Annotated in this window: 46 protein-coding genes and 1 tRNA gene (1 of these 47 running past the window's edge); 20 read left to right on the top strand and 27 right to left on the bottom strand. The window is 59.5% G+C overall.

The features are described from left to right. Positions 1 to 207 precede the first annotated feature (207 nt). Positions 208 to 525 (top strand): hypothetical protein, encoded by a 318-nt coding sequence (locus tag FE702_RS13445; protein ID WP_147126811.1) that lies wholly within the window; start codon positions 208 to 210, stop codon positions 523 to 525. Positions 526 to 641: 116 nt separating this feature from the next. Here the strand turns inward: FE702_RS13445 and FE702_RS13440 are convergent, their stop codons facing one another. From FE702_RS13440 to FE702_RS13405, 8 genes are all read right to left on the bottom strand, one after another. Then, on the bottom strand, positions 642 to 2,738 hold the full coding sequence (locus tag FE702_RS13440) for a glycosyltransferase family protein (RefSeq protein WP_147126810.1): 2,097 nt from the start codon (positions 2,736 to 2,738) through the stop codon (positions 642 to 644). A gap of 169 nt (positions 2,739 to 2,907) precedes the next feature. Beyond that, positions 2,908 to 3,609 carry a 50S ribosomal protein L1 gene (gene rplA, locus FE702_RS13435; protein ID WP_147126809.1) on the bottom strand — a complete coding sequence of 234 codons (702 nt, stop codon included), beginning with the start codon at positions 3,607 to 3,609 and terminating at the stop codon, positions 2,908 to 2,910. 1 nt (position 3,610) lies between these two features. Beyond that, positions 3,611 to 4,036 carry a 50S ribosomal protein L11 gene (gene rplK / locus FE702_RS13430; RefSeq protein ID WP_147126808.1) on the bottom strand — a complete coding sequence of 142 codons (426 nt, stop codon included), beginning with the start codon at positions 4,034 to 4,036 and terminating at the stop codon, positions 3,611 to 3,613. 258 nt (positions 4,037 to 4,294) lie between these two features. After that, on the bottom strand, positions 4,295 to 5,545 hold the full coding sequence (locus FE702_RS13425) for an OmpA family protein (protein ID WP_147126807.1): 1,251 nt from the start codon (positions 5,543 to 5,545) through the stop codon (positions 4,295 to 4,297). 238 nt (positions 5,546 to 5,783) lie between these two features. Then, positions 5,784 to 6,317, bottom strand: coding sequence for a transcription termination/antitermination protein NusG (gene nusG, locus FE702_RS13420; protein ID WP_147126806.1), 534 nt, complete (start codon positions 6,315 to 6,317; stop codon positions 5,784 to 5,786). A 143-nt stretch (positions 6,318 to 6,460) separates the two neighbouring features. Continuing rightward, positions 6,461 to 6,655 carry a preprotein translocase subunit SecE gene (secE, locus tag FE702_RS13415; protein ID WP_147126805.1) on the bottom strand — a complete coding sequence of 65 codons (195 nt, stop codon included), beginning with the start codon at positions 6,653 to 6,655 and terminating at the stop codon, positions 6,461 to 6,463. 103 nt (positions 6,656 to 6,758) lie between these two features. Next, positions 6,759 to 7,565, bottom strand: a complete 807-nt coding sequence (locus FE702_RS13410) for a hypothetical protein (RefSeq protein WP_147126804.1) — start codon at positions 7,563 to 7,565, stop codon at positions 6,759 to 6,761. A gap of 119 nt (positions 7,566 to 7,684) precedes the next feature. After that, positions 7,685 to 7,760 (bottom strand) — tRNA-Trp (locus FE702_RS13405). A gap of 253 nt (positions 7,761 to 8,013) precedes the next feature. Here FE702_RS13405 and FE702_RS13400 point away from each other — a divergent pair. Continuing rightward, complete coding sequence (locus FE702_RS13400) at positions 8,014 to 8,778, top strand: class I SAM-dependent methyltransferase (RefSeq protein ID WP_186827085.1); 765 nt, start codon at positions 8,014 to 8,016, stop codon at positions 8,776 to 8,778. 28 nt (positions 8,779 to 8,806) lie between these two features. On the opposite strand, the gene FE702_RS13395 is transcribed toward FE702_RS13400, so the two are convergent. The 7 genes from FE702_RS13395 to FE702_RS13365 all read right to left on the bottom strand — a co-directional run bounded on the left by FE702_RS13395 (position 8,807) and on the right by FE702_RS13365 (position 18,251). Further along, a complete protein-coding gene (locus FE702_RS13395; protein WP_147126802.1) occupies positions 8,807 to 10,048 on the bottom strand; it encodes a CoA transferase in 1,242 nt (413 codons plus the stop codon). Beyond that, positions 10,045 to 10,929, bottom strand: coding sequence for an HTD2 family dehydratase (locus tag FE702_RS13390; protein ID WP_147126801.1), 885 nt, complete (start codon positions 10,927 to 10,929; stop codon positions 10,045 to 10,047). The genes FE702_RS13395 and FE702_RS13390 overlap by 4 nt, the downstream gene beginning before the upstream one ends. 473 nt (positions 10,930 to 11,402) lie before the next feature. Continuing rightward, positions 11,403 to 12,578, bottom strand: coding sequence for an elongation factor Tu (gene tuf, locus FE702_RS13385; protein WP_147126800.1), 1,176 nt, complete (start codon positions 12,576 to 12,578; stop codon positions 11,403 to 11,405). 115 nt (positions 12,579 to 12,693) lie between these two features. Next, positions 12,694 to 13,494 carry a hypothetical protein gene (locus tag FE702_RS13380; RefSeq protein WP_147126799.1) on the bottom strand — a complete coding sequence of 267 codons (801 nt, stop codon included), beginning with the start codon at positions 13,492 to 13,494 and terminating at the stop codon, positions 12,694 to 12,696. Positions 13,495 to 13,559: 65 nt separating this feature from the next. Beyond that, complete coding sequence (locus tag FE702_RS13375) at positions 13,560 to 14,714, bottom strand: M48 family metallopeptidase (protein WP_147126798.1); 1,155 nt, start codon at positions 14,712 to 14,714, stop codon at positions 13,560 to 13,562. Next, the gene (locus FE702_RS13370) at positions 14,711 to 15,937 is read right to left on the bottom strand and encodes a DUF898 family protein (RefSeq protein ID WP_147126846.1); all 1,227 of its coding nucleotides are present in this window, start codon (positions 15,935 to 15,937) and stop codon (positions 14,711 to 14,713) included. Before FE702_RS13370 ends, FE702_RS13375 begins: the two co-directional genes overlap by 4 nt. After that, positions 15,918 to 18,251 (bottom strand): DNA topoisomerase IV subunit A, encoded by a 2,334-nt coding sequence (locus FE702_RS13365; RefSeq protein WP_147126797.1) that lies wholly within the window; start codon positions 18,249 to 18,251, stop codon positions 15,918 to 15,920. Before FE702_RS13365 ends, FE702_RS13370 begins: the two co-directional genes overlap by 20 nt. A 207-nt stretch (positions 18,252 to 18,458) precedes the next feature. On the opposite strand from FE702_RS13365, the gene FE702_RS13360 reads away from it, so the two are divergent. From FE702_RS13360 to FE702_RS13345, 4 genes are all read left to right on the top strand, one after another. Next, on the top strand, positions 18,459 to 18,995 hold the full coding sequence (locus tag FE702_RS13360; RefSeq protein ID WP_147126796.1) for an SH3 domain-containing protein: 537 nt from the start codon (positions 18,459 to 18,461) through the stop codon (positions 18,993 to 18,995). Positions 18,996 to 19,089: 94 nt separating this feature from the next. Next, complete coding sequence (locus tag FE702_RS13355; protein ID WP_147126795.1) at positions 19,090 to 19,920, top strand: SDR family NAD(P)-dependent oxidoreductase; 831 nt, start codon at positions 19,090 to 19,092, stop codon at positions 19,918 to 19,920. Between the two features lie 33 nt (positions 19,921 to 19,953). Beyond that, a complete protein-coding gene (locus FE702_RS13350; RefSeq protein ID WP_147126794.1) occupies positions 19,954 to 20,148 on the top strand; it encodes a twin transmembrane helix small protein in 195 nt (64 codons plus the stop codon). Positions 20,149 to 20,150: 2 nt separating this feature from the next. After that, on the top strand, positions 20,151 to 20,723 hold the full coding sequence (locus FE702_RS13345) for a cob(I)yrinic acid a,c-diamide adenosyltransferase (RefSeq protein WP_147126793.1): 573 nt from the start codon (positions 20,151 to 20,153) through the stop codon (positions 20,721 to 20,723). A 101-nt stretch (positions 20,724 to 20,824) separates the two neighbouring features. On the opposite strand, the gene dapA is transcribed toward FE702_RS13345, so the two are convergent. Beyond that, complete coding sequence (gene dapA, locus FE702_RS13340; protein WP_147126792.1) at positions 20,825 to 21,694, bottom strand: 4-hydroxy-tetrahydrodipicolinate synthase; 870 nt, start codon at positions 21,692 to 21,694, stop codon at positions 20,825 to 20,827. Positions 21,695 to 21,870: 176 nt separating this feature from the next. Here dapA and FE702_RS13335 point away from each other — a divergent pair, with 176 nt between their 5' ends. Then, positions 21,871 to 23,913: a lytic transglycosylase domain-containing protein gene (locus tag FE702_RS13335; protein ID WP_147126791.1), complete on the top strand. Its 2,043-nt coding sequence runs from the start codon at positions 21,871 to 21,873 to the stop codon at positions 23,911 to 23,913. Between the two features lie 52 nt (positions 23,914 to 23,965). Here the strand turns inward: FE702_RS13335 and FE702_RS13330 are convergent, their stop codons facing one another. Together FE702_RS13330 and mnmC2 are read right to left on the bottom strand one after the other, a co-directional pair. Beyond that, positions 23,966 to 24,865: a DMT family transporter gene (locus FE702_RS13330; RefSeq protein WP_147126790.1), complete on the bottom strand. Its 900-nt coding sequence runs from the start codon at positions 24,863 to 24,865 to the stop codon at positions 23,966 to 23,968. Further along, complete coding sequence (mnmC2, locus tag FE702_RS13325; RefSeq protein ID WP_147126789.1) at positions 24,852 to 25,544, bottom strand: tRNA (5-methylaminomethyl-2-thiouridine)(34)-methyltransferase MnmC2; 693 nt, start codon at positions 25,542 to 25,544, stop codon at positions 24,852 to 24,854. The genes FE702_RS13330 and mnmC2 overlap by 14 nt, the downstream gene beginning before the upstream one ends. A 73-nt stretch (positions 25,545 to 25,617) precedes the next feature. Between mnmC2 and FE702_RS13320 the strand changes: the two genes are divergently transcribed. Continuing rightward, positions 25,618 to 26,664 carry an NAD(P)/FAD-dependent oxidoreductase gene (locus tag FE702_RS13320; protein ID WP_147126788.1) on the top strand — a complete coding sequence of 349 codons (1,047 nt, stop codon included), beginning with the start codon at positions 25,618 to 25,620 and terminating at the stop codon, positions 26,662 to 26,664. Here FE702_RS13320 and FE702_RS13315 read toward each other — a convergent pair whose 3' ends face one another. Continuing rightward, the gene (locus tag FE702_RS13315) at positions 26,665 to 27,543 is read right to left on the bottom strand and encodes a LysR substrate-binding domain-containing protein (protein WP_147126787.1); all 879 of its coding nucleotides are present in this window, start codon (positions 27,541 to 27,543) and stop codon (positions 26,665 to 26,667) included. Positions 27,544 to 27,653: 110 nt separating this feature from the next. Here FE702_RS13315 and FE702_RS13310 point away from each other — a divergent pair, with 110 nt between their 5' ends. Together FE702_RS13310 and smpB are read left to right on the top strand one after the other, a co-directional pair. After that, on the top strand, positions 27,654 to 27,878 hold the full coding sequence (locus FE702_RS13310; protein WP_147126786.1) for a hypothetical protein: 225 nt from the start codon (positions 27,654 to 27,656) through the stop codon (positions 27,876 to 27,878). Positions 27,879 to 27,991: 113 nt separating this feature from the next. Next, positions 27,992 to 28,471 carry an SsrA-binding protein SmpB gene (gene smpB, locus FE702_RS13305; protein ID WP_147126785.1) on the top strand — a complete coding sequence of 160 codons (480 nt, stop codon included), beginning with the start codon at positions 27,992 to 27,994 and terminating at the stop codon, positions 28,469 to 28,471. 3 nt (positions 28,472 to 28,474) lie between these two features. Here smpB and FE702_RS13300 read toward each other — a convergent pair whose 3' ends face one another. Next, a complete protein-coding gene (locus FE702_RS13300; protein WP_147126784.1) occupies positions 28,475 to 28,819 on the bottom strand; it encodes a VOC family protein in 345 nt (114 codons plus the stop codon). Positions 28,820 to 28,997: 178 nt separating this feature from the next. Between FE702_RS13300 and FE702_RS13295 the strand changes: the two genes are divergently transcribed. The 3 genes from FE702_RS13295 to FE702_RS13285 all read left to right on the top strand — a co-directional run bounded on the left by FE702_RS13295 (position 28,998) and on the right by FE702_RS13285 (position 31,455). Beyond that, positions 28,998 to 29,273: a hypothetical protein gene (locus FE702_RS13295; protein ID WP_147126783.1), complete on the top strand. Its 276-nt coding sequence runs from the start codon at positions 28,998 to 29,000 to the stop codon at positions 29,271 to 29,273. 146 nt (positions 29,274 to 29,419) lie between these two features. Then, complete coding sequence (gene sseA / locus FE702_RS13290; protein WP_147126782.1) at positions 29,420 to 30,277, top strand: 3-mercaptopyruvate sulfurtransferase; 858 nt, start codon at positions 29,420 to 29,422, stop codon at positions 30,275 to 30,277. Further along, on the top strand, positions 30,277 to 31,455 hold the full coding sequence (locus tag FE702_RS13285; protein WP_147126781.1) for an amino acid aminotransferase: 1,179 nt from the start codon (positions 30,277 to 30,279) through the stop codon (positions 31,453 to 31,455). The genes sseA and FE702_RS13285 overlap by 1 nt, the downstream gene beginning before the upstream one ends. A gap of 187 nt (positions 31,456 to 31,642) precedes the next feature. Here the strand turns inward: FE702_RS13285 and FE702_RS13280 are convergent, their stop codons facing one another. The 3 genes from FE702_RS13280 to FE702_RS13270 all read right to left on the bottom strand — a co-directional run bounded on the left by FE702_RS13280 (position 31,643) and on the right by FE702_RS13270 (position 34,575). Beyond that, positions 31,643 to 32,779 (bottom strand): aromatic ring-hydroxylating oxygenase subunit alpha, encoded by a 1,137-nt coding sequence (locus FE702_RS13280; RefSeq protein ID WP_147126780.1) that lies wholly within the window; start codon positions 32,777 to 32,779, stop codon positions 31,643 to 31,645. A 115-nt stretch (positions 32,780 to 32,894) separates the two neighbouring features. Beyond that, a complete protein-coding gene (locus tag FE702_RS13275; RefSeq protein ID WP_147126779.1) occupies positions 32,895 to 34,208 on the bottom strand; it encodes an ammonium transporter in 1,314 nt (437 codons plus the stop codon). A 28-nt stretch (positions 34,209 to 34,236) separates the two neighbouring features. After that, the gene (locus tag FE702_RS13270) at positions 34,237 to 34,575 is read right to left on the bottom strand and encodes a P-II family nitrogen regulator (RefSeq protein WP_147126778.1); all 339 of its coding nucleotides are present in this window, start codon (positions 34,573 to 34,575) and stop codon (positions 34,237 to 34,239) included. 266 nt (positions 34,576 to 34,841) lie between these two features. Here FE702_RS13270 and FE702_RS13265 point away from each other — a divergent pair, with 266 nt between their 5' ends. Then, complete coding sequence (locus tag FE702_RS13265) at positions 34,842 to 37,022, top strand: transglycosylase domain-containing protein (RefSeq protein ID WP_147126777.1); 2,181 nt, start codon at positions 34,842 to 34,844, stop codon at positions 37,020 to 37,022. A gap of 33 nt (positions 37,023 to 37,055) precedes the next feature. On the opposite strand, the gene FE702_RS13260 is transcribed toward FE702_RS13265, so the two are convergent. Both FE702_RS13260 and FE702_RS13255 read right to left on the bottom strand, forming a co-directional pair. Continuing rightward, entirely contained in the window at positions 37,056 to 37,667 is a 612-nt protein-coding gene (locus FE702_RS13260) for an MlaC/ttg2D family ABC transporter substrate-binding protein (RefSeq protein ID WP_346722164.1), read from the bottom strand. Next, on the bottom strand, positions 37,645 to 38,412 hold the full coding sequence (locus FE702_RS13255) for an MlaA family lipoprotein (protein ID WP_147126776.1): 768 nt from the start codon (positions 38,410 to 38,412) through the stop codon (positions 37,645 to 37,647). Before FE702_RS13255 ends, FE702_RS13260 begins: the two co-directional genes overlap by 23 nt. Positions 38,413 to 38,566: 154 nt before the next feature. On the opposite strand from FE702_RS13255, the gene FE702_RS13250 reads away from it, so the two are divergent. The 6 genes from FE702_RS13250 to FE702_RS13225 all read left to right on the top strand — a co-directional run bounded on the left by FE702_RS13250 (position 38,567) and on the right by FE702_RS13225 (position 44,445). Next, entirely contained in the window at positions 38,567 to 40,309 is a 1,743-nt protein-coding gene (locus FE702_RS13250; RefSeq protein WP_147126775.1) for a type I secretion system permease/ATPase, read from the top strand. Then, positions 40,306 to 41,604, top strand: a complete 1,299-nt coding sequence (locus FE702_RS13245) for an HlyD family type I secretion periplasmic adaptor subunit (RefSeq protein ID WP_147126774.1) — start codon at positions 40,306 to 40,308, stop codon at positions 41,602 to 41,604. The genes FE702_RS13250 and FE702_RS13245 overlap by 4 nt, the downstream gene beginning before the upstream one ends. 86 nt (positions 41,605 to 41,690) lie before the next feature. After that, complete coding sequence (locus FE702_RS13240) at positions 41,691 to 42,155, top strand: RidA family protein (protein ID WP_147126773.1); 465 nt, start codon at positions 41,691 to 41,693, stop codon at positions 42,153 to 42,155. Next, positions 42,152 to 42,904, top strand: a complete 753-nt coding sequence (locus tag FE702_RS13235) for a glycerophosphodiester phosphodiesterase family protein (protein ID WP_147126772.1) — start codon at positions 42,152 to 42,154, stop codon at positions 42,902 to 42,904. The genes FE702_RS13240 and FE702_RS13235 overlap by 4 nt, the downstream gene beginning before the upstream one ends. A 30-nt stretch (positions 42,905 to 42,934) precedes the next feature. Next, positions 42,935 to 44,155, top strand: coding sequence for a GNAT family N-acetyltransferase (locus FE702_RS13230; RefSeq protein WP_147126771.1), 1,221 nt, complete (start codon positions 42,935 to 42,937; stop codon positions 44,153 to 44,155). Continuing rightward, complete coding sequence (locus FE702_RS13225; protein ID WP_147126770.1) at positions 44,152 to 44,445, top strand: 4a-hydroxytetrahydrobiopterin dehydratase; 294 nt, start codon at positions 44,152 to 44,154, stop codon at positions 44,443 to 44,445. The genes FE702_RS13230 and FE702_RS13225 overlap by 4 nt, the downstream gene beginning before the upstream one ends. A gap of 138 nt (positions 44,446 to 44,583) precedes the next feature. Here FE702_RS13225 and FE702_RS13220 read toward each other — a convergent pair whose 3' ends face one another. Together FE702_RS13220 and mtaB are read right to left on the bottom strand one after the other, a co-directional pair. Beyond that, on the bottom strand, positions 44,584 to 45,204 hold the full coding sequence (locus tag FE702_RS13220) for a glutathione S-transferase (protein ID WP_147126769.1): 621 nt from the start codon (positions 45,202 to 45,204) through the stop codon (positions 44,584 to 44,586). Then, on the bottom strand, positions 45,204 to 45,685 hold the 3' end of the coding sequence (mtaB, locus tag FE702_RS13215) for a tRNA (N(6)-L-threonylcarbamoyladenosine(37)-C(2))-methylthiotransferase MtaB (RefSeq protein ID WP_147126768.1). Its footprint extends 769 nt past the window's final position; the window shows 482 of its 1,251 coding nt (coding positions 770-1,251); the start codon falls outside the window, past its right edge; its stop codon occupies positions 45,204 to 45,206. Before mtaB ends, FE702_RS13220 begins: the two co-directional genes overlap by 1 nt.

Genomic DNA, 45,685 nt, shown 5'->3' with positions numbered 1-45,685 from the left:
GGTGCAAACACCGACGTCCGCATCAATCTGGGCCTTGGCGCCACGAATGATGTTGTGGCCAAGCTGGTCGTCGACGGTGCCGTTGTTGACCAAGGCATCATCGACGTTCGCTAAGAGCGACGCATCCCCTTCGGCCCCGCGATCCTGCGGGGCCACCCCTCCCCTTCACATGCTCTGATGAGCATCCCGACTTTGAAAGGACATCTCATGTTCAAGAAATTTGCAATCGCCGCCACCGCCATCGCCCTGACAGCCACCGCCGCTTCGGCAACGAACTCGCTGGGCATCCTCGAAGACGCTGATGACCGCGCAAGCTATATCAACATCGATAACGTCCGCGCACTGGACGCCGGTTTCGTGCAGATCGAAACGCTGAAAGGTGACGTGCTGGGCATGGCCTCAGTCAACGCTGGCGCCAACACAGACGTCCGCATCAACCTCGGCCTCGGCGCAACCAATGACGTCGTCGCCAAGCTGGTCGTCGGCGGTGAAGTTGTCGACCAAGGCATCATCGATATCCGGTAAGATTTTACCATTCGCATCTCATGAATGAGACGCAAACGAACCGCGCTGACACGCTCAGCGCGGTTTTTTGTTGCTTGAGACCTCCCGAACCCAGCTTCGATGGCCATAACACTCTGTCAGCTTTGCGTGTCTCGCTCAGCAATCCAGAGTTGCCGAGAGCCACTAGCCAGCGATGTAACAAGAACACGTTGCCCGTCAGGCGTCGGCACCGGATGCAGGTCGCATCTGAATGGCCCGCCGGGCGGCAAGTGCCCCCCAAACTGCGCGATGCTTTCCACGGCCTTGGTCCTCAGATCGACCATGAACAGTTTGACCGTCGAATTATAAGGCTCGTCAAAGAACATCTGATCTAACGTTCCGGGCACCAGGCGCGCATGCGGGTTCAGATCAAACACCCCGGGGGCAAGTGGTTGTGGGGGGATACCTTCCTCGAACGGAATGTCCGCGCCAAGCACGACCTGTTTGCCGCGCAGATCCCACCAGAACAGATGATCGTCGCCGTACCACATGACATGCGATGTCGCCCGCGACAGCACCCGCAGATCAGACCCATCCAGATTGCAAGTGATGCTTGCACCATCAAAGGGTTTCCCCGGCTCACGCCATCTCAGCTTCAATGTGAAGCGTTTGCCGTTCGGGCTGATCTTCACATGGTTCATCCAATAGACAAATGTGCCACGACGAAACGCGAACTGCTCTTCCTTTGTCATTGTGCGCATCACCGCTGCGACAGCTTGGGCGGTTGGGAGAACCAGCCGCGATGCGCCGGTGGCGAAATCAACATACCACAGCCCGTCATCTTGCGGGGCCGGATGATCAGGGCACGCCTCCGTGCCTCCCGCGTACCCATAGGCCGGCCGCACACGATAAAGCCGCGCCATGCACACAGAGAGATAGCCTTGCCCATCTGGCGTCACCGCATAGGCTGGCCTGTCGTAGGTGCGTATGGCGGAGGTGCCAAGGAGCGATAAGCGGACCACATGGCGCGCGTCTTCCAGATCGTTCCAGATCAAGTCACCCGCTGGTGTGAACTGCGCCATCGGACCTTGCTGCCATGACCAAGCATTACTGGTTCCGAGCGGTTCAAACCCGCCGCGATGCAGGTCAACGACCCCGACTTCGACCGTGTCCGTGGCAAGGTTTCTACGCATGGGCATCGTGCTGCGGATCGCTGCAGCAAATTTGCTGTCCGGATCGATCGAGTGAATGTCGTAATAGCTATGCGAATGCCACGCGGCCCCAAATCCGCCTGGTGTCAGCTGCGTCACCCGCCAGCCGGGTGCTGCAAATACCTGTGCTTCTTGCTTGGAGACTTGTCGCAGAGCCGCAACGACATCGCTCGGCTTGTCCTGAACAGCGACCGCTCTTGAAGGGTCAGATAGGCCCATCGCCTCTGCCTCGGCATCCCATCTGGCCAATTTGACGGCATGGGTCAGACGCGCGCGCTCGGGCAAAGTCGATGCTTCCGCGTCACGCTCCAGGTCCTCTGCTGACAACGTCAAAAGACGGTACTTTGCCGCCCTTGCCAACCGCTCAACCCGGCTGTTGGTCGGGTCGTTCAAATCATAGCCCCGGTCTTGAGCCGTTTCGATTGCCGCCGCTGCGGTGCGCTCAGCATCAATTCCGGTGAAATCGCGATTTGGAATAACCGACGCGCGAAAAAACAGGGCCTTTGCAGCGTTTGACTTTGACAGCGCATCATCAAAAAGCGCGCCGCTCAGCCAGTCCGCCCCCCGTTTGGCTGCTGCGTCCACGGTTGTGGCCAATCCATTGGGATAGACCTGCAGTTCATCAATTTCCGGGACCAGGACCCAATCGCTGAATTTCAGCCGCGCTGCTTGCAGACGCACGCGCCTGCGCCACATGCCGCCGGGCTTAAAGTCACCAACCCATGTCCAAGGTTTCGCCGCTCCCGCTTGAATGAGCACATGTTTCATCCGCTCGGCACGCTCCTCGGATGCACTGTGGAGTACGAGGTGAATGCGGCGCGAAACCACGCCCAGCCCGGTATAGTGATCGATGAAATGCGGGATCAGATCGGCATCTTGGTCCAACTGGACCCCTGACACGAGATGGAGCTTGTCCAGCAGCTTGGCCTGTCTCCGAAGACGACGACCGTCAGTCGTTGATGTGTCTAGAAGCTGCGCGCGAACTACTTCGTCTTGGACAATCGACGTGGACCCGGCTGATCCACCTACACCCTGAACACTCATTGCGATCCTCAATCAAGAACCGCCCCCACGTGAAGATCCGTAAGCCGAGTCGGCGGTCAGGAGTCCGAGGATGCCCTAAAAAATCGCGTTAAAAGGGAACACGTGACATTCCCACAACAAAAAAGGGCGCCCAAAGGCGCCCTTTCGAAACTCTGTGGAAACGTCGCGTTTACTGTTCGCTGACCGCGTTCGACACGTCGATGGTCACGCCTGGGCCCATGGTGGAGCTGATAGCGACCTTTTTCATGTAGGTGCCTTTGGCGCCTGCTGGTTTGGCTTTGGCAACAGCGTCCACGAAGGCGCGGATGTTTTCGACCAGCTTGCCTTCGTCGAACGAGGCTTTGCCGACGCCTGCGTGAACAACACCGGCTTTCTCAGCTTTGAACTGAACCTGACCGCCTTTGGCCGCCTCGACAGCCTCTTTGACGTCCATGGTCACGGTACCGACCTTTGGGTTCGGCATCAGGTTGCGTGGGCCAAGCACCTTACCCAGACGGCCAACAATGGGCATCATGTCCGGGGTTGCGATGCAGCGGTCAAAGTCGATGGTGCCGCCTTGGACGGTTTCCATCAAGTCTTCTGCACCCACGATGTCTGCGCCAGCAGCAGTCGCTTCGTCGGCCTTTGGGCCACGTGCGAACACTGCAACGCGAACGGTTTTACCGGTGCCGTTTGGCAGCGAGACCGTGCCGCGGACCATTTGGTCTGCGTGACGTGGGTCAACGCCCAGGTTCATCGCGATTTCGACGGTTTCGTCGAATTTCGCGTTTGCGTTGCCTTTGACCAGTGCGACAGCCTCTTCGACGGTCACATCGGCTTTGCCTGCGAATGCTTCACGAGCGGCTTTGGTGCGTTTTCCGAGCTTTGCCATCTTACTTCACCTCGATGCCCATGGAGCGGGCAGAGCCCAGGATGATCTGCATTGCGCCTTCGATGTCGTTGGCGTTGAGATCTTTCATCTTCGCTTCGGCGATTTCTTTCACCTGCGCGGCGGTCACATAACCCGCGACTTCGCGCGATGGGTTGTTTGCGCCCGACTTCAGCTTTGCGGCCTTCTTCAGGTAGTACGACGCTGGTGGCGTCTTGATGTCCATCGTGAAGGACTTGTCCTGATAGTAGGTGATCACGGTTGGGCATGGCGCGCCTGGCTCCATGTCCTGCGTCTTGGCGTTGAACGCCTTGCAGAATTCCATGATGTTGATGCCGCGCTGACCCAGCGCAGGACCCACTGGTGGGGATGGGTTTGCCTGACCTGCAGGAACCTGCAGCTTCATTGTACCAGCAAGCTTCTTAGCCATTGGTATCTTCCTTTCTCAACTCCCTCCGGGCGCGCCCGTCGGGATATGTGTGATGTGGTCCGGTCTGCACATCGCGATGCGCGCGCCTCCCACAGGGATTGCTGCCAAGAGAATCCTCCCATGACCGCAGATGTGCCGTTTAGATGGGGCGTGTGTGTTTGGCAAGTGTTTGGGCGGCGTTCGTCTGTCCGTCCCTGGGACGCAAAAAGGGCAAGGCGATCTGCCTTGCCCTTTCGCATTCACGGCACGTGATCAGGATCAGAGATCTTCGATGATCACGTCAAAGTCGATCCGGCTTTTTGGAGCCGAAGGTTGACCGGGCAACGCCATCGACACCGATGGTGCGGCAATGATCACCTGCTCGGCAGGCACACCGCGCGCCACCAGCATGCTCATCAAGGCCTTGGCGCGCAGCAACCCGGTCGAGATGTTTTCGCCCATGCCGGGTGCATCCGTATGCTGCCCCACGATCCGCAGGCGCGCATCTGGACAGGCGGCTGCCTTGGTGGCGAGTTGATAGGCCGAATCCATTTGTGCAGGCTGAACTGCGATGGAGCGCGGCGCAAAGAAAAGTTGTTCGCGCAGTACCGCCGCCTGAAGCTCTGCCACGCAGGACGACACCGTGGTGCCAAAGTTGGCCGTCGAGCTGAATGCAACCGGCGTCACCGTCTCAATCACCGAAAATTCGACCCGGCGATCATAAAAGGTCGAAGGCTGTGGACCTGTCAGACCCGAAGGAAAGCTGGAGCCAAAGCCTTTGGCAGTGAACAGCCCTTCTTCGATGCCGGATGCGGCGATGCGCTGGATGACCGTTTCCGCCCGCTGAAGGCTCAGCCGTTCGTTGATGGCCGGGTTGCCGGAGGCGTCAGAGTGACCTTCGACCTGAATACGAACGCCTGGGCAATTTTGTGCAACGGTTCCGATCAGGCGCGCCTGTTCAATCCCGCCGGCATCCGCATTCAAACCACCGCTTGGGAAATAGACCCGCGCCTGTGCCACCAATGCGCGCAAGTCAGCCTTGCAAGAGTTCTGTGCCGCCAGATTTGCTTGAGCCGCGGCAAAGAAGGACGCCGCATTTGCTCCGCTCAGCGGCGATTGCTGCACCGGGGCGGGCTGCGGAGCAGCAGCCGCGACAGGCGTTACGCCGCTTTGCAAGGTGACAACTGACGACCTGTCGGTTGAAACGCCCTGCTGTGTGGTTGGGTTGGCCAACCCCGCGATGGACGGAGCCACAATTTCGGCGCGCGTGACCTCGACCGCTGCGGGCTGCTCTGCAGGAGCAGCAACAGGCGCTGCAGGCACGGCAGGAGCCGCCGCAATCGTTTCAACGGCCGGCGCGGGCGCCGGGGCTACTGCAGGCTGAGGGGCGGCTGCAACGGCGACGCTGGCAGGCGCAGGTTGCGAGACGTCATTGCCGCCGCGATCGAAAAAACCCGTGGCCGCCAAAACAATTGCAACCGACGGCGCCACCCATGGCACATGATCCTTCAGTATTTTGGTAATGTTCATTGCTCTTCCCCCCCGGGAGCTGTGCAGCTCTGCAAAATCGCTACATCTGGTTCACCATACTACAAATTGCACCGACCCAGCTGAGCGGGTCAATATTTGTTGATTCGTTTTTCCGGGAAGTGATTCTTTTTTTGCGCCTGATTCGCGAAAATGAGTCGAAACTGCACCAGTTGCGATGCTCAAACGCAAAACGCCGCCCAGAAAGGCGGCGTTTTTTCTCAGAACCGAATGCTCGGTCTTAGCTTTGTTTTGTGACCTGCGTGTATTCCAGTTCGACAGGGGTCGCGCGGCCAAAGATGGATACCGTGACCTTGAGGCGCTGGTTTTCGTCGTCGACCTCTTCCACTGTACCGTCGAAGTCCTCGAACGGACCGTCATTGACCTTGACCTGTTCGCCGACCTCGAAGCTGATCATCAGCTTCGGTGCTTCTTCACCCTCTTGGACGCGGTTCAGAATACCGTTCACTTCAGCGTCGCGCATCGGCATAGGACGGCCTTGTGGCCCAAGGAACCCGGTCACACGGTTGATCGACTGGATCAGGTGATACCCCTCATCCGACATTTCCATGTGAACCAGCACATAACCGGGCATAAAGCGCCGCTCAGCGGTCACCTTCTTGCCCCGGCGCACTTCGATCACTTCTTCGGTTGGAACCAGAACTTCGTCGATCTGGTCTTCCATTTCCTGTTCAGCGACCTTTTGGCGAATTTGCTCGGCGATCTTCTTTTCGAAGTTCGAAAGAACGCTGACCGAATACCACCGTTTTGCCATGCTGTCGGGCCTCTCATCTCTTGCGCAGGGCTTTGCCCAGCGCCGCCAAATCCATGTCCCAGAAACAAATCGGCGCGCCGAATCGGGCGCGCCTAAAATCTGGATTGAGGCGTGATACCGGGCGTTCGCCCCGGAATCAAGAGTTAGCCCGCCATCCCAAGGATCGCGGTCAAGCCGCTGCGGATACCCAGATCAACCAGCGAAAAGAACACTGCCGTCAGGGCCGCCATGATGAACACCATGATGGTTGTCAGCGTCACCTCACGGCGGGTTGGCCAAACAACCTTCGAAACCTCAGCGCGGGTTTCCTGAATGAACTTTGATGGATTGAAGGCCATGGCCGGTGATCCTTATCGGGCATTTCGAATGTGCAGCTTGCGACATACGCGCAAGGCCCGCGGGTTTCAAGCTGAACCGCGCCAAGCGGCGCGCAAACTCTTGTTAGCTTGTCAGACGGTCAAACGGGTCGGTTTCCAGCTTGGCTTTGAGCATGGCCGACGGCTGGCGCGAGCCGAACAACGACAGACCTATGGACGACCTCTTGCGCGCCGCTTTGGCCGCCTTTTGTTGGCTGGCGGCGGCCTTCTTGGCGGTGTCCTTCACACTGGCGCGGAGCGAAAGCCCACCCGTCGATGCGGGCTTTTGTTCGTTCTGCTTTGCCAAGAGCGCCTTCATATCCGGCGCGGCCTTGGGGTCGGCAAAGGCGGCATCCAGATCCATGCCGGGCATCTCGACGCTTGTTTCCATTGCATATTTGCTTTTGTGGGCATCAGGGTCTTTCCGCCCCAAGCGGCTGAACATGCGCTTGATCGACGACAGCACCATAACCACAAACAACAGGCCGATTGCGACAGAGAAGATCAACGGCAGGTAATCCAATGGCGATGCCACGATATCCTTCCACAAGGTTGTCGCACGCTCTCTCCAGTCGATTTTTTGCACCGGCGTCGCCACGCGTTCGGTCTTGTGGCCGTTATTGGCCACAAAGCCATCAGCAGCACCCGCGCCGACGCCCCCGCCCACGGCCCCAAACAGATCAAGGCTTTCCATGCCCATGGCCTCGGCGGCATCAGCCAGCGCCTGATCCATCATCGCCCCGACCTGCGTCTCGGCAAACGCCACGGCTTGTTCCTTGGCCATGTCGCTCACGCGGCCATCGCGCAGCACAAGTGCACCGCCAATGATGACGACAATCATGACAACCTTCAGCCAAAGCGGCGCACGCATAAACGAAAAGAACAGGCGCATTGGGGGGCTCCTCTATTCAGGACGGAAAAATCCTGACTACGTGTTAGAGCCTGAACTTGACGAAAACGCGGCGCGGGCCTGCCGAAGGCATGGCAACCTGATTGCTTATGACTTGGAAATGGCAGGGGCTGAGGGACTCGAACCCACGACCCTCGGTTTTGGAGACCGATGCTCTACCAACTGAGCTAAACCCCTAGGCCGACCTTTGCACTATGATAACCCCCAGATGAGATCAAGAGCCAACTGGCCCGGCAGACGTGCTGAATCGCGCAATGGTTTGCGAAAGCTGTTTCAGCGTGTATCCCAATGCACAACCCGGTGTGTGGTATTGTGCTTTTGGGCCATGTTTTGAGGTATGATGTTGGAAGATATAGCCGCCCTGTTCAAAGACCGACCTTGGCAATCGCTAGAGTCTGCGGACTTAGCAAGGGCCAAGGCCGTGCCGTCCATGTTGGCCTGGGAAGAAACGCAATTCTATTATTGGCTTGGGCAAACGTTTTCGTCGGTAGACGGAGTGTTTGTCGACCTTGGCTGTTTTGTCGGCGGGTCAACGGCGCGATTTGCTGGCGGCATACAGGATGCCGGACACGCCTCTGTGGTGCATGCCTTTGACCGTTTTACCGTCAACGAAAAGATCAAGAAGGCGGTGCTCTATGAAAGCGGGATCGCGCCCTTTGAGGGTCGCGATATGCTGCCGCTGTCGAAAGACCTGCTAGCGCCCTTTGCAGACCATGTTGTCCACCATCAGGGGGATATAACCGAGGCGCAGTGGAACGGCGCGCCGATTGATGTGCTTGCCCATGATGCATCAAAGTCGCGGAAATCCATGGATGCGCAGGCCGAAATCTTTTGGCCCTACTTCCGCACGGGGCGCACGATCATGGTGCAACAGGACTATCTTCACACCGTGCAACCGTGGATTCCCGTCCAGATGGAGCTTTGGGCAGATCATTTCGAACCGCTGGCGTTCATCCGCGGGTCATCGTTGGCATTTCTGTGCACGAAAACGCCCGCTGCATCGGTTCTTGAGGAACGTCGGGTCGCCAATCTTGATCACGCCGATCAAGTCAGCCTGATCAAGAAAGCGCGAGATCGGATGGCCGCCTTCGGGAAGCCGGTGGCGAAAAAGCTGGATATTGCGACCCAGCTCTTGGAAGAGAACCCCGGTGTCGAGCAACCATGGAAGCTCAAGCGCGCAAAGAACGCAGCCTAAGTGCAGTCTCTCGGGAGGCTGATTGCCCTCACGCCGCCTTGCGCGAGCGGGAGGGCTGCGCCGAACTGACGACGCCAGCGTCAAAGAGCTGTGCGATTTCAGTATCTGTCAGCCGTGCAACATCGCCCAGAATCTCTTCTGTATGTTCCCCCAGCACTGGCGCGGGCACGGCGTTCTGACGCGAAATAGCCGAGAAATCCGCGACATGAGACGGCACAGGAAATTGGCCAAGCCCCGGTTGATCCAGCATCTGGAAGACAGGATTGTCAGGTGACAAATCGGGGTCTTGCTCTACCGCTTCTTTGACGGTGCGAAATTCGGACCAGGTCAGCGACGCCTCGTCAAAAATGCGGCCTACCTCGGCGGCGGTCCGTTCGGCGAACCACGGGGACAGGACGGCTGTGATCTGCTTGCGCAGTTCCCACCGTGCGCCTTCATCGCGCAGGTTGGCCCCGTGACGTGCGGCCATGGCATCGAGCGCATCCTTGGTGTCGGTTGTCTTGACCAGCCCGGACCACTGCCGACCCGTCAGCCCGATGACCATGATCCTGCGGCCGTCGCAGCACAGGAAATCCTGACCGTATGCGCCATAGAGCGCGTTGCCGGACTTCTCGCGCTGCACGTCATTCAGCTTGGCGTCGCCGATCATCCCCAGATGTCCAAGCGTGGCCGCCGCAACGTCTTTGAGCGACAGGGAAACATCCTGCCCCTCGCCGGTTTTCAGACGGTGCCGTTCTGCCGCAAGCAAAGACGACACACACATATGTCCCGCCATCAGGTCCCAAGCCGGAAGCGCGTTGGCGACGGGGGCATCATGCCCTTCTGGTCCGGTGATGTCAGGAATGCCGAGCGCCGGGTTTACCGTGTAATCAACCTGAGGCCGCCCGTGGCGATCCCCTTGCAGCCCGACCATGATCAGGTCTTCGCGGTATTTGCTAAGGGTTTCGTGATCCATCCATCCGCGCACCCGCAGGTTTGTCAGGAAAAGACCAGCATCGTCGCCCGGCGCGGTGATGATGCGAGTGATCAGTTCTCGCCCTTCAGGGTGCTTCATGTCCACCGCAATGGATTTCTTGCCTTTGTTGAGGCCCGCCCAGAACAGGCTTTGCCCGGATGGCGCAAGCGGCCAGCGGCCAGCGTCCAATCCGCCTTCAAGGCGGTCAAAGCGGATGACCTCTGCCCCCATCTGCGCAAGTGTCATCCCAGCCAGGGGAACGGCCACGAATGCTGAGCCTTCGACGACCCGCATGCCTTTCAGGATCTGGGTCATTGGTCGTCTCCCCATGTCGCAGAGGCAGACATGCCGACATGCCCGGCTTCGGCCACAGTGTTCAATGAAACTGTGCTACCGTCATCGGCGGCGATCACGCGCATGACGCCGTCGTCGAACATCGGATGCATGCCCCGGAACTTAAACGTGCTAGGAACCGATCCGCGCAGCTTGCAGGCCATGTCCATCATCAATTGGGCTTGCAGCGGCCCGTGTACGACCAGACCGGGATACTTCTCGACCTCCTGACAATAGGTGCGGTCGTAATGGATCTTGTGCCCGTTGAAGGTGATCGCCGAATAGCGGAACAGGAGCGGCGGTGACGCCTCGACTTCACGCAGCGCCGCGACGTTGTGCATATCAGCGGCTTTCTTGGCCGGCGGCGAATAGCTTTCGGGGATCGGCAGATACACGATGTCATGACGCTCGCGCACGGCAACGCCCTGCGCGCCCGAAAGGACATGGTCAACAGCAACAAACACCATCCCACCGGCGGAGCCTGATTTCTCGGTGATCTGCGAGATCGTCGATGTTCGTTCGATTGGCTCCCCCACACGCAATGGCGCATGAAATGTCAGCTTGCCGCCTGCCCACATCCGCCGCTCAAACGGCACGGGGGGCAGGAAACCCTGCTTGTCGCCGCGCAGGCCGCGCTGAGGGTGCCCGTCATGGCCCAGATCAGACATCGGCTCGGTCGGGGGAAATGCATACCAATGCCACAGGGCAGGCATCACATCGCCCGCAACGGGCGCCGGGGTCGCATCATCACTTAGGGTGGCATGAGCCATCGCCGCGACCTGAGCCGACAAATAGCCGGTGGTGGTTTGCGTGCGACCAACCCAGGACTGAAGGTCGGGCGTGTGTGTGACTGTATCTTTCATGGGCTGCAAAATCGTCGCTCATTCAAAAAAAATCAAACGTTTTTAATGACTTAGCGGTGTACCCAAGTATACCGAACTGTTTTGCAAGCGCAGAATAGCGTTGATAACAGAAAGAAATCCTACCGCGGAAGTAGAACTTGTCGCACCGAAAAAAGTTACCCCGCTGCAGTGGCAAACAGCCGGTTTCGGCCAAAAAACAGACTGCATCCCGCAAGGAGGCTGGGTCCGGTTGGAGCGCAACGCAGCCCAACCGGACGGGATTCCTGCCTCACTCAAGACGGCCAAGGATCGCTTGCGCTCGTTCCAGAATCCGCGGACTTGCGCGTTCGAAACGCGGGAACGAAAAAGGCCCCTGTCGAAACAGGGGCCTCGGGTTTGGATGCGGGCATCCAGAAATCTTTTAGGTGATATTCACGAGCCTCGTTGCCAAGGCCCCTGTCACCACCAGACAGACTTTCCGATGGAAAGTTGTCTTACTCGGTGATGTCGGAGACGACGCCTGCGCCGACGGTGCGGCCGCCTTCGCGGATGGCGAAGCGGAGGCCTTTTTCCATCGCGATTGGCGCGATCAGTTCAACCGAGAACGACACGTTGTCGCCTGGCATGACCATCTCGGTGCCTTCTGCCAGCGTAACCGTGCCAGTCACGTCCGTCGTACGGAAGTAGAACTGTGGACGGTAGTTCGCGAAGAATGGCGTGTGACGGCCACCTTCATCCTTCGTCAGGATGTAGGCTTCGGCTTCGAACTTCGTGTGTGGCGTCACGGATGCTGGCTTACACAGAACCTGACCACGCTCAACGCCGTCACGGTCCACACCGCGCAGCAGTGCGCCGATGTTGTCGCCTGCTTCACCGCGGTCCAGCAGCTTGCGGAACATTTCAACGCCTGTGCAGGTCGTCTTGGTGGTGTCGCGGATACCGACGATTTCAATCTCGTCGCCCACGTTGATCACGCCACGCTCAACACGACCGGTCACAACCGTACCACGACCCGAGATCGAGAACACGTCTTCGATCGGCATCAGGAACGGCTGGTCAACCGCACGCTCTGGAGTGTCGATGTACTCATCAACCGCTGCCATCAGCTCTTTGATCTTCTCTTCGCCGATCTCAGGGTTGTTGCCTTCCATCGCCGCCAGAGCCGAACCCGCGATGATCGGAATATCGTCGCCTGGGTACTCGTAGCTTTCCAGCAGTTCGCGGATTTCCATCTCGACGAGCTCCAGAAGCTCTTCGTCGTCGACCTGGTCCACTTTGTTCATGAACACGACCATCTTCGGGATGCCAACCTGGCGACCCAGCAGGATGTGCTCGCGGGTTTGTGGCATTGGGCCGTCAGCCGCGTTCACAACCAGGATCGCGCCGTCCATCTGCGCCGCACCCGTGATCATGTTTTTCACGTAGTCAGCGTGGCCTGGGCAGTCCACGTGCGCGTAGTGGCGGTTCTCGGTCTCGTACTCAACGTGTGCCGTCGAGATCGTGATGCCGCGGGCTTTTTCTTCAGGCGCGCCGTCAATCTGGTCATACGCTTTGAAGTCACCAAAGTACTTCGTGATCGCTGCCGTCAACGTCGTCTTGCCGTGGTCAACGTGACCAATCGTGCCGATGTTCACGTGCGGTTTCGTACGTTCAAACTTTTCCTTTGCCATGATGGCCTCTGTATTGGGGGGCGGGCCAAGTCGCGCGCCCAGTTGCATCCGGAGGTTTGGCCCGGTTTCGATACGCGCGCGATGTATTGAACGGTGGCAGGAAAATCAACACCGATTAAGCGTCTTCGGTCTCTTGCGCAGCAGCATTTGTATCGTCTTCTGCACCGCCGGAGATGTCGGCTTCGGACTCTGCGTCACCCGTGGTTTGGCCAGCGGTCTCATCCGTGTTGCCTGCGGTCGTCTCGCCTGCATCAGCGGCGGCTGAGGCTGTCTGGGTTTCGTCCGCTTCTGGCAACGTGATCGCGCTAAGCGGTTCACCTTCGACAGGGGCCTCCAAATCAGCCGCGTCATCCTCAGGGCTCGCATCCACCGAACCGGAGAATTCTCCGAACCACGGCTGTTCCCGCATCCAGCGCTCTGTTTGGCGCGCCGCGTTCTCAGCAAGGTCGGCCAATTGCTCTTCCTTGCTGGATGTGAGGCCGGAGCCAAGGAGCGTGCCTGCTCCAACGCTTTCAACCACCGTGATCTGGTGCGCTTCCTCGGGATATTGCGTGCCGGTTGCGTCTTCGATGATCGTCACGCGAAAAATCAGAACGGATTTCGGAGCCAGAACCAGCGGAATGCCGGGCTGAGCCAGAACATACCCATCCACGATCGCGCCGATATGAAAGAAAGAATCGCCCGTGTAACGTTTAAAGCGCGGCTCGAAAGCGGCTTTCATCGCGGCCTTCCATTCCTCTGGCGTGGCGTCGCGTGATGCCGGGCCTTTGGTCATCTCCGCCGCTGTGGACGGAACAAAGAAACCAAGTTTGAAGTCGCCAATCGGCTCTGGCGTCTCCTCCAGATCGCTTGTTGCACAGGCAGACAGCGCGACAATCGCCGCAAGGCCCAACAGGCGTGTCATCCACGATGCCATAACGCTCCCCCCTGCCCATTCCCACCGGGCTTCGCTAGCGGCTTAGCGCAGGTCCCGGATCAGGTTCAACCAGAGCGCTGCGCTGTGTCATCACAAATTGATCGCAAAGCGCGCCATTCGGCCTGTGACAGGATGGGGTCAGGCGAGACCGTATCAGGTGTCGCTGCCCGCGCTGCAGCGATCCTGTCCGAGAAATTCGGATGCGCCATAAATCGCTGAATCCAGCCCGTCGTGTCGCCATATTCATCACGCAGACGTTCAAAGAAATCCGCCATGGCGGCTGGATCATATCCGGCATTGGCCAGAGTGGAATGGGCATAAGCATCGGCTGCGGCCTCTGCTTCTTGACTGTAATCCGCCTGAATGATGCGCTCGGTCAGGAACAGGATCAGCGCACCGCCAGCAAAATCCCCAAACAAGAGCCCCAGCACACCAATCGATCCGGCAGACCGCAACGCGATGCGTGTCGGGTCGCGCGCGACGACATGACCAACCTCATGCGCATAGACAGAGGCAACTTCGTCCGGGGTTTCAGCCTCTTCGATCAAGCCCTCGAACAGAACGATAATGCCACCCGGCAAGGCAAAAGCATTCACCATCTCATGTTCGAGCACGTAGACACGTAACTCCTGCTCGCCGATGCCATCCGGGAACAGGGTCTCGCCCATTTTTGCCAAGGCAACAGAGCCTTCTTCGGACTCGCAGAACGGCAGAGGGTTCATGCGCGTTTCGTCCAGGAAGGTGCGAATCTGCCCAAGCGTGGCATCACCCAAAGCACGTTCACCAGCAGGCGGCAGGTATTCGGCCAAGCTGTCGGCCAGCAACGGGATCAAAACCGTCACCATGAGCGCCACCGAGGCGACAGCCCCGAGAGACCACGCAAGCAGTCGCCCCTTGCGTTCAACTGGGGGCGACTTGCGCAGGTTACCCGCGCGGGCCTGCATGATGCGGCGCTCTTCGTCGGTGCTGAGGACCAGCCGCGCCATCGGGTCGGCTGTCTGGCGCAGCGTCATAACCGCTGGGTCCGCCTGATCGCCCAAGGCACGGATATCGTCCAGCGGCCAAATCACTGGATCGCGCCCTTCGCCCACGATCATCAACCCACGGCGACGTTCATCCATGGTCAATTCGACAGGCACTGGAAGTGCGCTGTCACCATCGAAATACAGACCTTTGCCCTGAAAAGATTCAGGCGCGGCCCCAATGCGGATGACGGTCATATTGCGGCCCCCACATCCAAGGCTTCGGCAAATCCCTCTGCCTCAGCAAACTCATCGCGGCCCCGTTGCGTGATCTGCTCCAACTCTTCCAATCCGTCGATTTGCAGCGTCTCGGCATAGTGCCGCCAGATTGGAAAGGTCAGGAACGCGTGGGTGAGTGCGCTCCAGACCAAGAATAACAGGAAATAGCTTATCAATCCGAGCGCCCCGGTGATCCATGCGGGCATGGTCAGAAAGACATCCTCCGCCATCTCGTCCGGGTTCATCTCGGTCAGGAACTCGAACCCTCCGCTGAGCACTGCGGCGGCGGCCAGAAACAGGAAACCGGTGATCATCAAGATCAAGACAGCTGCAGAGACGCGGAACAGGTTACCGACGATATAGATGTGCAAAACCTTCAGAACGCGCGGACGCGGCACCAGCGACATGGCCCCTGTCGTCAGGTGCGCAGCCAAAATTCGTCGCCCTTCGACAATGTAATAGACCAGCCCGAACAGCGCCCATGGCACCGAAACAACCATCATCATGGCTATTCCTTCCTGCCCAGACTCAAGCGAGGCCAGCAAAGAGCCAGCAGAGAAGAACACACCGATCAACAGATGCACGAAGGCCGGATACAGCATGGTTTTGTGACCGCCTTGGTGCAGGCGGTGATTGCCGTAAAACGTCCGGTCGTTGCGATATTTCTCAAGCTGGAATCGCAAGGCCGGGTGGCTCAGGCCCAAAGTCAGAAGCACTCCGACCCACCCCAAAAGAGCCCGACGCGCGTAGCCCCATGCGCCCGGTTCAAGCCCGAAACGGATCGAGCGCCAGCGTGTTCGGGCCAGCACATAGCGCCGCGCCCGATACTGCGCAAAAAACCACAAGGGCGCGATCACGATGGCCGAGATGACGTAGGCAAAGGTGTACTCGGCAAAAACCGCGAGACTGACAAAGGTCAGGATCAGGTTCGCAAGGCCAAGGTAGAACGCCAGGAACACAACCACGATCAGGAAACCGAGCAGCTTTTCCAGCGGCTGACCTGTATATTCCAACGGAATGCCCGCAGGACGCGTCGCGGACCAGTACCAGCGGCGCAAACGGGTCTTCATCCAGAACCGGTAAATACCCAACGTGATAACGGTCAGCAGGCCAGTTTTGAACGCGAGCCAAAAAATCGCGCCGCGCCGCCCGCCAAATGACGTCCTCGCGCTTGGCCCTGACCTAGTCGGTGAATTTGTTATCGCGTGGGAAGCCTCGAGGTGCCATCCGTCCGGTTCCGGCGCGTTTGCCGATCCATTCGTCCAGCTCGGGCCGCTCGACGGTCCGGGTCCTGCCTGCGGGGTCGAGCCAGGTGAGGCCCGTTCCCAGGGCGAAGGTGATGGCATCTGACAGACCTCCGTCCTTGTACTTCTGCAGCCTCACGCCCTTACCCCTGCCCATCTCTGGCAGTTCGTCAACGGGGAAGACGAGGACTTTGCGGTTCTCACCCACGACGGCGACATGATCGCCACTGATCGGCTTGCACAGCAGCGCCTGCGATGGCGCGCGCACGTTCAGGACCTGTTTGCCGGCACGGGTCTGAGCGACAACATCGTCCTCTGGCACGACAAATCCATCCCCAGCGGTCGATGCGACCAACAATTTCTGGCCGGGCTTGTGAATGAACAGCGCGATGATCTGTGCTTCGTTCGGCAGATCGACCATCAGTCGCAGCGGTTCACCCATGCCGCGCCCGCCCGGCAGGTTGGACACACTCAGCGTGTAAAACCGCCCATTGGAGCCATAGGCCAGCAATCTGTCTGTTGTTTCCGCATGGAAAACAAAGCGGGCTTTATCGCCATCTTTGTATTTGAGTTCGCGGGTCAGGTCGATGTGACCCGACATGGCCCGAATCCAGCCCATGTCTGAGCAGACGATCGTGACAGGTTCACGGTCGATCATCGCCTCAAGCGGGACATCTTCGACCTGCGCAGCGTCTGCAAAGGTGGTTCGGCGCGGACCGCCTTCGGCACTGCGGCCGAAGGTCTTGCGTACCTCGCGCAATTCGTCGGCGATGCGACCCCATTGCAGGTCTTCGGTCGCGATCAATTCCATCAGGCCCGCGCGCTCGGCTTGCAGTTCTTCCTTCTCGCGGATCAGTTCCATCTCTTCGAGACGGCGCAAGGACCGCAAGCGCATGTTCAGGATGGCTTCGGTCTGCACCTCGGTCAGCGCCGGATCGGGCTCCAGAGGCAGGCCGATGGGGCTGATGTAATCCTCTTCATCATAGGCGCGCTGGAATTCGCGGTCCCAATCCTCGGCCATCAGTGCGATCTTCGGATCGTCATCGTATCGAATGATGTCGATCACACGATCCAGATTGAGGAAGGCGATGATGAAGCCTTCGAGCACCTCCAAGCGGTGATCGATCTTGGCCAGCCGGTGCTGCGACCGCCGGATCAGCACATCGCGGCGATGATCAAGGAACGCGCGCAGCACCTCTTTCATGCTGCAGACCTTGGGCGTCACACCATCGATCAGCACGTTCATGTTCAGGGAAAACCGCACCTCAAGGTCAGAGTTACGGTAGAGCATCCCCATAAGGACCTCTGGGTCGACATTCTTGGAGCGCGGCTCAAGAACGATGCGGATATCGTCGGCGGACTCATCCCGCACATCGGCCAGGATCGGGACCTTTTTGGTCTGGATGACCTCGGCCAGCTTTTCGATCAGCTTGGATTTCTGAACCTGATACGGGATTTCCGTGACAACAATCTGCCACTGACCCCGGTTCAGGTCCTCCCGCTCCCATTTGCACCGCAGGCGGAAGCCACCCTTGCCGGTCTTATACGCCTCTGCAATCGACTCAGCCGGTTCAACGATAACGCCACCCGTTGGGAAATCAGGCCCCGGAACCATTTCGATCAGGGTGTCATCCCGTACGAGATCAGAATTCTGCTTTTTCGCAAGATGAATGCAGGCATCCAGAAGCTCATGCAGGTTGTGGGGCGGGATGTTTGTGGCCATCCCGACCGCGATCCCAGAGGCACCATTGGCCAGCAGGTTCGGATAGCGAGCGGGCAGAACAACGGGTTCTTCCAGCCGTCCGTCGTAATTGTCGCGAAAGTCGACCGCGTTCTCGGAAAGACCTTCGAGCAAGGCTTCGGCGAGTTCCGTCATCCGCGCTTCGGTATAGCGGGAGGCCGCCGGGTTATCGCCGTCGATATTGCCAAAGTTCCCCTGGCCGTCGACCAGCGGATAACGGACCGCAAAATCCTGTGCGAGGCGAGCCATGGCGTCGTAAATCGCCTGATCACCATGCGGGTGGAAATCGCCCATCGTGTCGCCAGATATCTTGGCTGACTTCAGGAATTTCCCATCCGCCGTCAGGCGCAGCCTGCTCATGGCATAAAGGATTCGCCGATGAACCGGCTTCAGCCCGTCTCGCGCGTCCGGCAACGCTCTGTGCATGATCGTGGACAATGCATAGGTCAGATAACGGTCGCCAATGGCCCGGCGCAGCGGCTCGGCCATCTCATTCAACGAGGTATCGGGGATATCGGTGTCGTCGGACATAAATGTGGTGTAAACGCCGGTTCGAATGTGGTCCAGAGCCAAACCCTGCACTGTATTCTGTTACCCCACCGCAATCGCGACCCCGAGGACACAGTTTGCGCCCCTCTGCGGAGGTAGGGGGAACCAGACCACCACAATCACCGTTAAACGTGTTATGAAGTGTGCGACTCTGCTGCTGTAAATTAATCGAGTGACCTGGGGAGCGTTATGACGCGGTTTATGCTGGTGACCTTTGGCCTTTTGGGCTGGGCGTTTTTTGAATTGTCTGGTGGGTCTGATTTCGAGCCGCCCGAATTAGCTTCAAGCCCGCTGAACGAGCTGCAGCAAAGTGTTGAGTTCGAACGCACGCTGGTGGCACGCGCGGACACCTCGCCTGCACAGCAACCCGTTGTTCAAACCCAGAGCAATGATCTGGTGCAAAATGCTTCTGTTGTGATCGAGGACGCATCCACCGACGCGCAGCCAACCGCCAGCCTCGCGGTTGTGTTGGGCGAAGCGGCGCGTGAAACCACACCAGAGCCTGTCATCGCCGAAGTTCCCGCAGCCGACATTCGCCTTGTCGCGGGCAGCCGTGTGAACGTGCGTAACGGGCCAGGCACCAATTTCTCGGTGGTTGCGCAGCTGACGCGCGGCGCTGAAACCGAAGTTCTCCAAAGCCCCGGCAACGGCTGGGTCAAAATCCGCGCCGCCAACACCGGCGGCGTTGGCTGGATGGCGGAACGCCTTCTGACGGCACAGAACTAAACCAAATTCCCACGCCGAATTCTGGCATTACGCGCGGCAGCGGTTGAAGCAGCCGCGCGCATCTGCAAACTGCCCCCAAACGACGGGGGACCCCATGGCAAAATCGATCCTGATCACCGGATGCTCGACGGGCATCGGTTATGACTGCGCGCATTACCTCAAGAGCAAGGGTTGGCGCGTCTTTGCCTCTTGCCGCAAGCAAGAGGATTGTGACCGGTTGATCTCGGAAGGGTTTGAAAGCCCGCGCATCGACTATGAAGAAGAGGCGTCTGTCGAGGCTGGCTTGGCCGAGGTATTGGACGCCACCGGCGGAACGCTGGATGCGCTTTTTAACAACGGTGCCTATGCCATCCCCGGCGCGGTCGAGGACCTGCCGCGCGCGGCACTGCGCCAAATCTTTGAAGCCAATCTCTTTGGCTACCATGATCTGACGCGCCGGGTGATCCCTGTCATGCGGACGCAAGGCCACGGACGCATTCTGAACTGTTCCTCAGTCCTTGGGTTTGCAGCGCTGAAATGGCGCGGCGCCTACAACACCACCAAGTTCGCCATGGAGGGTCTGAGCGACACCATGCGTCTCGAATTGCGAGACAGCGGCATCCACGTCGTCTTGATTCAGCCGGGCCCCATCACCACAAAAATCCGCCAGAACTCGATCCCGCATTTCGAGAAATGGATTGATTGGGAAAACTCCGCGCTCAGCGGTCTGTACCGCGCCTCTCTGCACAAGCGGCTTTATGCGGACGACCAACCGCCGGACAAGTTTGAGCTTCCGCCGCGCACTGTGTCGGTCAAGGTCCACGAGGCGTTGACCGTTGCGCGGCCCAAGAGCCGTTACAAGATCACCTTCCCCACATATCTAATGGCGGTGTTGCGTCGCATTCTGCCGCGCCGTCTGTTCGACAATATCCTTGCCCGCGCCTAAAGCGGCCTTAGCTCGCTGGGAAAGGAGACTCCCATGGATCGTGATCCACTATTGATCGTCGTCATCATCGCATGTCTCGGCGTCGCAGCCATTTTGGCCTTCGGCATCGGGTCATTCGCGAAGGGCGGGAAATTCAACCAAAAAAACGGGAATAAGATGATGCAATTGCGCCTCGCCGCTCAGGCTGTGGCCGTCATTCTTATCCTGATCCTGATCGCAGCGAGGTAAATGTGGTCGTACTTTCGAAGATCTACACGCGCACCGGTGATGCCGGTGAAACGGCCCTGGGCAATGGCAGCCGGGTGGCCAAACACTCTCAGCGCGTGAATGCCTATGGTACCGTGGATGAAACCAACGCCACCGTGGGTTTGGCGCGCCTGCATGCGACGGGTGAGATGGACGAACAGCTTTCGGCCATTCAAAACGACCTGTTCGACCTCGGCGCTGATCTGTGTCGCCCGGACATGGAGAAAGACGCCGAAGCTGAATACCCGCCGCTGCGCATGACCATGGCGCAGGTTGAAAGGCTCGAAGCACAGATCGACGCGATGAACGACGCCCTGGAACCACTACGCAGCTTTATCTTGCCGGGCGGATCGCCTTTGGCGGCGCACCTGCATTTGTGCCGGACGGTTGCACGCCGCGCCGAGCGTTTGTCCGTTGAACTGGGCACAATGGAGAGCGTCAATCCGGCAGGCGTCAAATACCTGAACCGCCTGTCCGACTGGTTCTTTGTCGCGTCGCGTATCGCGAACAATGACGGCAAGGACGACGTGCTCTGGGTTCCAGGCGCAAACCGCTGACGCAGGCTGCGGGAGCCACCAACCTAAGTTATCCGAGACCCACGGAAAAGCCGCCCGAGGTCGGGCGGCTTTCTTTTTTGTTCCAAATCCAGCTTGAGCGCTTAGATCAGGCCCGCATGGGCCATCGCTGCGTCCATCTTGGCCTTTGTCTCATCGGACAGCTCAACCAATGGCGAACGAACCTCAGCTGAACACAGACCAAGCTTGGATACGCCGTACTTAGCCCCGCACAATCCCGGTTCAGTGAACACGGCCTCGTGCAGCGGCATCAGTTTGTCCTGGATTTCCAACGCTGTGGCGAAATCACCAGCCAGTGTCGCATCCTGCATCTGCGCACACAGCGCTGGTGCGACGTTTGCCGTCACCGAGATGCATCCAACGCCACCCATGGCGTTAAAGCCAACGGCGGTCGCGTCTTCTCCAGACAACTGGATGAAATCAGCACCAGAACGAATGCGTTGCGCCGCAACCCGCGACAGGTCCGCGGTCGCGTCTTTGACACCGATGATGTTCGGGTTCTTCGACAGCGTCGCCATGGTGTCGGGAGACATGTCGATGACTGAACGCGGCGGGATGTTGTAGATCACGATTGGCAGGCCAACCTCTGCGGCGGCTTCGAAATGCGCGATCAGCCCCCGTTGGGTCGGCTTGTTGTAATAGGGCGTCACGACCAGCGCACCGTCCGCACCGGCGGCCTTGGCCGCCTCGACCAAACGGACAGTTTCGGCCGTGTTATTCGACCCGGCACCCGCCAGAACCGGCACGCGACCGGCGGCCTGCTCAACGACAGCAGCGACGACAGCGTCGTGTTCTTCATGCGTGAGCGTCGGGCTTTCGCCCGTGGTGCCCACAGGCACAAGGCCTTTGGAGCCGTGCTTTATCTGCCAATCCACCAAGCGTTTGAGCGCCTCAAAGTCCACGGCACCGTTGTTGAAGGGCGTGATCAGGGCGGGCATTGAGCCTTTGAACATCTGCATGTCCTCTCATTCAGGCAGGTGGTTAGGGCGATTCTGCGGACGGCCTCCCGTCGGCGAAATCGCGCGGACCCTAGTGGCGGTTTTCGAAAATGCCAAGTTTGTCAGTTGCACTATCGGCGCGAAAGCCACACCTTTCTTTGCTAAGAGCAGAAAAACAGTTTGGGGGCGCAATGCGCCAAATCGCGTTCACGGCTTTGGCCCTGACATTGTCATTATGGGCATCGCTTGGCTCGGCCAACGGGTCGGTGCGCGCGCTAGAGCAAGCCATGGACGCAGTTCGCGCCAAGGATTGGGATGCTGCGCGCACGCTTGCTGCATCGGCAGGTCCAGTGGGACGCGACATTATCGAATGGCACACGCTTCGTGCTGGTGAGGGCAGCTTTGAGCGTTCGCAGGCCTTCGTCTCCCGCAGGGGCGACTGGCCTGGACTTCCCTATCTGGTGTCACAGTCAGAGGACACAATCCCGCAATCTGCCGATACTGCCGATGTCCTGACATTCTTTGGCGCGCAAAAACCACGCCATGGCACTGGGTCATTAAGGCTTGCCGCAGCGTTGCGTGCCAGTGGCCAATCAGATGCGGCGCGGGCGGAAATTGTGCGCGCGTGGACGTCACTTAGCCTTTCGGTCCCAGAGGAAGCCGCCTTCATGGCCACCCATGGATCGGCGCTTGCCCGTCATCACTGGGAACGCGCCGACATGCTCATGTGGCGTGGCTTGACCGCTGAAGCCAAGCGGATGTTGCCGCGGCTGTCAGATGACGACCGCACGTTGGCAGAGGCGCGTATCGCGCTGCGCGATGGAACAGACGGGATCGACGCCTTCATAGACGCCGTTCCGGCAAGCCGCGCAGGCGACCCCGGTTTGGCCTATGAGCGGTTTTTGTGGCGTGCCAACCGTGGCCGAACCTTGGGCGCGATTGAAGTGATGGAAGGTCAGAGGAACCTCGGCGAGCCAGAGCGCTGGGGCAATCTGCGCCGCCGCTATGCCCGCCAATTGATGCGCGACGGACAAGATCGCCGCGCCTATCGTCTGGCCGCCAACCATGGATTGAGCGAAGGACGCCATTTTGCCGATCTTGAATGGCTGGCGGGCTACATCGCGCTGCGCAAATTGCGGGATGCCGACACGGCCCTGCGCCATTTCGAACGGTTCGAGGCCGCCGTGGACACCCCGATCTCTCTTGCTCGTGCCGCCTATTGGCAAGGTCGCGCGCATGAGCAGGTCGGCAACACCGCTTGGGCGCGCGAGGATTATCTGCGCGGGGCAGATCATCAAACCGCTTTCTACGGCCTACTTTCCGCCGAGCGCGCCGACGTGCCGATGGACCCCAAACTCACAGGGCGTGAGACATTTCCTGATTGGCGGACTGCTGCGTTTACGCAATCCACGGTGTTTGAGGCCGCGATGCTGCTTCTTGCAGCGGGTGAATTGTCCTTGGCCGAGCGGTTTCTGACCCATCTCGCAGAAAGCCTTGATCGCACTCAGATCGGCCAAATGGCGGCCATGGTGCAGCAGATGAACCAACCGCATCTCGAAGTGATGATCGCCAAACGGGGCGTGCAATATGGCCATGTGATCGAAGGCCCGTATTACGCGCTGCACCCGCTTGCGGCGAATAGCGGCTCGGTCCCGCCTGAATTGGCGCTGGCCATCGCCCGGCGCGAGAGCGAATTTGACCCGGCGGTGACCTCTGGTGTCGGCGCGCGCGGCCTGATGCAATTGATGCCTGCAACCGCGCAGGAGATGGCGGGCGACGTCGGCGAACCATTCTCGAACGGTCGGCTTCTGACGGACGGAGACTACAATGCGCGGCTAGGTACAGCCTATCTGCGAGAGTTGATCGCCCAATTCGGGCAAAGCCCGGTTCAGATTTCCGTGGCCTATAATGCAGGGCCGAGCCGTGCGGTGTCGTGGGTCAATGACCGGGGAAACCCACGTGACCCACGGGTCGATATCGTTGACTGGATCGAACACATCCCCTTCCGGGAAACCCGCAACTACGTCATGCGCGTGACCGAAAGCCTTCCGATCTATCGCGCCCGGCTGTCCGGTCGGGTGGAACCCATCCGCTTTACACAGGAACTTCGCGGCAACGCCCCCACGGCCGCCGATAGTGCCGCCTATCAGGCCGGATTGAACGCAGGTCCTCCAGAGAGCCCGTGGGCCCCACTTAGTATGCCTGTGGAATTGCGACCACGGGTGAGGCCGTGATGATCGCAGCCCCGGACTTGATCCGGGGCCTCATTAAACAACAGGACCCGGATCAAGTCCGGGACTGCGTTTCGCTAACTGCCTCTTGCCTAGCCTTCTTCTGTTCGCGCCAGATTGCGAACACACCCGCCGCGATGATAATCACCACGCCCAGCGCGACGTTCCAGGTGACCTGTTCTCCAAAGAGGCTCACCCCGATCGTCGAGGCAAAGACAAACTGAAGATAGGCAAATGGCTGCACCGCCCCGGCTTCGGCCACTTCATAGCATTTGATCAAAAGCCAGTGCCCCGTCGCGCCCGTGACACAAAGCGCCCCCATCCAGACCCAGTCCGGCCCTGTCATCGGCTCCCAGAACCAGATGCCGACGAGAGTCATGGCCACCGCACCGACCGTGCCGGTCCAGAAGAAAGATGTCTCGGTCGTGTCCTTCCGTGCCGCATAACGGGTCAGTAGGCCGTAGACCGCAAACATCGTCGCGGACGTCAGTGGCACAAGGGCATAGGGTGAGAACGCAGCGACGCCCGGCTGCAGGATGATCAGCACACCCACAAAGCCAAGCGCAATCGCAGCCCAACGGTAGGGACCGACCTTTTCCCCCAAGATCGGGCCTGACAGCGCAGCCACAAGAAGCGGATAGAACGTGAAAATCGCGTGACTCTCGGTCAGGCCGAGCAGAATAAACGCCACCACCATCACACAGATTTCTGCCGCCAACAGCAACCCGCGTCCGATCTGCAAAAGCGGCTGCGACGTGCGCGCCACCCGACGGACACCGCCTGCATTGCGCGCGGACATGGCAATCACAAAGGCCGCGAAAAACCAGTAGCGGATCATCACGACCATCAGGACGTTGTAGCTATCGGCAAGGTGGCGACTGATCCCATCCTGCACGGCGAAGACAAAAGTCGTCGCCACCATCAGCAGGATGCCAAGCCGGTTATTCGTCAGCATCGGCGCCTCCTATGACGGCACGTGTCATGTGCCGCTTGCGCCCAAATCCCGGCACACGGGAGACGGTGAAACCAGCATCTTCCAGCCCCCGCCGCACAAAGCCCGCGGCCGTATATGTGGCCGCTGTGCCTCCGGGTGCCGTGGCCTGACCGACAGCAGCCATCAGCGCTTCGTTCCACAGCTCGGGGTTCTTTGCAGGAGAAAAGCCGTCGAGAAACCAGGCATCCGCGATCTCGGTCCAAGCAGGCAGCATCTCGCGCGCGTCACCTTTAACCAATTCAAATCTGAGCCACGGCAGTTCGATCTGCAGCGCACCCCCTGTCCAATAGGGAGCAAGATCAAGGGCGATTTCAGCGACCTCTGGAAACGCAGCCTGCGCCTTGATCATGTCGTCCGGTGACAGCGGATAGGCCTCGAAACTGGTGAAGCGAAGCTGGCCCGCGCAGCCTGCGTCCCGCCAAGCTTGAGCAGCGGCAAGCAGGTTCAAGCCGGTGCCAAAGCCAAGTTCGGCGATGTGAAATCCGTCGTGAAAACGCGATGGCAGGTCATTGCCAGTCAGAAACACATGTCGCGTTTCGGCTAATCCGTTATCCAACGAATAATATGGATCATCAAAGCGCAAAGAGACCGGCACATCGCCGTCCCGCCATTCCAGTCCTGACTGTTCACTCTGGTCCATAGGCCCGTGTCCCGCTAAGTCGCTGATTGGACTTAACGTCAAAGCCTTCAGCGGCGACAGGACAAAATCGATTATGGCAGCAGCGCAAAAGGATATCACCGTTCTGGGTGCAGGTATCTTCGGCCTGTCCTGCGCCTATGCCTGTGCCAAACGGGGTGCCAGCGTGCGCGTCATCGACCCGGCTGGACCGGGCGGCGGCGCGTCGGGGGGCATTGTCGGCGCTCTGGCACCGCATACGCCCGAAAATTGGAACCCAAAGAAACAGTTTCAGTTCGACAGCCTGATTCAGTCTCGAAGCTTCTGGCCTGACATTGCGGAACGCTCGCGCTGTGAAACCGGCTATCGGCGGACTGGACGGCTTCAGCCCATAGCTGATGACCACGCGCTGGACCTCGCAGAGGCGCGCGCAGAGCAAGCGCGAGAGCTTTGGCAAGGTCAGGCTGATTGGCGCGTCACCCGCGACCAAGACGGCCCTTGGGTGCCGCCTTCCCCCACCGGTGCTTGGATCTACGACACGCTCAGTGCGCATATTCATCCCAGGCTGGCGATCTTCGCGCTGGCGCAAGCCCTCAAGGGCATGGGTGTCGAAATCACCGAAGACGGCAGCAAACAAGGCCGCACTATCGACGCGACCGGCGCGGCGGGATTAGGGGCGTTGACCGAACGGCGTGGGCGGCTCGTTGGCGCCGGGATCAAAGGTCAGGCCATCCTCTTGGCCCATGACGCAGGCCCGGACGCACCGCAAATCTTTGCAGATACCTTGCATATCATGCCCCACGTGAACGGGACCGTCGCGGTTGGCTCTACGACCGAGCGTGAGTTCACGTCGCCCACAGCCACCGACGCCCAGCTCGACACCGTCTTGACCCGCGCAGAAGCTGTTCTGCCTGCGCTTAAGGGTGCAAAGGTACTAGACCGCTGGGCGGGTCTGCGTCCGCGCGCCCGCTCACGCGCGCCGATGCTTGGGCCGGACCCGGACATCCCCAACCGCTATATCGCCAATGGCGGGTTCAAGATCGGCTTTGGCATGGCCCCGAAGGTGGGTGAGGTCATAGCGGACCTCGTGCTGGACGACCGCGATACAATCCCCAAAGGGTTTCACGTCACCGATAACTGGTGATCAAGCGGCCATCATTTCACCTGCAAAGGCCGCGCGCAGATGATCTGCAGCCGCGGCCGCCTGACACGGCAGATCATCGCGCAGGATCATTCCCAACTCGTAATGCGGCAAATCCGGCAAGCCATAAGAGGCCGGGATCTGCACAACACAACCGCCCAGCGCGCTTTTCGGGATCGGAGCGACGGCCAGATCAGCCATGATCGCCGCCTTCTGCCCCGACAAATGCCCGGACTCGAGCGCGATCCGATAAGGGCGACCGGATTTCTCAAGCCCCTCCAGCCCCGCCTTCCGCCATGCGCAGGTTTCGTCCCAGACGGATACGGGCATCGGCACCTTTTCGTGGGCGATCCCGCCTTTGCAACCCGCCCACACCAGCGGTTCGGACCAGAGCACCTCGCACGGGCGCTCATCTTTCTGCGATGGCAGACGCGAAATCAGCGCAATATCCAGCCGCCGCTCTGCAATCATCTGCCGCATCGGTTCTGTGTTCACGACAACTGCGTTCACGTTCACGCCCGGATGGGTTCGCGCAAAACGGCTCAGCACCTCTGGCAGATAGCGCTCTGCAACATCGTCATGGATACCCAGACGCACGACGCCCTGCAGGTGCTGCTGATGAAACTGAGCCATGAGGTCCTGATTCATCGCGAGCATCCGTCGGGCATGGGTCAGCACGCGCTCTCCGTCCTCGGTCAGGGTCACGGACCGGCTGTCACGGACAAAGAGCGGGCGTTCGAGGATTTCTTCCATCTTTTTGACCTGCATCGACACAGCAGACGGTGTGCGAAAGACGGAATGGGCTGCTGCCGAGAAATTGCCAGTCTCGGCAATCGCGACGAACGTGCGCAACAGATCAAGGTCAAGCAATGGGGCAGACATGGTTGTTTCACCGCTTTCAGATTTTCTGAAAGATAGGATAAGTCCTTTTCGTTTTTCTGACAACACCTGCATCGCTATCTGTAGGTCATCAGCCAGAAAGGAGGCCCACGATGGCCGACATGACCACCATAGCACCCGCACATCTGATTCCGTCTCTCTGGGACCGTGCACTTGGCGTTTGGGCATATCTGAGCGCTTCTTTGACAGGCACGACACATCCCGTCTCAGATCACCTTGCGCGCGACGCGGGTCTTCAAAAGGCACAGGAACTCAGCCCGTTGTCGCAAGACGCCGCGACAGCTCTGCATCTGATGTCGCTGGGTCAGTGGTATTAGGCTGCTTTCCCTGTGACAGCTTGATCACCACTTTGGGCAAGGTCCGCTCAATCACGTGACGGGCCTTGCCCGCCCCCTTGCCCCCGCGGGGCCACGCGCCCTATATCCACGCGATGGCCAAGCAAAAGACCCCAGAAGAAAAGAACTACAAGGTGATCGCCGAAAATCGGCGTGCGCGCTATGACTATGCCATCGACGAAGACCTTGAGGTTGGCATTGTCCTACAGGGGTCCGAGGTGAAATCGCTGCGTGTAGGCCAGTCCAACATCGCCGAAAGCTATGCAGAGGTGAAGGATGGCGAGCTATGGTTGGTGAACAGCTATATCGCCCCCTACGCGCAAGCCAAGATGTTCCCGCATGAGGAACGCCGCCGTCGCAAGATGCTTGTGTCCAAACGCGAGTTGGCCCGGCTTTGGAACGCCACTCAACGACAAGGCATGACGCTTGTCCCGCTGGTCATGTATTTCAACCACAAAGGTCTGGTGAAGCTGAAGGTCGGCATCGCCAAGGGGAAGAAGAACGTCGACAAACGCCAGACCGAGGCCAAGCGCGACTGGAATCGTCAAAAGCAGCGGCTGTTGCGCAACGGCTGATCTTTACAGGTCATGGTGAAAATGCAGGACGGTCCTGTAGGGATCGGCCACCGTAAACTGGCGCAAGCCCCAAGGTGTGTTCTGCAAAGGCATCGTGATCGTGGCATCGGTGCGCAGCAGCGCCGCATAAAAGGCATCCACATCTTCAACAAACACCCACAGCACGGGAGCGGTTAGAGCCTCTGCGCAACCCCTGAAAAAGAGGGTACAGCCGCCGTGGTTCACCGCGCCGATATTTCCCGCCTGGTTGAACCAACCGATCTCGAAGCCAAGAGTATCGCGATACCATTCTTGGGCTTCTTGGACGTCCGGGACAGGGCGTTCGGGGACTGCCTGAGAAAGGATCATAGTCAAAGTCACCCGCTGTTGCGCATTCGTTCAGAACACTGGGGGGGAAACACCGCCCGAAATGCCCATGCCCAATCAATGCGAATCGCAGCTATCGTGCAAGCCGACTGCGAGATGGGTCGCTTGCGGCGGACAAAGACTGACGACCCGCTGAATAAAAAGGGGAGGGAAAACCACAATGGAACTCTTGATCGGACTGATTTCCGGCGCTGTTGGCGGCAACGTGACAGGCGCGGCATTGAAGAACCTCAATCAGGGCACGTTGATCAACTCGATCGCCGGGATCGTTGGCGGTGGTCTGGGTGGCTCGATCCTTGCGCAACTGGGCGCTGGTGATCTGGCTTCTGGCGGCATGGACCTTGGCGGGATCATCGGTCAGGTGGCCGGCGGCGGCGTCGGTGGTGGCGTTGTGCTGGCTATCGTCGGCGCGGTCCGTAATATGATGGCCAAGTAACTCGACCGAATCGGACGAATTGCTGAACATGGGCGGGCGCTGCTGGTCGGGCAGCGCCCGTTTTCCTTTTTCTGGGGTCCACCAGCATTTCTTGCCGTTTTGGTGACATCAGAGTATGCGGGGCGGCATTCGATCCGAGGACTCCCATGCGCGATGATAACCCACAGCAACTGGTGTCGACCCTTTGGCTGGCAGACCACCTGAAAGACCCCGATCTGCGGGTTCTTGATGCGTCGATGTATCTGCCGACATCTGACCGCGACGCGAAAGCCGAGTATGACGCAAGCCATATTCCCGGCGCGCGTTTCTTTGACATCGACGAGATTTCGGATCACCGCAGCGACTTGCCACATATGGCGCCGCCGGTGGAAAAATTCATGAGCCGCATGCGCTCCATGGGCGTTGGCGATGGTCATCAGGTCGTTGTCTATGACGGCGCCGGTCTGTTTTCCGCAGCGCGCGTATGGTGGCTCTTTAAGTTGATGGGCAAAAAGGATGTTGCTGTTCTGGATGGCGGGTTCCCGAAATGGGTCGCCGAGGCGCACCCGACCGAGGACATGCCGCCGCTGATCCGGGATCGCCACCTGACGGCAAGCAAGCAGAACACCCTTGTCCGCGACGTGACGCAAGTCGCACATGCCGCCAAGCTGCGTGACCACGAGATTATTGATGCACGCGCGCCTGCGCGCTTCCGCGGCGAAGCACCAGAACCCCGCGAAGGTCTGCGCGCCGGGCACATCCCGGGATCAAAGAACGTGCATTACGAAACCTTGCTGAACAGTGATGGAACGATGAAGGCGCCGGACGAATTGCGCAGCGTTTTCGAGGCAGCTGGCGTCGACCTGTCCAAGCCCGCCATCACGACCTGCGGCTCAGGCGTCACAGCTGCGATCCTGTCGCTTGCGCTGGAACGCATTGGCAAGACTGACCATTCGCTCTACGACGGCTCCTGGGCCGAATGGGGCCAATTTCCAACCCTTAACGTCGCGACCGGAGACGACTGATGTTTGATGCGCTGACCGCACAACCCGCCGACAAAATTCTTGCGCTTATGGCTGCCTACAAGGCGGACACGCGCACGACCAAGATCGACCTTGGCGTGGGTGTCTACAAGAATGCCGAAGGCACGACACCGGTCATGCGCGCCGTCAAGGCGGCCGAGAAGAAGCTGTGGGAAACCGAAGAGACCAAAAGCTACACTGGCCTTGCAGGTGATCCCGGTTTTCAGGATGCGATGATCGGACTGGTTCTTGGGGACAGCGTCCCGCGTGACACCATCGCGGCAGCCGCAACGCCCGGTGGCACTGGCGCGATCCGTCAGGCGTTCGAGCTGATCAAGATGGCCAAGCCTGACGCGACCGTTTGGCTGTCCGCGCCAACGTGGCCCAACCATCCGTCGATCCTGAAATATCTGGGGATGCCGATGGCGGAGTATCGCTATTTCGACTCTGAGACCTGCGCCGTGGATTTCAACGGTATGGTCGAAGACCTCAAAACCGTGAAAGCGGGCGATGTCGTCTTGCTGCATGGGTGCTGTCACAATCCGACGGGCGCCAACATCCGCCCCGACGACTGGGACACCGTGATCGAGATCCTGAACGACCGTGGCGCGATCCCCATGATCGACATCGCGTATCAGGGCTTTGGTGACGGGCTGGAAGCCGATGGCGCTGGCGTGCGCAAAGTCGCCGCCTCCTGCCCGGAAGTGATTGTTGCCGCGTCCTGCTCCAAGAACTTTGGCATCTATCGCGAACGCACAGGCATCCTGATGGCGATCAGCAAGGAGGGTGATAAAGGGCTGATGCAGTCGACGCTGGCATTCCTGAACCGCCAGAACTTTTCGTTCCCGCCGGATCACGGCGCGCGGCTTGTGACCATGATCCTGAACGACGCGGACTTGCGTGCAGATTGGGAAGCCGAACTGGAAGAGGTGCGCGGCGGGATGCTGGAACTGCGTCAATTGCTGGCCGACTGCCTACGGCAGGAAACCGGGTCGGACCGTTTCGGCTTTGTGGCAGACCACCGGGGCATGTTTTCACGCCTTGGGATCAGCCCGGAACAGGTCGAAAAGCTACGCGAAGACCACGCGGTCTACATGGTCGGTGACAGCCGGATCAACATTGCGGGCCTGAACAAAGAGACGGTGCCGGTGCTGGCGAAAGCGGTCGCGAGCGTCCTTTGAATTAGACACCTCAGCGCGGAACAAGGGGCTTTAGCCCCGCCGCGCCATCGACGGGCCGCCCCCACGGCCCGGCGATTTGCTAGCAAAAGCGCGCTAGGAACGTGCTGAGCTATCATATCAGCCATAAATCAATCAGAATTCAGGTCGGTTCGCCGTGCCGCGGCCCATCGCCGGCACGGCTAATAGACTACCGTTGCACCCTGTCATTGATCCAGGTCGCAAAGTCATAGAGCGGACGTTCCAGATGGCTGAGGTGGCCCGGCGTGGCCATGGGTGAACACAAGCCGCGATAGACGGCTTCGGTGCATCCCCGGTCCTCGTCATTGACCCGATCCAGCAACTCCTTGAGTTGCGCGAAATGCTCCTGCGCCTTGGGATCGTTGACATAGTCAGGTGAAAGCCCCCCGCCATAGATGATCTTCACGTGATCCGGCCCATCCGGCAAAAGCGACAGATACCAGAAATACCCAGGTGTCAGAGTCACCAGCAGGCTGGGGTAAACAGTAAACAGCACGGTCGTCCGGCGCAGATCACCTGTCAAACTGGTGTTAGTCGGATGCGCGTTGGTCAGAGGTGCATCAGGGTCCTTGAGAATTGAATGATAGTTCCAATTTGCGCCGCTGGGCGGGCAATCCATTTCCTCAAGATCGACAAACCCACCAATCGTACCGGCGTGACACACGGGCAGGTGGTAGCTCTCCATGAAGTTCTCAGCGAGCACCTTCCAGTTGGTGTTCCAATGATGGTGCTCCCGAAATGTCTGACGATAGGTTTCCATGCCAAAAGGCGCGATAAGTTCTTCCAGATCAGACAGGTTTTCGGACGGATCAGGGACATCGGGATTCAGGCTGACCAAAAGCCAGCCCAGCCATTCCGTGCAGCGTAATTGGGGCAGGCAGTTTTCCTTGCGATCAAACGCCGTGTTCCGGCCCATGGCTGGCGCGCCACGTAATTGCCCGTCCAACCCGTAAGTCCATGCATGGTAAGGGCAGACAATGGTGCTGGTGTTTCCTTCACCCTCGAGCATCGTCGACATGCGATGCAGGCACACGTTTGACTGGGCAGCAAGCGTACCATCTGCGCGCCGCACAACCATGATCGGCTGTCCGGCGATCTCCATCGTCGTGTAGTCGCCGGGATTGGCAAGCCCGTCAGAGCGTCCGACGCAGACCCATTCCCTGGCAAAGATCATGTCCATCTCGCGCTTCAGAAACAGCTCCGAGGTATAGACCGAGGGCGGCATTGTCCGCGCGCTCTCAAACGGAGCTGCAACGGTAGCAGCCAGTTCCTGAACCGGATTCGTATGTCTGGGAAGCTCTGTCATGGGCGGGATCATGGACAAAGCCGGCCTTGCCGTCAAAGTCCCTGATCTGCGCATGAAAAAACCCCGACATCACGCAATGCCGGGGTCAGTCTTGAAGGACCAATCGGAAGGAGGATTAGCCTTTCGAGAAATCAGGATAGGCGTCCATGCCCAGCTCGGAGCTGTCGAGACCGTTGATCTCGTCCTCTTCGCTGACGCGGATACCCATCACACCTTTCAGGATGATCCACACCACCAGTGCGACCACGAAGGTGAATACACCGTAGGCGATGATACCTGTGATCTGTGCGCCCCAGTTGCCTGTGTAGAAGGCAACCGCCAGCGTACCCCAGATACCTGCGAACAGGTGGACAGGGATGGCACCGACCACGTCATCGATTTTGAACTTGTCGAGCAGTGGCACAGTGAAGACCACGATCACACCACCCACAGCACCGGTCAGCAGCGAGCCGAAGAGCGATGGTGCCAGAGGTTCAGCGGTGATCGACACGAGGCCAGCCAGTGCGCCGTTCAGAACCATGGTCAGGTCGACTTTGCCGTACATGATCTGCGTCAGCAGCAGGGCAGCAACGGCACCCGAGGCAGCAGCCATGTTGGTGTTGGCAAAGATGCGGCCCACGTCGGTGATGTCGCCCACGGTGCCAGCCGCCAGCTGCGAACCACCGTTGAAGCCGAACCAACCGAGCCACAGGATGAACGTACCCAGAGTTGCCAGCGCAAGGTTCGAACCCAGCATAGGAGTGACTTTGCCGTCTGGACCATACTTGCCCTTACGAGCACCCAGCACGATCGCACCAGCCAGAGCAGCCCAGCCACCCACGGAGTGCACGATGGTCGAGCCCGCGAAGTCCGAGAAGCCCATTTCCGACAGCCAGCCGCCGCCCCACTGCCAGGAACCCGAGATTGGGTACATCAGGCCGGTCAGGATGACGACGAAGATCAGGAAAGGCCACAGCTTGATACGTTCAGCCAGCGCGCCCGAAACAATCGAGGCGGTTGCAGCAACGAACATCAGCTGGAAGAAGAAGTCCGACGCGACGGAGGCGTAGTCCAGCGATGCATCCGCAGCCGCAAGACCCACCGGCTCAAGCACGGTCGGGACAAAGTTGAAAGCGAAGTAGCCGTTAAAGTCGCCCGGGTACATCAGGTTGAAACCAACCAGCCAGTACATGATCGACGCGATCGAGAAGAGTGCGATGTTCTTGGTGAGCTGCATCGCCACGTTCTTGGAGCGCACGAGGCCCGCTTCGAGCATCGCAAAGCCCGCAGCCATCCAGAACACAAGGAAGCCGCCCACAAGGAACAGCAGGGTTGTCATGATATACGGGCCGATTTCGTCAAAGCCCGGCGCAGCTTCTTCCTGCGCAAAGCCCAGCGTCGGCAGCGCGGCAAGCACGGCAACGGCTGGGAGGAGTTTTGTCAGTTTCATAGCTCTTATGATCCCTTCAAGCAGCGCCTTAGAGCGCGTCGTCGTTGGTTTCGCCCGTGCGGACACGCAGCGCGCTTTCCACATCAAGGACAAAGATTTTGCCGTCGCCGATCTTCTCGGTCTTGGCGGTCTTGGCGATGGTATCGACGACTTGCTCGGCCATGGCGGCGGCGACGACGATTTCCAGTTTCACCTTCGGCACGAAATTCACGGCGTATTCCGCGCCGCGATAGATTTCGGTATGGCCCGATTGCGAGCCAAAGCCTTTGATTTCGGTAACCATCATTCCGCGAACGCCGAGGGCCGTGAGCGCTTCGCGCACTTCCTCGAGCTTGAACGGTTTGATGGCCGCAACGATCATTTTCACGTGTCTGTTCCCTTCCAAACGTGGCAGGCAGCCCCGGCGGGAGGTGCCGGGTACAAGGGGAAGGGTCGTTAAAGAGGGCCTGCCTTCAAGCAATCGGCGGTTTCTTGCGGGCCTGGACTCGACAGAAGTGCACAAAATTTGCACAAAAAGTACGCTTTGTTTAATTTTTAGGCGAATTACGATTTCAAAGTGGCTGATAAAACGGGCAGGACAGCCTCGTGGGAATCCGTTAGGACATCTTTAGAACGCCAAAGGCGCACGATGACATGAGCAGAAAACCATCCTCGTCTTCCTCTGGGACGCGGCGGCCCCTTGTGGCCGACAAGCGCTATCCCGCGACCGGAAAACCCAAACGCAAGCCCGCTGCCACGCCCCGACCTGCGGCCAAGCGGAAACGCGCACCAGCGCGCAAACGTCGGTCTGGTCTGCTCGGATGGCTGCTGGCCCTTCCGCGCGCGATCCTGCGTTTGATCTGGGCGTTCCTATGGCGTGGCACGGTCGTCGGCGTTGTTCTCGTCGGTGGCGCGGCCTTCTATGTTGCTGCAACGCTGCCGCCCGCCGCTGATCAGGTGGATGGGCGCGCGCGCGGCTCGGTCACAATGCTTGACCGTTATGGCGACGTCTATGCGTGGCGCGGCGATCAGTTCGGCGGGATGATCACCACGGATATGGTGTCAGAGCATATCGTGAACGCCGTTGTTGCAACCGAGGATAAGCGGTTCTGGAATCATTTGGGCCTCTCGCCGCGCGGCGTGGCCAGCGCCGTCCGCATCAACCTGAGGGAAGGGCGCGGCCCCTTGTCAGGCCATGGCGGCTCGACGCTGACCCAGCAAACCGCGAAGCTGTTGTGCCTTGGCACCCCGTACGATCCAGAAAAATGGGACAGCGAAGCTGCCTACGAATCCGATTGCCGCCAGACAACGGTGTGGCGCAAGGCACGCGAGGCGATCTTCGCCTTGGGTATGGAAATCAAATACACCAAGGAAGAAATCCTTTCGATTTACCTGAACCGCGCGTTCCTTGGCGCTGGCGCGCGCGGGTTCGAGGCCGCGATGGGGCGCTATTTCGGCAAGCCAGCCTCTGAAGCCACCATTCAAGAGGCGGCGGTTCTCGCCGGTCTGCTTGTTGCCCCGACACGCTATGCACCGACCAATAACCTTGCACGCAGCAATGAACGCGCGGCAACGGTCATCCGTCTGATGAACGAGCAAGGCTATATTACGGACGCCCAAGCGCGGGATGCGTGGGACAACCCCGCTACGCTCAGCGCGGCGGCAGAGCGCGCCACCGGCGGGTATTTTGCCGATTGGGTATTGTCCGAACTGAACTCCAAGAACTTGCCCTTCGGCGATCGCGCGGACATGGTTCTGACCACCACATTGGATCAGCGCATTCAGGCCGCTGCGGAAGAGGCGATGGCCTTTATCTTTGAAACCAAGGTGTCGCCTACATCTGTGGCCGAAGCCGCCATCGTGGTGATGAGCGCGGACGGCGCGGTGCGTGCAATGGTCGGGGGACGTGATACCAAGGTGGCCGGTGCCTTTAACCGTGCGACCATGGCCAAACGTCAAACCGGATCGACCTTTAAACCCTTTGTCTACGCAACGGCGATGGAGTTGGGCTACAATCCCAATGACACGGTCATCGATGAACCAGTTACCTTCAATGTGCCGGGGTCTGGGGCTTACACGCCGCGCAATTTCAACAATGATTATGCGGGCCGTGTCACACTGACCGAGGCCTTGGCGCAATCGCTGAACATCCCCGCCGTGAAGATTTCCGAAGGGCTCGGACGCGATCTGGTGACGCGGGTCGCAGAGGATTTTGGCATCGAATCCGACCTTGCCAATGGGCCTGCGCTTGCTCTTGGCGCATCTGAAAGCACACTGCTTGAGATGACCGGAGCCTTCGCGGGCATCTTGAACGGCGGATCGTCTGTCGAGCCTTACGGTCTCAACGAAATCCGCTTTCAAGGTCAGGACAGCCTGTTGGCCGGACGCACCGGCGGCATCGGAGAGCGCGTGATCAGCGAAGAGGCCGCTGGCAAGCTGATCTACATGATGTCGCAAGTCGTCGAAAACGGCACCGGACGCCGCGCCCGCATCGACGGGTTTCAGATCGCCGGAAAAACCGGCACGACGCAGGCTGCACGTGATGCTTGGTTCATCGGCTTTACCTCGGATTATGTGGTCGGTGTCTGGATGGGCAATGACGACAACACGCCGTTGCGCGGGGTCCTTGGTTCCGGCTTGCCTGCGGATATCTGGCGCGAGACGGTCGCGCGCGTTCACGGGTCCGTCCCGCCTGCTCCGCTTCCGATGCTGCGTCCTGCGGCACGGCAACAGCCAGCCCCACAAGCGCGCGCACCTCAGCCTCAACCGCGCTCACAGGCGGATGGAGATGGGTTTATCAGAGGATTGTTGCAATCGCTTCTTGGCGGCGGCTGATGGGCCGCCCCAAGCCCGTATGCCTCAGCACATTTAGCCGAGGCGTTTGAGGTCGTTGATCAGGCCGGACACCTGTCCGCCATTCCGATCAAGCAGCGCACCAATTTCGACACGCTCGGAGGCGAGCACATTGACGCCTTCGATGTACATATTGACGAAACGGCGTTCACCACCGCGTTCGGCCACAACAAAGGTCAGCGCAAAGGGGTTCTCTCCGCGCAGAAACGCCACCGTGTCCACTTCGAAGAAGCGACCCGCGGGGCGCGCGCCTTGCACCTCGATCCGTCCGCCGATGAATTCGCGGAAACGCTTGCCGTATTTGCGGCTCATGTAATCCGCAAACGCATCGACATAGGCGCTGCGTTCCGAGTTCGACAACTCACGTGATTTTGGGCCCAGCGCCGACTGCGCGATGAACGGAACATTGCCGTAGCGCCCAAAGATACCTTTGAAGTCGCGGATCATGGCGCCTTCGGATTTGCCGGAAGCGATCACACGGTTCACGTCATTCACCAGACCATTTACCAGCGATCGCGCCTGCGCATCGGTCAGGGCCAAGACTGGCGTTGCCAGAACGGCCAATGAGGCACCGAGACCGCCAAGGACGGTCCGCCGGGACAGGTTATTCAAAATAGGAGTCATCATACAAATCCTCTTCACCCGCTGCTGTCGCGGTCGTCGCCGCCTGTCCCAGTTCGAACCGGCGGTTTTGCACCGACAGAAGGCGCAACTGTGCATAGCTATCGGCGCTGTCATAGAGGATGGAATCCACCGTCTCACCGAACTCGTAACGTTGATCAAGAACACCACCAACCTTGGCAGCGGTGACGTATCCCTTTTCCGGGTACCTCACTACAAAACTGACGGGATCGGTAAACATGTCGACAAATGTACCGGCAAGGTCCCGCTCGTTTGTGGGCCCAAGGAAGGCCACTTCCAGATATGCACCCTCTTGCACGCCCCACACATGCAGGGTTTCGCCAAAGTCGGTATCATCCTCGGCAAAGCCAATCGCACTGGCGACGTCAAACAGGCCAAAGACCCCTGCCGTCGTGTTCACGAGGAACCGCAGGGAATGTTCAACCGCATCCGGCAGATTTCCCTGAAGCGTGTAATTGAGCACGTTCTGCGGCTCGCCGAGGTTATCGGCAAAGTTTTGAACGCCCTGATCAATCGGATCAGGCACCAATGCCCCATAGACATTGCCCGCAGGCCGCAGCGCTCCCCGGTCGATCTTTTTATTGAACGCATGCGCCTCACGGTTTGACGCTTCATAAGGGTCGTGGATATCCACCCCTTCGGGCGTCGCGGCGCACCCCGCCACGGCAACGACAGCCATGACGGCAGCCGCGCGCTTGGCCACGGTCAAAAGTTCAGAGGAGGTGGGCATCAAAAGTCTCGATTGTGGTCTTGAGAAAACGTCAGATAATCAGTCATTAACAAAAATATAGATGTAAACACGTCGGTGTCATTAATGTGTGCCACCGGAATAACACTTATTAACGGGGGCTGCGACCCCCCGAAACAGGATAGGCCGCTTCATTATGCGCAATCAGGTCGGTGACACCTCTGCCGGGCAGGCAGAGCTTCGAAAGGCACGGGCGCAGTCGCGAAACCTGTACTGGTTCGTCGCGATGTTCAGCTTTTTTGCGAACCTGCTGATGCTGACCGGGCCGATTTACATGCTTCAGGTCTATGATCGTGTGCTTGGATCACGGTCCGAAGAAACGCTCATCGCGCTGTCGGTTCTGGTGGTCTTTCTCTACGGGATCATGGGCGTTCTGGATTACGCTCGGGGCCGGGTGATGGCGCGTGTCGCAGCGCGGTTTCAATCCTCGCTCGACCATCGTGTCTTTTCCGCTGTTCTGCGGCGCTCGGCAGTTGATCCGAACCCGGAGAAGGCGACAGGCCTGCGCGACCTAGAGGCTGTGCAGAAATTCATCGCCTCCCCAGCCCTGATGGCGATGTTCGACATTCCGTGGACGCCAGTCTTTCTGGTCGGCATTTACATCTTCCACCCGTGGCTTGGGCACTTGGCGCTTGCAGGCGGCGCGCTGTTGATCTGTGTCACGTTGGCCAACCAGTTCCTGACGCGCAATCCGCTTCGGCAAGCGACCGGTGCCACCCTGCGCGCCGAGGTGCTTGGCGAACAGATGCGCACAGAAGCAGAGATGGTGCAGGCCTTGGGCATGCGCGGCGCGACGTTCCAACGTTGGAAAATTGCCCGCGATCATAGTCTTGATCAGGGCATGACAGCCAATGATGTCGGCGGTACGTTCCAGTCGATGACCAAGTCCCTGCGCCTGTTCCTGCAATCGGCCATGCTTGGCCTTGGGGCCTACCTTGTGCTGCAAAATGAACTGACAGCCGGTGCGATGATTGCCGGGTCCATCCTGTTGGGCCGGGCACTTCAGCCTATCGAGCAGCTAATCGGTCAATGGCCCATCGTGCAGCGGTCGCGCGAAGGCTGGCAAAAGCTGGCGGTTCTGCTGAGCGAAGTCGGCACGGAACAGCAACGCACCCCTCTTCCGCATCCCGCGGCACGGCTGGACGTGCAGCAAGCAACTGTTGTCCCGCCCGGTGATCAGCAAGCCGCGCTGCGGATGGTGTCCTTCACTGTCATGCCAGGTCAGGCCTGCGGCGTCATCGGGCCGTCAGGAGCCGGCAAGTCGACACTGGCCCGCGCGGTAACTGGTGTCTGGCGCCCTGCCGGGGGCAAGATCAGGCTCGATGGCGCGTCCTTGGACAATTACGAGCCGGATGTCCTTGGGGGTTTGATCGGGTATCTGCCACAGCGTGTTCAGCTCTTTGACGGCACCATCGCCGAAAACATCGCGCGCATGTCGCTGCAACCGGATGCCGAAAAAGTTCACGAAGCGGCCAAGCGCGCGGCGGCCCATGACATGATCCTGCAATTGCCAGAGGGCTACGACACCCGCGTCTCGGCCATCGGGGGCCGACTGTCCGGTGGGCAAATCCAGCGGATCGGTCTGGCTCGGGCGATGTATGGCGATCCTGTTCTTCTGGTTCTGGATGAACCAAATTCCAACCTCGACAACGAGGGCAGCAACGCCCTGAACCAAGCCATTCGCGACTATAAAGCCAACGGAAAGGCAGTGATGATCATGGCACACCGCCCAGCGGCCATTCAGGAATGTGATGTGCTGTTGATGCTCGAAAACGGTCAGCGCAAAGCGTTTGGTCCTAAGGAAGAGGTCCTGCGCGAGGTCGTCCAGAACCACCAGCAAATCCGCAACTCGGGATCAGCCGGAGCAGGCGTATCATGAGCGATGTGAACTACTCAGCCAAGCGACCCATGATCATCGGCCTCTTGGCCCTTCTGGTGCTCGTGGGCGGTTTCGGCACGTGGGCCGTCCGCGCCGAAATCTCAGGGGCTGTCGTGGCCAGTGGGCGCATCGAAGTCGACCGCAACCGACAGGTAGTACAGCATCCCGACGGTGGTGTTGTCCGCGAGATCAGTGTGGACGAAGGCGACACGGTTGAAGCAGGAGAAGTCTTGCTCCGGCTCGACTCGACTCTCATTGCTTCTGAACTCGCGATCATCGAAGGCCAATGGTACGAATCCATGGCGCGTCGCGGTCGGCTTGAAGCGGAGCGTGATCAGGCCGAGGCCATCAGCTTTGATGACCGTCTTCTGGCGCAATTGGACCGTCCCGCCATTGAGGATATCGTCGAAGGTCAAAAACGGCTCTTTGCGGCCCGCAATGACTCGATTGCGCGTGAAAAGGAGCAGTTGGGCAAACGGGCCGGTCAGATCACAGATCAGATCAAGGGGATCGACGCGCAACTAGAGGCGCTGCAAAGCCAGCTTGTCCTGATCGAAGAGGAACTGGAAGGTCAGCAAAGCCTGCTGGAACGAGGATTGGCGCAGATCGGACGTGTCCTTGCGCTTCAACGGACCGAGGCCGAATTGCTGGGAACGGTCGGCGAACTGACGGCCACGCGCGCCCAAGCCGAAGGGCGGGCCACCGAAATCCAGATCGAAATTCTCAAACTGGATAGCCGCCGTCGCGAGGAAGCGATCAGCCAGTTGCGCGACATTCAATTCCGCGAGCTTGAGTTTGAAGAGCGCCGCCGCAGCCTGAGCGAGCAATTGGCGCGTCTTGATATCACGGCGCCGGTCTCTGGTGTGGTGTACGGGTTGTCGGTCTTTGCCGAAAGGTCAGTCATTCGCCCTGCCGATCCGCTGCTGTTTATCGTGCCACAGGATCGCCCGCTGATCATCACTGCCCGTGTCGAACCAACCGATATTGATCAGGTGGGCGTCGGGCAGGAGGTCAGTTTGCGCTTTGCTGCGCTTGACCAGCGGCAGACGCCAGAACTGTTTGGCCGCGTCGTGCAGGTGTCCGCAGACGCATTTGAGGACCAGGCCAGCCAGCTGAGCTTTTACCGCACCGAAATCCTCCTGAATGAAGGCGAAATTGACCGCCTGCCAGAAGGAAGCGCCTTGTTGCCGGGGATGCCAGTAGAAAGCTTTATTCGGACCGATGACCGGACGCCGCTGGGATATCTTGTGAAACCGCTGACCGACTATTTCACCCGCGCCTTCCGCGAAACCTGAGCAGGATCAACCTGACGCCGCTTTTCCGCTTTTGTTTGCGGATGGCCCGGGTAAGGTCTGCGCAAAACAAACTGACAGGAGATCCTATGTCCGGCCAATTTGAAACGCGCCTTGCTGAACTCGGCGTGACATTGCCCGACGCGGCCGCACCCGCCGCCAACTACGTGCCTTACATGGTCGTCGGCGACATTGTGTATGTCTCCGGTCAGCTGCCTTCGACCGATGGCGGGTTTATCACTGGCAAGCTGGGCGAAGACCTTGCGACAGAACAAGGAGCGAATGCCGCGCGCGCCTGCGCGATCAACCTTTTGGCGCAGGTCAGAAAAGCCTGTGAAGGCGATCTCGACCGCCTCGTCCGGGTCATCAAATTGACCGGCTTCGTGAATTCGACCGCCGATTATCCCGATCAGCCCAAGGTCATCAACGGCGCATCGGATTTCCTCGTCGAAGCCTTGGGCGACGCGGGCGCACACACGCGCAGTGCTGTCAGCGCCGCTTCCCTGCCCTTTGGTGTGGCCGTGGAAATCGAAGGCATCTTTCAGATCAAATGACCGGGCTTCCTTCCGGATTTCTGGATCGTCCTTTTGCGCACCGGGGCTTGCACGGACCCGGACGCCCGGAAAACAGCCGCGAAGCAATCATGGCCGCCATCGACGCAGGCTTTGGCATCGAAATCGATGTCCAGCGCAGCGCCGATGGCCACGCCATGGTGTTTCACGACTACGGTCTGACGCGACTGACGGGCGCGAAGGGCACGGTACAAACCACAACGGCGGACGAGCTTGATGCCATTGGCCTTCTGGGCGGCCCGACAGGCGCGCCGAAACTGCCAGAGGTGCTGTCACTGATCGACGGTCAGGTGCCACTGGTGATCGAGATCAAGGATCAGGACGGAGCTATGGGGCCAAATGTCGGCCCATTGGAATACATGGTGGCGCGCAATCTTGCGGACTACCGTGGGCCGGTAGCCGTCATGAGCTTCAATCCCCACTCAATGCAGGCCATGGCAGACCTCGCGCCAGACATCCCTCGTGGGTTGGTAACCTGCGGCTATGATGCCTCTGAATGGCCCCTGATCCCGGCGCAACGTCGGGAGGAACTCGCACAAATACCTGATTACGACCGCATCGGCGCGTGTTTCATTTCCCATGATGCCAAGGATCTCGGCGCGCAGGAGGTGGCGGCGCGCAAAGCGCTTGGCACGCCCGTGCTCTGCTGGACAATCCGGTCACCAAAGGCAGCCGATGACGCCTTGGAGGTGGCAGACCAGATTACCTTTGAAGGCTACCTGCCCGCTTGACCCATCCAAGCCGCACACCACATGCCAACCATGGCCAATCCGCAACCTGATCCGACGCCTGAACCGCAGAACGAGACCCCGGTCGAAGTGCGGGTCCTGACGTCTCTGTCTCAGATCACCGCAGAGGACTGGGACGCGTGCGCAGCGCCCGAGGCCGCAGATGGCCGCCCCATGGACCCGTTCACAACGCACCGGTTTCTGAAAGCTCTCGAAGACAGTAATTCCGTAGGGACCGGCACAGGCTGGCAACCTCAATATCTGCAAGCCGTGGTCAACGGGCAAACCATCGGCGTTGCACCGCTCTATGCGAAATCCCACAGTCAGGGCGAATACATCTTCGACCACAATTGGGCCCATGCCTACGAACGCGCGGGCGGGCGCTATTACCCGAAACTGCAAATGGCGGTGCCGCATACTCCGGCGACAGGCCGCCGCCTCTTGGTGCGTCCGGGGTTTGAGGACGTGGGTCAAGCCGCGCTGGTCCAAGGCGCGGTGCAGATCGCGGCCAACAATCAACTGTCATCGCTGCACATCACTTTTTGCACCGAGGACGAGGTTGCCTCTGGCAAGGCCATGGGCCTCTTGCCCCGCGCCTCTCAGCAGTTCCACTGGGTCAATGATAGCTACCCGGACTTTGACGGCTTTCTCGCCTCTCTGAACTCGCGCAAACGCAAGAACATCCGCAAGGAACGGGCGCAGGCGCAGGACTTTGGCGGCACGATCCACGCGCTGACCGGCGACGCCATCGAACCGCATCACTGGGATGCCTTTTGGCAGTTTTACCAGGACACGGGCGCGCGCAAATGGGGCACGCCGTATTTGACCCGCGCCTTTTTTGACCACGCACAAGAAACGCTACGCGATGATATGCTGCTGGTCCTGGCTGAACGCGACGGGGCCTATGTGGCCGGAGCTCTGAACTTTATCGGGCGAGAGACACTCTATGGGCGCTATTGGGGCTGTGTCGAGGACCACCCCTGCCTGCATTTCGAACTCTGCTATTATCGGGCCATCGACTACGCGATCCAAAACGGCATGACCCGCGTCGAGGCGGGCGCGCAGGGCACCCACAAATTGGCCCGCGGATACCTGCCCGTGACCTGCCATTCATTGCATTGGGTCGGCGACCCGGGTTTCCGCGACGCGATTGAGCAATACCTAGAAGGCGAGCGCGCCGCCGTGGACGAGGAAAACGAAATCCTCACCTCCTACGGTCCGTTCAAGAAAACCCATGTGGAGGAACAGCAATGAGCAAGCTAGAGGGCGACGCCCGCACCGAGGCGCTCGCGCCGCTATTGGCCAATGGCTGGTCCACGGATGAAGGGCGCGATGCGATCATCAAGACCTTTGAGTTCGGCAATTTTGTCGAAGCGTTTGGCTGGATGGCCCAGATGGCGATTGTGGCCGAAAAGATGAACCACCACCCGGAGTGGTTCAACGTCTACAAGCGTGTGAACGTCGTGCTGACCACGCATGATGCAGGCGGACTGACGGAACTGGATGTGAAATTGGCGACGGCCATGGATAAGGCGGCTGAGTAGTTGGCTAGCAAGTAAACTGGGTGGATCGCTATTGAAGAGGGCCGACCCCGACCGAGGGTGGGGGTGAAGCCCCCGCCCGTGGGGCGGTCGGGGGCTGCCCGGCGGTGCCGCCGGGCGAAACCATAGTCAACCGACGGACTAAAAGGGAAACACCGTTACCGCATCACCCGCCTGCCATTTTGGTAGTTTTGGCATAATCGCGGCAAAGCGGTCAGAACCAAGAAACCGCTCCAACCAGTCACTGACCAAACCACTCGCCTCAACATCAAAACGCGCTTTGTCGATCATGGCGAACTGCCGCACGAACGGCAGGATCGCCATGTCCGCCATCGTCGGTCGGTCGCCAAACAGCCACGGCTCAGGTCGCAGAGTATCGAGCCACGCCATCGCCGTGGCCCGCTCCACCTCCGGGTCCGCGTCTTCATACCGGGTGTGATACTTCGTCCGATCCAAAGCCTGCTTGAACGGCCCATCCGCCTGATCAATCAGCGCGTGACCTTCGGCGGGCATATCCAGCCAGCCCTCGGGATCATGCCGCGACAGCGCCCAGACCATCACATCGCGCGATTCCTCGATCACGGCACCCCCGTCAACCAACACAGGCACAGTCCCCTTGGGCGAGGCCGCGAGAAACTCTGGCGCTTTGTCCCGCAACACGATCTCGCGCAGTTCCACCTCAATGCCAGCGCTCTGCACCGCAAGCCGCGCGCGCATGGCGTAGGGGCAGCGACGGAAGGAGTAGAGGATCGGGCGGGTCATCAAGCCGCGAATAGTTGCTGGTCGTCAGCGCTTGCAATCATGGTCGGAATGATATGCCCAACCGGCTGGTCACTTTCAAAGCGCACCTCGGCGAACTGCGCCGTTCGGCCCATCCGCGTATTTTCCATCAGCACCTGATGGGTCTGCCCGACTTGCGCCGCCAGGTGCCGCTCCACCGCCACGTCACCGGCATCGCGCAGCCGCTTTGCCCGCTCTTTGATGGCCCCTCCATGCACCTGAGGCATCTTGGCCGCAGGTGTGCCGGGGCGGATCGAATAAGGGAAGACGTGCAGCCATGTCAGGCCACATTCCTCGACCAGCTTCAGCGAGTTTTCGAAATGGGCGTCCGTCTCGGTCGGGAAGCCTGCGATTATATCAGCGCCAAAGGTCATGTCAGGCCGTAAGGCCCTCGCCTCCTCCGTGAACCGGATGGCGTCGTCACGCAGGTGGCGGCGCTTCATGCGTTTCAGGATCAGGTCAT

Source organism: Shimia ponticola (genome assembly GCF_007995215.1).
Classification (GTDB): domain Bacteria; phylum Pseudomonadota; class Alphaproteobacteria; order Rhodobacterales; family Rhodobacteraceae; genus Shimia_B; species Shimia_B ponticola.
This window is presented reverse-complemented; position numbering and strand designations above follow the sequence as displayed.

Bases quoted from the DNA above. Each gene is read 5' to 3' on its own strand.
- rplK (WP_147126808.1), bottom strand. From the start codon at position 4,036: ATGGCTAAGAAGCTTGCTGGTACAATGAAGCTGCAGGTTCCTGCAGGT.
- FE702_RS13355 (WP_147126795.1), top strand. From the start codon at position 19,090: ATGGCAAAATCGATCCTGATCACCGGATGCTCGACGGGCATCGGTTAT.
- FE702_RS13440 (WP_147126810.1), bottom strand. From the start codon at position 2,738: ATGAGTGTTCAGGGTGTAGGTGGATCAGCCGGGTCCACGTCGATTGTC.
- FE702_RS13365 (WP_147126797.1), bottom strand. From the start codon at position 18,251: ATGTCCGACGACACCGATATCCCCGATACCTCGTTGAATGAGATGGCC.
- secE (WP_147126805.1), bottom strand. From the start codon at position 6,655: ATGGCCTTCAATCCATCAAAGTTCATTCAGGAAACCCGCGCTGAGGTT.
- tuf (WP_147126800.1), bottom strand. From the start codon at position 12,578: ATGGCAAAGGAAAAGTTTGAACGTACGAAACCGCACGTGAACATCGGC.
- dapA (WP_147126792.1), bottom strand. From the start codon at position 21,694: ATGTTCAAAGGCTCAATGCCCGCCCTGATCACGCCCTTCAACAACGGT.
- FE702_RS13225 (WP_147126770.1), top strand. From the start codon at position 44,152: ATGAGCAAGCTAGAGGGCGACGCCCGCACCGAGGCGCTCGCGCCGCTA.
- FE702_RS13310 (WP_147126786.1), top strand. From the start codon at position 27,654: ATGGCCGACATGACCACCATAGCACCCGCACATCTGATTCCGTCTCTC.
- FE702_RS13245 (WP_147126774.1), top strand. From the start codon at position 40,306: ATGAGCGATGTGAACTACTCAGCCAAGCGACCCATGATCATCGGCCTC.
- FE702_RS13315 (WP_147126787.1), bottom strand. From the start codon at position 27,543: ATGTCTGCCCCATTGCTTGACCTTGATCTGTTGCGCACGTTCGTCGCG.
- FE702_RS13220 (WP_147126769.1), bottom strand. From the start codon at position 45,204: ATGACCCGCCCGATCCTCTACTCCTTCCGTCGCTGCCCCTACGCCATG.
- FE702_RS13360 (WP_147126796.1), top strand. From the start codon at position 18,459: ATGACGCGGTTTATGCTGGTGACCTTTGGCCTTTTGGGCTGGGCGTTT.
- FE702_RS13235 (WP_147126772.1), top strand. From the start codon at position 42,152: ATGACCGGGCTTCCTTCCGGATTTCTGGATCGTCCTTTTGCGCACCGG.
- FE702_RS13285 (WP_147126781.1), top strand. From the start codon at position 30,277: ATGTTTGATGCGCTGACCGCACAACCCGCCGACAAAATTCTTGCGCTT.
- FE702_RS13335 (WP_147126791.1), top strand. From the start codon at position 21,871: ATGCGCCAAATCGCGTTCACGGCTTTGGCCCTGACATTGTCATTATGG.
- FE702_RS13445 (WP_147126811.1), top strand. From the start codon at position 208: ATGTTCAAGAAATTTGCAATCGCCGCCACCGCCATCGCCCTGACAGCC.
- FE702_RS13380 (WP_147126799.1), bottom strand. From the start codon at position 13,494: ATGGCATCGTGGATGACACGCCTGTTGGGCCTTGCGGCGATTGTCGCG.
- FE702_RS13395 (WP_147126802.1), bottom strand. From the start codon at position 10,048: ATGACCCAGATCCTGAAAGGCATGCGGGTCGTCGAAGGCTCAGCATTC.
- FE702_RS13260 (WP_346722164.1), bottom strand. From the start codon at position 37,667: ATGATGACTCCTATTTTGAATAACCTGTCCCGGCGGACCGTCCTTGGC.
- FE702_RS13295 (WP_147126783.1), top strand. From the start codon at position 28,998: ATGGAACTCTTGATCGGACTGATTTCCGGCGCTGTTGGCGGCAACGTG.
- FE702_RS13280 (WP_147126780.1), bottom strand. From the start codon at position 32,779: ATGACAGAGCTTCCCAGACATACGAATCCGGTTCAGGAACTGGCTGCT.
- FE702_RS13320 (WP_147126788.1), top strand. From the start codon at position 25,618: ATGGCAGCAGCGCAAAAGGATATCACCGTTCTGGGTGCAGGTATCTTC.
- mnmC2 (WP_147126789.1), bottom strand. From the start codon at position 25,544: ATGGACCAGAGTGAACAGTCAGGACTGGAATGGCGGGACGGCGATGTG.
- FE702_RS13300 (WP_147126784.1), bottom strand. From the start codon at position 28,819: ATGATCCTTTCTCAGGCAGTCCCCGAACGCCCTGTCCCGGACGTCCAA.
- rplA (WP_147126809.1), bottom strand. From the start codon at position 3,609: ATGGCAAAGCTCGGAAAACGCACCAAAGCCGCTCGTGAAGCATTCGCA.
- FE702_RS13330 (WP_147126790.1), bottom strand. From the start codon at position 24,865: ATGCTGACGAATAACCGGCTTGGCATCCTGCTGATGGTGGCGACGACT.
- FE702_RS13255 (WP_147126776.1), bottom strand. From the start codon at position 38,412: ATGCCCACCTCCTCTGAACTTTTGACCGTGGCCAAGCGCGCGGCTGCC.
- FE702_RS13400 (WP_186827085.1), top strand. From the start codon at position 8,014: ATGTTGGCCTGGGAAGAAACGCAATTCTATTATTGGCTTGGGCAAACG.
- smpB (WP_147126785.1), top strand. From the start codon at position 27,992: ATGGCCAAGCAAAAGACCCCAGAAGAAAAGAACTACAAGGTGATCGCC.
- sseA (WP_147126782.1), top strand. From the start codon at position 29,420: ATGCGCGATGATAACCCACAGCAACTGGTGTCGACCCTTTGGCTGGCA.
- FE702_RS13375 (WP_147126798.1), bottom strand. From the start codon at position 14,714: ATGACCGTCATCCGCATTGGGGCCGCGCCTGAATCTTTTCAGGGCAAA.
- FE702_RS13350 (WP_147126794.1), top strand. From the start codon at position 19,954: ATGGATCGTGATCCACTATTGATCGTCGTCATCATCGCATGTCTCGGC.
- FE702_RS13410 (WP_147126804.1), bottom strand. From the start codon at position 7,565: ATGCGCCTGTTCTTTTCGTTTATGCGTGCGCCGCTTTGGCTGAAGGTT.
- FE702_RS13265 (WP_147126777.1), top strand. From the start codon at position 34,842: ATGAGCAGAAAACCATCCTCGTCTTCCTCTGGGACGCGGCGGCCCCTT.
- FE702_RS13275 (WP_147126779.1), bottom strand. From the start codon at position 34,208: ATGAAACTGACAAAACTCCTCCCAGCCGTTGCCGTGCTTGCCGCGCTG.
- FE702_RS13230 (WP_147126771.1), top strand. From the start codon at position 42,935: ATGGCCAATCCGCAACCTGATCCGACGCCTGAACCGCAGAACGAGACC.
- FE702_RS13240 (WP_147126773.1), top strand. From the start codon at position 41,691: ATGTCCGGCCAATTTGAAACGCGCCTTGCTGAACTCGGCGTGACATTG.
- FE702_RS13250 (WP_147126775.1), top strand. From the start codon at position 38,567: ATGCGCAATCAGGTCGGTGACACCTCTGCCGGGCAGGCAGAGCTTCGA.
- nusG (WP_147126806.1), bottom strand. From the start codon at position 6,317: ATGGCAAAACGGTGGTATTCGGTCAGCGTTCTTTCGAACTTCGAAAAG.
- FE702_RS13390 (WP_147126801.1), bottom strand. From the start codon at position 10,929: ATGAAAGATACAGTCACACACACGCCCGACCTTCAGTCCTGGGTTGGT.
- FE702_RS13425 (WP_147126807.1), bottom strand. From the start codon at position 5,545: ATGAACATTACCAAAATACTGAAGGATCATGTGCCATGGGTGGCGCCG.